Below are 57,671 nucleotides of genomic sequence, written 5' to 3'. Positions count from 1 at the left end.
CTGTGACGACTTTCGCCCCTGGTTTGACGGTTGCGACGTTAACATTGAAGTTTTTCATCGGCACGTTCATTTCGAACTTCAGGAATGTTCCCGTTTCACCGGCACGTGTCACACCTGTATTCGTGATACCTTCGTAACGTTTCGTATATGTTGCTGCCGCTTCCGCTGAATCGAAGTTGACCGTCATCGGTTTACTGGCAACGAGCGACCAGTTCGCATCGGCCTTATAGTCGACCGGCTGTTTGGCTTGGATGAAGTCTGAGATGACGTTCCGTGTTTCGTACGCTGACTTGTAGACGATGTTTTTTCCGCCACCAAGACCCGGGAACGACGCACTGCCTGCACGGTAGTTGTTTGTCGCGACGAGGAATTCCTGCTCATCCGTGATTTCCTTGCCTTCGTACTTGATGTCTTGGACACGACTCGCATCCGCGTTGACGACGACGCCGTTGTAGTCATACTTCGCCGGTTTCGTAATGTCGATTTCATACGTCAATCCGTCGAGGATATCGAAGTTGTAGCTGCGGAAATCCTTGTTCAATAAATCGGTTTGTTCGCCTGATACTTCATTAAATTGACCGGCCGACATCTCGAGCCAGTTCTTGACGTCTTTGCCCGTCACCTTGACGACTTCAAGCGTGTTCGGATAGACATATAGATCGGCGACGTTCTTCAGTGCGATCGGGCCTTTTTTAATCAACGTGTAATCTGCTGCGTTGACTTGATTGCGTCCGCCCGTTTTGAATGGTGCACCGGCAGATAAGAGTGGCAAGTCTTTATATTTCGCGAGTTCCGCATTGTCTTTTAACTGTTTTTCGACGTACCATTTTTGAGCGTTCGTGACGAACTGGACCGAGTCATCATCTTGGACGAGTGCAAAGAAACTTTGGATATCGTCGTTGATCGTTCCGACTTCCTGACGGATATAGTCGAGTGTTCCTTGATGCGACTTCTCGATCAGCTTGACCGCACCGGCGTCCGCGACCGTCTCTTTCGTGACGTCAGCGAGTTTTGCAGATGACGTATCGACCGTCCACTTGCCGTCGACTTGTTTTAATTGCAGATCGATGACACCGACATTTTTCCCTTGTGTGTTCGCCATGACGACCGGTTTTCCGTTAATCAGCCCTTTTTCGGCATCGACGTTCGGCAACTTATTGAATGCCGAGTCAGCTGCCGGGAACTTTCCGTGCTGGTGACCGGTCATCAAGACATCGATGTCAGCCAGTTTCGATAACGCATAACCGACGTTTTCATCGCCGTCTTTTTGGTCGATCGTATCCCCGATTCCGGAGTGGGCCAACGCAACGACGACGTCTGCACCAGCGTCTTTTAGTTTTTTCGCCGTCGCTTTAGCGACCGGGATGATGGCTTCCGCCGTCACTTTACCGGTTAAGTTCCCCGCGTCCCACGCCATGATTTGTGGTGTGACGACACCGAAGACGCCGACTTTGATTGTTTTCGGTTGATTGTTTTGATCCATCACTTGCCGTTCAATGATTTGATAGTCTTTTCCGTCTTCATTGTATTCCGCGACGATTGGTTGTTTCGTCACGGCGTCGAGGACGTTCGAGTTGACGAACTTGATTGAACCGCTTGAAGCACTCATCGCTGACTTCAGGAAGTCGAGTCCGAAGTTGAACTCATGGTTACCGAGCGTGACCGCGTCGTAACCGAGGTATTCCATTAATTCATACATCGGGTGTTTGCCTTTGTTGCCTTGATCGTACTGATTTTTGACATAATCCCCGAACGGCGTGCCTTGGAGTGTGTCCCCGTTATCGAACAGGAAGCTGTTCATTTCGCCGACGACGTTTTGTTGCTGTTTGATGACCGTCGCTGCTTTGACGAGACCGATTGACTCATCTTGCGCGTCTTTGAAGTAATCATAATTCATCGAGTTTGTATGTAAATCCGTTGTTTCTAGAAAACGTAGTTTGACGACACTGTCATCTGCAGCGAGTGTTTTGACTTGGATGACGGGTGCTAACATCGGTGCGATCAACGTGGTAGCGATAATAATTTTTGTAGCCTGTTTCATCTGGTTTCCCCCTAAGAAATAAATGACTGCTCAATTAATTTAACACGCTTTGATTGTAGCTTATAGCTTCTTTGAATAGGTCGGACATCCGTCTTATTTAACCTTCTTAACTAATTCCACAAACTGGCTTTACATTAACCTTGAACCTTTACAAATTTACTTGTAAAAAAGAAAACCGCTCCCCGAATTTACGGGAAACGGTTTTCACCTTTCATCTATCACCATGATGCTGTCGTTTGATTGCGTACCCGATGAAACCGGTAATCAGTGCCAGTACCGTCGCATAAAGAATCGTCGTCACCGTCGCCGTCTCTTGACTGAACCGGACGAGAGCCTCGTCCTGCCATAAGAGTGCAAACGATGTTCCCGTCAGCGAACAGATGAACCAGCTAATCAAACCGGTCGCCACAGCGAAAACGACGGGATCGTATAATTTGTTAAAGGCCCGGATGCTGACAAGGAGATAGACGGCGAACGGGACAATCAGAAACAGCCAAAACGGGAACGGCTTGTCCTGTTCGACTTGATCAGCGGCCGCCGTTTGCCCGGCCGACCGGGCGTCCATCGCAAGGACGACATTCCGCGCTGTCCCGTAATCGACTGCGTCAAGCGTCAAACGTGTATTCGATAAATCGGGACGTTCGCCACCGATGACTGTCAACAATTGATTCGTGACGCGCTCGGCGTCGATTCGGTTGACGACGTCCTCCATCGATTGTTTCAACCGCGTCACGTCGGTTTCCCCGTTCAAAAATGTCACCGGGACGTTTAATCTTGCACCAAGGACATTTGCCTTGTAGGTCACTTGACTGCCGTGCATCAAATCATACCAGCCGTCACTGCCTGCGTTTAAACTCGAAACAGTCAACCAGGTCCGGGTCGAGGCGTCCCCCTCATATTTCGCTTCATCCGTCACCGTAAAGAACAGTTGTGCACTACTTGCGACCATCAGGATAATGATCGCAGCACGGGCCGCGGCTGACATACCGGACAGTTGTCGTGGATAAAACGCGAGATAAAATAGACCTGTCAAAAAGAGTAAAATGAAGATTCCGTTCCAGACGGTCGCTTGATCAATTGTCAGCACATCAATGCCGAGTGCTGTGTTGAACGTAAATGCAAACAAGACGAAACTCGCCGCTAAAAAGCTGACTGTTCGAATCGTCCAGGTCACACGCGTTGCGCCGATCCGTAAAACTAAGAATAAGATTAGGAATAGACCGATTCCGAAAATCGATAAAAAGGGACTTCCATATTCGGCGCGGAAGGACAGGGGTTCCAAGACTTGATTGAGATCGATTCCGAAAATCGATAAGATGTTCCCTGTATCATTTGCGCCAATCAGTTGATTCGTCAATCCCTCTTTGACGGCTTCCGGCAACGTGACAGCCATTCCGCTGATGAAAAACAGGAGGAATACGAGGGTCAATTCCAATGTCGTCCACGAGACATCCGCGTCCTGCATCAGTTCGACGAACGCCTGGTAATCGGCAGATTTCTCGATTTGTTGGACGAGAACGGTCATGACACCGAACAGGACGAGAAAACCAATACAAGCGAGTCCTATACCAAACAAGATATTGCGTAACATATGCGAGCGTTCCTTTCGCTGTTGCCTCCGCTCCATAAAAGCGCCTCCCCTTGACTAGATTGTTTGTATAGTTATTCCTGTTCCGGGTGATTTGAAAACGAATCTTCTGCAGTAAATCCAAAAAGTAGCCCGTTCATGACGAACGGGCTACTTCCCTGACTCCGACTCTGGTTGGCAGGAACGCTTAGTTTACGATTTTTTTCACGTCCGACTCCCCACCTGAGCTAAACCAAAGTGTTCCCGAAGCGTAGTCCCTTGATAGGCTTCTCTAAACAACCCTCTTTTTTGCAGTTCAGGAACGATCAGATCTACAAAATCCTCTAAGCTTGACGGGAGTGACGGCGGCATCAGATTGAATCCGTCTGCGATACCCATTTCAAACCAAAGCTCCATCTGATCGACGATTTCTTCCGGTGTACCTATCAGTGTCAGGTGTCCCCCACCAGCTGCCAGATAACCTAACAGTTCTCTTAGTGTAGGCTTTGTATCATCGATGATTTCAAGAATCGTTTTATAGCGTCCGACCGGTCCTGAAAACGCATCGACAGGCGGTAAGGACGGCACCGCTTTGTCAAGATCCCAATCAGAACAGTCCTGTTGCAAAAAGAAACTCAGTTGCTTCAAGGCATTCGCGACCGGTAATTTTTCATCCAGTTCGGCTTTCTTCGCCAGCGCCTCTTCCCGGGTTCGACCGACGTATGTAACCAATCCTGGAAAGATTTTAATCTGCCGCTCCGGTGACTCACTTTCTTTGATTTGTTTCTGTAGACTTTCCCGGAATGCTTTCGCTTGCTTTACATTCCACGACACCGAATAGACGGCATCCGCGTGCTTTGATGCAAGTGCAATCCCTTGGGCAGATGCACCCGCCTGCATTGCCACCGGCTTCCCTTGAGGACTACGCGGTGTAGACGAAGGACCTTTTACGTTGAAGTAGGTCCCGCTATGATGGAATGGTTGAATCTTTTCAGGATCAATTAACCGGTTGTCCGTCCGGCTCGAAAGGAAATCAGCTCGATCCCAGGATAAAAATAATTTTTCCATTACAGACGCAAATTCATCCGCCTTTTGATACCGTTCGTCCCTTGCAGGGAGCCTATCCATACTATGGTTTAACGCTTCCCAGTCCGTCATCGACGTCACCAGGTTCCAGCCGACACGCCCGTTCGTCACGTGATCAAGGCTTAACAGTTGTCTCGCCGCTGTATACGGATTTGAAAACGTACTCGATATCGTTGAAACTAACCCGATATGATGGGTTACTTGAGAAATAGCGGTTAAATTGATTACAGGATCGAGCCAAAAGGCAGGTAGTTCAGTTGCGTTTGCAGCAGGAAAAGATTGATTGTCAGCAAAAAATACAGCATCCAGGCAACCCGCTTCCGCTAGTTGAGCCAATCGCTGATAATAACCGCTCTCCCCGATTTCTTCAATCGTAGAATCCGGCATTAACCATGCCGCTTGATGATGGCCACAGCCGTACAATAAAACACCGATGTTTAACTGCTTCGTTTTCGTCATCTTTAGGTCCCTGACTCCTTTCTCCTGAGCGCTGACATCAGTTCATCGTCAATCCGCCATCTACGGTTAGATTTTGACCAGTAATGCCAGAGGCGGCTTCTGACGCTAAAAAGGCGACCAATTGCGCCACCTCTTCCGGCGTCGTCACTCTTTTTAACGGAGTTGATTGGGCAATTAAATCGAATACTTCAGCAGTCGTCACAGCACTGGCATCCGTCACTTTCAACAAGCCGCCGGAGACGACATTCACGTTTATGCCGTACTGTCCTAGCTCTGATGCAAGATTACGCGTAAAGCCGATCAACCCTGCTTTTGCCGTCGTATATTCGTGATAGGGAACTACCGGGTTTTGATACAGATTCGTGCCGATGCTGATGATGGTGCCGCTATTTCGTTCAATGAACTGCGGCAGGACACTTTGCACGACGTGGAACGCTGCTTTCAACGTGCCATCCAACTGTTTTTGATAATCTTCCCATTCCAAATCGATGAATGATTTTTGAGCGCGCGGATCGAACTTAAAATCGACTAAGGCATTATTGATTACGACATCGATTTGTTCGTAATGAGCTGTCGCTAACTGCATCAATGTCTCGACGTCTTCTCGCTTCGTGACATCCGCATACAGGGCAATGGCATGTTCTGCACCGAGCTCATTTACGAGGTCCTCTGCCGCATCCTTGCTCTTATAATAATTAATCACAACTTTAAACCCGTTGTTCACCAATACTCTTGCAATCGTCGCGCCAAGTCCCCGACTGCTTCCCGTCACTAACACTGTTCTGTTCACTGTCTTCCACTCCTTCATCGTCTTTTGCAACTTAAATAGCGAAGTCGTAAACAAAAAAAGCGCAACTCTCCAAAAGGAAAGTTGCGCACGTCTAAATAATCACATAACAAAAAACCGACAGACTGGTCTTCGCTCGTTTATTAGAGTCTACACTTCCCTACGCTAGTACGAACTAGTTCAGGTTCAAAGGGTTTGAGTATTTACTCATCTCAGTTTAGTAACACCCCTAGTGATTCTATTCAAGTTACCTTCACTTTAGCGGTCTTAGAAATATCTGTCAATAATGACAGGACAGTTTTGTCGGTGTCTCTTTCGATTACGAACGAAAGCCTTGCCTCCGTCGACCGGAAGCAAGGCTCTTTTGATTGCCATGATTTATTTCTCTGTTATACGCCTTCGTAGGCAAGTTCCATGATGTTCCGAAGTTCCGTCACGAGCGGCATTTTCGGATTCGCTGTCGTACATTGATCCTCGAATGCATCGACTGCCATCTTGTCGAGTTTTGCTTCAAAGTCGGCTTTTTTGATGCCTTGGGCTTTGAATGACATTTTGATGTTCAACTGTTGTCCGAGTTCTGTGATCGCTTGGATTAGTGATTCGACACCTTGTTCCGTCGTCGCTGCCGGTAGTCCGAGATAACGCGCGATTTCTGCGTACCGTTCATCAGCGATGAATGATTCATATTTCGGGAACGAAGCAAGTTTCGTCGGTTTCGCTGCATTGTAGCGGATGACGTGTGGCATCAGAATTGCATTCGTCCGACCGTGTGGCGTGTGGAACTCCCCACCGATTTTGTGTGCGATCGAGTGGTTGATTCCGAGGAAGGCATTGGCAAACGCCATTCCGGCCATCGTTGACGCATTGTGAACTTTTTCGCGTGCTTCGGCATCGTCACCATTCGCATAAGCGCGTGGCAGGTAATCGAAAATCATCTTGATCGCTTTTAATGCCAGTCCGTCCGTATAGTCGTTCGCGAGGACAGAGACGAACGCTTCCGTTGCGTGTGTCAAGACGTCCATTCCGGTGTCCGCCGTGATTGATGCCGGGACCGTCATGACGAATTCCGGATCGATGATCGCGACATCTGGTGTTAACGCATAGTCAGCAATCGGATACTTGACGTTTTTCTCTTTATCCGTGATGACGGTAAACGGTGTGACTTCAGATCCTGTTCCGGACGTCGTCGGAATGGCGACGAACTTCGCTTTGTTACCAAGCGCCGGGAATTTATAAGCCCGTTTCCGGATATCGAGGAACTTTTGACGTAAGTTCGAGAACGTTTCGTTCGGTTGCTCGTAGAAGAGCCACATGCCTTTCGCTGCATCCATCGCTGATCCGCCACCAAGGGCGATGATCAAGTCCGGTTTGAAGTCGCGCATCGCTTGCGCTCCTGTCTGAACCGTTGCAACCGATGGATCCGGTTCGACTTGGTCGAAAATCCGGTAGCTGACGCCTGCCGGTAAGTTGCGGATGACTTTATCCGCGTAGCCGAACTCGACCATCGCTTGATCGGTGACGATCAATGCCCGGGAGACATCTTGAATCGATTTCAAGTATTGGACTGAATTTTTTTCAAAGAAAATCTTTTCCGGTACTTTGAACCACTGCATGTTCACGCGTCGTCTCGCCACCTTCTTGACATTGAGTAGATGTTTCGCCGTTACGTTTTCAGAGACGGAGTTTTTCCCGTAAGAGCCGCAACCGAGTGTCAGTGATGGTGTCAATTCGTTATACAGATCACCAATCCCACCGTGTGCTGACGGGCTGTTGACGAGAATCCGGCAGGCTTTCATCCGCATTCCGAATGCCGTCATCAAGTCGTCATTCGTCGTGTGGATGACTGCCGTATGACCGAGGCCACCGATTTCAAGCATCCGTTCGGCGACATGGAACGCATCTTCCGTTGATTGGACGCTATACGCACCAAGGACAGGGCTTAGTTTTTCGTGTGAGAGGGGTTCTTCTGAGCCGACTTTTTCAAGTTCTGCGACAAGCATGACGGTATTGCTCGGGACGTCGATGCCGGCTTTTGCTGCGATCCAGGTTGCCGGTTTCCCGACGATGTCGGCATTGACGGCACATGTATCGGTTTTGATGACGAGCGCTTCGAGACGTTTTTTCTCATCTGCTGTACAGAAGTAGCAACCGAGTGCTTCCATCTCCGCCCGAACTTCCGCGTAGATTTCCTGATCGATGATGACCGCTTGCTCCGATGCACAAATCATGCCGTTATCAAACGTTTTGGAGAGGACAAGGTCACTGACGGCACGTTTGATTTTCGCTGTTTTTTCGATGTAACATGGAACGTTCCCTGGTCCGACACCGAGTGCCGGTTTTCCTGTTGAATAGGCTGATTTGACCATGCCGGCTCCGCCGGTCGCAAGGACCATCGCGATATCCGTATGGTTCATCAAGACTTTTGTTGCTTCGAGTGACGGTTGTTCGACCCACTGGATGCAGTCACGCGGTGCGCCTGCTTTGACAGCCGCGTCACGTAATGTTTTCGCTGCTTCGAGTGAGCAGTTTTGCGCTGACGGGTGGAAGGCGAAGATGATCGGGTTTCGTGTTTTAATCGCGATCAACGCTTTGAACATCGTCGTTGATGTCGGATTCGTCACAGGTGTGACGCCACAGACGACACCGACCGGTTCTGCGATATATGTTAGTCCGTTTTGAACATCTTCTTCTAAGATGCCGACCGTTTTTTCTTCACGGAGACTGTTATAGATATATTCCGTCGCAAACATATTTTTAATCATTTTATCTTCAAAGACACCACGTCCTGTTTCTTCTACGGCGAGTCGTGCCAGTTCAACGTGACGTTCGAGGCCGGCAAGCGCCATGTCACGGACGATCGTATCGATTTTCTCTTGATCAAATGTTAATAATTCTTGTAATGCAGTTTGACCTTTTGCAACGATTTTATTGATCGTTTGTTCGACAGGTGATACGTCTTGTTTGATTTTTTCTTTGACAGCCATGTTTGGTTTCCTCCCTATTTTGGAACGAATCTGAGTCTGCATTTCCCTACTAGATGTTAGGAATGCCAAGCTGATATTCAATAGTTTGTGCTTTCCTTCACAAATCAATCATACCGCCTTTCTGATGATTTGTGCATGACCATCCTGTGAACTATTTCACATCAATGAAAACGTTCTCATTCTCAAAAGGTGTTGTCGGACAAGGCATCCTTTTTGAATCCCTTGCCTGTGACTTTTCTCACAGCACCTATTTTCTTTGCTTGTCTGACGGACAAAACATCGTGTAATCTATTAAAAGATACATATTTATTTGTTTTGAAGGAGGAAGTTTCATGACAATCGTCAATCAAATGCTTGCGTTCAACGAACAATTCGTCGAAGAAAAACAATACGAACAATTCATCTCGGATAAATTCCCTGATAAAAAGGTCGTGATCTTAACGTGTATGGATGCCCGCTTGACGGAACTCCTCCCGCACGCGCTCGGTCTGAAAAACGGCGATGCGAAGATCATTAAAAATGCAGGGGCGGTTCTGTCACACCCATTCGGTTCCGTCATGCGCTCGATCCTCGTCGCCTTGTACGCACTCGGGGCGGAAGAAGTCATCGTCATCGGTCACCACGACTGCGGCATGAGTACGATCGATCCGGCAAACATGATTGCCGAGATGGAAGGACGTGGCATCAATCCGCAAGTCTTGCAGACACTCGAAGCATCCGGCGTCGACTTGAAACAATGGTTACGCGGGTTTACGTCAGTCGAAGAAAACGTCGGCCATTCCGTCGGTCTGATTAAAAACCATCCATTATTACCACCGGGCACGAACGTCCATGGACTCGTCATCGACCCCGGCACAGGGAAACTCGACCGCGTCGATTGCTAAACCTGTCTTTATATAGTAGAAAGGAGGTACGACCGACACCGGTCGTGCCTTTTCATGTTTTTTTCTTGACAGCAAAAAGAACGGTCTGTATGATACTTTAGTATAGTACAGTGATACCAAAAGAAAGTGTGGTTTTAAAGTTATGTTCAATGCTGTTGTTTTAGCCGTCATCCTGTTATTTGTCTTAGCCATCTTCCGTGTCCACATCGTCCTCGCGATGGTCATCAGCGCTCTCGTCGGTGGATTGCTCGGCGGTCTTGGTTTAACGAAAACGATTGAAAGCTTTTCGGGCGGCCTTGGAGCCGGCGCAGAAATTGCCCTCAGTTATGCCTTGCTTGGTGCGTTCGCCGTCGCCCTGTCGAAAACAGGTTTGCCGGACGCCCTTGCGCACAGTTTAATCGCTCGCTCAAAAGGAAGTGCCAATGCGACGTCGGTCAAGAAGTTAAAAGGGTTCATCATGTTCGCGATTTTATTACTCGCAATCAGTTCACAAAACGTCTTGCCGATTCACATCGCCTTCATTCCGATCATCATCCCGCCGTTACTCGGTCTGTTCAATGATTTGAAGATTGACCGGCGCCGGATGGCCATCATCATGACGTTTGGTCTCGTCACACCGTATATGTTTTTACCAATTGGTTTCGGTGATATCTATCTCAATCAGATTCTGTTACCGAACTTACAAGAAAACGGGATGGACACCGCTGGCGCATCGGTCATCAAAGCGATGGCAATCCCGGCGCTCGGGATGTTGTTCGGATTGTTACTCGGTCTATACAATTACCGGAAACCGCGTGAATATGAGATGCGGAACATCGCACCTGACGATTACGAGATTCCCGTCGTCACGAAATCCAAATTATTACTGAGTTCAATTGTCGTCATCGCGACGCTCGTCGTCCAGTTGACGACGGAATCGATGATCATCGCAGCGACAACCGGCCTCCTGCTCTTCCTCGTGTTACGACTCGTCCGCTTCAGTGAAGCAGACGATGTCATCACACGCGGTATGCGGATGATGTCGTTCATCGGATTCGTCATGATTTCAGCGAACGGCTTCTCAAACGTTTTACGTGAGACAGGTGATATCGAACCACTCGTCGAAAACTCAAAATCGTTGATGGGGGATTCGCAGCTCGTCGCTGCCTTCGTCATGTTATCGATCGGACTTCTCGTCACGGTCGGAATCGGTTCAAGTTTCTCGACGATTCCGGTCATCGCCGCCATTTTCGTCCCGCTTTGCATCCAGTACGGATTCAGTCTCGAGGCGACAATTGCCATCATCGGAACAGCCGGTGCACTCGGTGACGCCGGTAGTCCGGCAAGTGATTCAACACTCGGACCGACGAGCGGATTGAATGCTGACGGACAACACGATCACATGCGTGAAACGGTCATTCCGACATTCTTACACTACAACTTACCATTGTTGATTTTCGGTACGATCGCTGCCGTCATTCTTTAATGAAGAAATCATCTCGTTTTAACGACGGGATGATTTTTTTCTTTCCATTTCGCGCGGACTTCTCTAAAATGAAGGGATGAAGTGCAATTAAAGGAGTGTGGAACGTGTTATCTAGCGTCGTCAATACCGTCTTACTATATTTAGCTGACTTAGGTTATTTCGGAATCGCGCTTGGCTTGATGATTGAAATCATCCCGAGTGAGATCGTCTTATCCTATGGTGGGTTCATGATTTCTCAAGGAACGATCGGCTGGCCACTCGCTATCGTCGCCGCCGTCATCGGTGGATTGTTCTCGCAATTGTTTTTATACTGGTTCGCCCGTTACGGCGGTCGTCCCCTCATCTTGAAGTACGGAAAATATTTATTGATTACGGAACACCATCTTGATCTCGCGGAACGTTGGTTCGTCAAATACGGACAAGGTGTCATCTTCGGGGCACGGTTCATCCCCGTCGTCCGCCATGCGATTTCCATTCCGGCAGGTCTCGCCAAAATGGATCAAACAAAGTTCTCAATCTACACGATTCTCGCAATCATCCCGTGGTCGATTTTATTTCTCTATCTCGGTGAGACACTCGGAACGAACTGGCGCTCGATTAAAGACGTCGCCGCTCCCTATACGAACGGCATCTTAATCGCAGCGGTCGTCATGATCGTCTTGTACGTCGCCCTCAAGAAACGCCAACGTACGACGTAATCCGTTTACAGCCTGTCCTACTGCGACAGGCTTTTTTTAAAAGGAGTGATATCTATTGGAGACATCAAAAACCGTAACCATGCATCTGGATCGTGTCACCGCCTCACATATCCGTGGAACGCATATCGCGACGGGACTGACGATTGCCGGTCATATTCTACTCGTCGAACAAATCTACGATGAAAAACGGCACCGCCCCGTCTTGCATGTCCATCGGATTCATGACCAGTGGCGCAATACGATCATCATCGCCCAGGAAGACGTTGAATTCAGTTATGTCGAATCGTTTTCCGACGGACGGATCCTGCTCGTCGCCTCACGGTGCGACGACGATGTCGACGGATCATGGTTACCGAATGCTTTTATTTACGATCAAGTCGGTCATCTGATTGACAGTTATTGTCTCGACGACGGAATTCAAAATGTCCAAGTCGATGAGCGTGACCACATTTGGGTCAGCTATTTCGATGAAGGCGTCTTTGCTGACGCCGCGACCAATTCAGTTGGATCGTTCGGTCTCGTCGCTTTTAACGACCAGGGGAAAGTCGTCTTTAAAAATCGCGACTATCCTATCGATGACTGTTACGCAATGAACGTCTCGTCAGCGAATGATGTCTGGTTCTTTTATTACTCCGACTACCGGATCGTTCAACTGCAAGGAGGAACGAGTCAGGCGTTCCTCGCACCGAAACGGCCGTTCACGGATTTTGCTATCCATAAGGACTATCTCGTCTCGACGGATAATACGCAGACCCACGTCTTACAGCAACAAGGAAAACGGTATGTCGAGCAAGGACGGATGTCCTTCATGTCGGAGCAGGATGAACGCTTGTCCGGAACCATCAAGATGCGGAAGAATCAAATTGTGTTGACGACAGATACACGTCTTTACACAGGAAAATTAAATGATTTAAGTTTCAGAACAGTATAAAACACCTCGAATTCGAACAGTTTTTTTGTTCGAATTCGAGGTGTTTTTCATTATTTTTTGAGTGCACCTCGCGCGTTGAGTGCTGCAAATACAACCATTGCGAGACTGAGGACGAGGGCAACGGCGAGCCCTTGCGCAAAAGCCGTCCAATCAATCGTACTTCGCAGTAGGACCGCCCGCATCCCTTCCATGATGTAGGTCGTCGGGTTAATCGTCGCAGCAATCTTTAACCATTCTGCCTCAATCAAGTCTTTCGGGACGAACGTCGTCGATAGGAATATCAACGGGAAAAATAATAAGGTCCCGGCCTGCGCCGCCTGTGCATTGCGTGTTTTCAGGGCGACCCCGACCGAATAGCCGGCAAAGGCGAGCCCGAAGCCGAGCGCAAGGATGATCGTCAAGAAAAATCCGGCGGCTCCGGCTGGAATCGATAGTCCGAGTAAAAAGCCCATGCCGAAGATTAACAACGTCTGGACGAACAACTGTAACATCCCCGCAAGCATCGGTCCGAGGACGATCGCCGTCCGCGAAACCGGCGTCAACAGCAACCGTGCGAAGTAACCGCTCTCGATATCTTTGACGAGCGCCTGCCCGGCACCCCCTGCCCCACCGACTGCACCGGAGACGATTGAGACCGGCAAGATGAAGTTCAAGTAATCAACGCCGCCGAACTGGGGCAGACTCGAGATGCCGGATAATCCGCTCGTATAGACGAGCAGGAAGAAAACGCTGATGATTAAATTCGGGATGAATGAGAACGGATTCCGTAACGTCACGAGTAAACTGCGTTTTGTCAAAATCAAGGTTTCCCGCCACATGTCACTTGTCCTCCTTATACGCTTGACCGGTCAACTGAATGAAAACATCATCGAGTGACGGCTGTTTGACGACAAGCGATCGTGCTGTCAGCTGATGGTCATCCAAATAGCGGACGACTTGTTTGAGCGTCTCTGTTCCATCCGACGGCAGCAGAACGGTCTCTTTTTCAATCCGTCCCGAAAATGCCGCTCGAAACGCTTCACTGGCGGATTCGTCTTCAAGGACAACTTCAATTCGTTCAGCTCCGTTCATCGCTTTCAGTTCTGCCGCTGTTCCTTCGGCGATCAACTTGCCGTCATTGATGATCGCGATCCGGTCCGCCAGCTGATCCGCTTCTTCCAAGTATTGTGTCGTCAAGAAAATCGTCGTCCCGTATTCTTCATTCAAGCGCCGGACTTCCGTCCAAATCTGTAACCGGCTTGCCGGATCAAGACCCGTCGTCGGTTCATCGAGAAACAGGACGGTCGGTTGGTGAACGAGCGTCAGTGCCAAGTCGAGCCGCCGCTTCATCCCGCCGGAATACGTCCCGGACCGGCGTTTGCCATCTGCTGCTAAACCAACAAGCTCCAATAATTCATGGGCTCGTTCGACTGCTTTCTCTTGGGAAAAACCGAACAACTTTCCTTGCAGTACGAGCAACTCCTGCCCCGTCAAATCATTATCGATACCTGTTTCCTGCAGAGCGACGCCGATTTGGAGCCGGACGTTTTTTTGATCACGTTCGATATCGTATTGATTAATCGTCGCGTGACCGGACGAGACGGCAATCAACGTCGTCAGCATTTGAACCGTCGTCGACTTGCCGGCACCGTTCGGTCCAAGAAAAGCAAAAATCTCTCCTTTTTTTACGTGAAACGATATCTGGTCGACTACTTTTTTCCCGTTGTACTCCTTCGTCAACTGTTCTACTTCAATCACGGTCATCCGTCCTTTCTGCACTAAGACCATCTTTACGTTGCTTCATTACCTTTACCCCCTTTTGAAGCACAACAACGGGCAAACCCCAAATGGATTTGCCCGTTGCTTTGATTCTCTATACCACGTCGTGTGCGACCGAAGCGACACACCACTTGTCTTTTAATTGCGCAATCCGTTGTTTTCCTTCATAGGAGTTCATCCAAAGATTCATGACATCCAGGACTTCCGTTTGCCGATCTTGAATGAGATAACTTTTTTCGGCCGGAATCCATTTTTCCTTAATTTTCGGGGCACCTAACCGGACATCAAGCGATGCGTAATAAATCGCTTCGACGGTATCCGTGATCATGACATCCACTTCTCCCGTCGCGACTGCCGCCGGAATTGCCAAATTATCCGCATACATGACGATATGCGCCTGATCAAACGTCTGCCGGACAAACTGTTCATTTGTACCGCCCGGATTCAAGCCGATTGTCACATCGGGACGATTGATTGTTTCGATTGATGTCAACACATCGAGATCGGAAGCGCGGACAAGAGGTGTCTTTTGAAACGATAGATAGCTTTTCGTGAAGTCGCCGACGATCTCCCGTTCGATGTTCTTCGTGACGCCGCCAACGACCATATGGAATTTCCCGGCACGTAAGTCACGTGTCAGCGTCCCCCATGTCGTCGGGACGAATTCGACTTCCAGTCCGGCTTTCTCGGCAAACGAGCGGATGACGTCGATATCAAACCCTTCATATTGATTCGTCTGACGGTTCAAGTACGTAAACGGTTTATAATCCCCGGTCGTCCCGACGACGATCTTTTTCGTCATGAAGACGTTTTGTTTCCCGACACTGAACGAACCGGTGACATCTTTTAATCGTGTTGCTGCCAATAGACCAGAAAGCAACAGACTTCCTCCAAGTGCTAATCCTCTTTTATTCACTCTGCTCGCTTCCTCTCTCTGTCTGACGCTTTTTTCTGTGTAATACTCAAAACAGTATCATATTGCGTTATGTTATCCAAGATTTTTTTGATTATTTCGTCAAATCGGTTCCATTCGATGCGTTGTGCCAAGCCCTCTCGATTGCATTCCGGCTTACCGTTCTTCCATAATAAAAAAGAATCAATTAGCGAAATGGAGGAATGTAAGATGAGTAAAGTATTCATTATCGGAGCGAACGGGAAAGTAGGACGGCACGTCGCCAAACAATTGAGTGACTCAACTCATGAAGTCCGCGTCGGTCTGCGGTCACCTGACCAGTTTTCAGACTTTGAAGCACTCGGACTGACTCCTGTCCTGCTTGATCTCGAGCAGAACATGGCATCGATCCAGGACGCACTCGGAGATAGCGACGTCGTCATCTTCACAGCGGGATCCGGCGGACACACCGGTGCCGATAAGACGATGTTGATTGACTTAGACGGTGCCGCTAAATCAATTGCGGCAGCCGAGCAACAAAACGCAAAACAATTCATCATGGTCAGTGCCTTGAACGCCGATTCGCCGGAGACTTGGTCTGACAGCATGAAACCGTATTATGTCGCAAAACACTATGCCGACCGGTTGTTACGTGACAGCAAACTCAACTATACGATTTTGCGTCCCGGCGGTTTATCGGACGATGCCGGAACAGGTGCCGTCACGACTGATCCGTCTGATGCGGATACAAAATCAATTGCCCGCGAAGATGTCGCAGCCGTCATCGTTGCTTCAATCGGACAAGAAACGGCATCCCGTCAAACGATCACACTCCTCGAAGGCGAAACACCAATCGCTGACGTATTTGCATAAAACGAAAAGCGAGCGACCCCGATTCCGGAGGTCGCTCGTTTTTTCATGACGCTTGTTTCACTTCAACGATGTGTGCTTGTTCGCGACGGATTGCCGTTACGATCAACGTAATGCCTAACGTCACAATTAAAATGATTACCAGGTTAAAGGCATACTTCGAGATATCTCCATCAAAGTAAATTAATCGTGTCAGTCCTGCGACTGCATTCGGGACGGGAAGAAACTGACCGAGCGACTGATAGAACGGTGCGAGCATCGATGGTGGCACGATATTTCCTGCCGTCATCAACTGGAACGGAATCAACGCGACGTTGACGAGCGGCGCGATTGGTCCAAATATTGCAAAGTTCATTTGCGTGACACTGATACAGGCTGCTGTTAATAAGACTTGGAATCCCCAGACTTTTAAAAAGGATGCTGCACTATCCGAGAACAAGAAGGCAATCGTTACCATGACGAGTGGAACGACGACAAGAACGATGCCATGCAACAATTGTTTACTCCAAAAGAGCGACCACTTTTGATGTTGCTTCTGAAGAATTTGCGTCACGAGATTAAACTGAATCCCCATCGTCATGACAGCGATGTAAATGACGAAGCCAAGGATGATCGGTAACATCGACGTCGAGAATTCTGACACGTGATGTTCGATGATGATATCGGATGTGAACGGGACGTCTCCATTCAGTTGATTGACGATTTGTCCCGCTCCCTGTTTCAAGATTCCATTAGCGAACTCTGCATTGGCTTGGTTGACGTGGAACGTCAAGTGCCGTTCATTCGTCAAGTCGGCGACGAGGACCATTTCGACGTCGCCCTGGTCAAGTTGCTTCAGTCCGGCTTCTGTTGAATTGACTTGCGAGACGGTAAACGGACTTTCAGCTTTGAACTGTTGATAGAAGTCTGCTGAGCCTTGATCCGCCACGACCGCGACGCGTAATTGATCCAGTCGTTCCGTCGCACCCTGGTACCCTGTCATCCAGACGACGAGGAAGAGAACCGGTACGACGAGGGCGAACATCAGCCCGACTTTTGTTTGTGTGATTGCAAATACGTCTTTCATTGTCTTCATTTTTTGTATCCCCTTTTTATATGCATTGCTTATAATAGCATGTGCAACTATTTAATCAAAAAAGAAAACCACTCACGTCACATTTTTGTGAATGGTTTCAAGCGTCTGAATGAAGTGTTCAATCTCCGCTTTCGTCAGCCCTTGAAACGCTTGTTCTTGCAACGCATCAAGCGTCGGTTCAAGCAATTCAAGCACGTGGACACCCTCTTTTGTTGTCAAAAGAATGAACGCACGGCGATCTCTCGGATCAGACGTTCGCATGACGAACCCTTTTTTGACAAGCTTATCAAGAATCTTCCCAACTGTCGTTTGATCCCGTTCCGTCACGAGCGCTAACTGTTTTTGGGAAACACCTTCTTGCTTATGCAATTCACTTAAGACAGAGAGTTGTTCCGGTGTCAGACCGTGCACGTCCATCCGCTTCGTCGCCGCCCGTTTAAATGAATGATAGCTGCGCGACAGCTGCATGCCAAGCGACCAATCGACTTCCTTCACATGCTTCCCCTTCTTCCCGATAAATAGTTGCACTACTTATTATTTCGACTTACTCACTATACCGGTCAGGAAGAGGAGTTGTCAATGACCTTTCTTGAATCGTCGATGTTTCTATTTTTCTGGTTAGCGGAACGGATCCTTTTCAAAAATCCAGATATGATTAGCACGCCGAACGCCGTTCCTAATGTGTTCAACCACAAATCATCGACGTCAAAACTACGGTAATTGTAGCCGAGGAACAGACCTATTATCGCTTGAGTCGATTCAATGCCTACGCTCATCAACAACCCCAGCATGATGACGTTCCGTCGCTTCATCATCGGATAGAGAACTAACAAAAAGATTCCTAACGGTACAAACAAAAGAACATTTCCCATGACCTGGATCAAAAAAGCTTCGCCTTGTCCTGACATTACCGTATCAAGTAGCAGTTTGAACGGAATGAAGTTATGCTGTTCCCCATGCTGTTCACGAATTACATCATCAATCAAACTTCGTTGAACGGGTAATGGGAATAACGTAAGTGACACGACGCCGGCAAGATAAACGGAAAATATCATCCAGTAACTAAAGCGTCGTCCTGAAATTTTACCGTGTCTAACGCGATAAGAAAGAATAAGTAAACAGATCGTAATCATCAAAAAACAAGGAAGTTCGAAGGTCAACATGCAAAAGGTAGTCCTTTCTTTAATAAAAATGCTCATTTTATTCGATTAACTTCGACATTATAGTAAGAACGAAGTTACATTTACGACGTAAACGATTTTATCGATTCGATATGCGCGTCTTTAATCATTTGATCGACTTGTGACCGTTGCTTGAGCTCCTCGTAAACGTTATCGACTTGTGCTGGCGTCAAACGATTAACCGTCGCCAGTTTATTGATGGTCCGGCGTAACTCATTCCGCTTGATGACATGGACATGGCTCGAATCGACCGTGATTTTCTTCAGTTCGCACCGTTCACTGAAGACGATCAGTGATTTAAAAACATCTGCCTCAACCGTTTCAGACAAAAACTTTTGAAGACTCTTCAAGTGCTGTTCATTTTGTTTGATCGGGTTGTAGAATTTTTGCTTGAACCGATTCTTGAACATCTGTGTCCACTGGCGGTCCGCTTCTTTCCCGAAAATCCAGCCGCTGTAGTTTTTCGATTCGAGGACGTAAATCCCGCTCTCATGAATGAACGTGACGTCGATTTCCGTCAGGCCTTTCCCCCGTGCTTTTGGTACATATGTATTGATGACAAACTTTCCGTATCCGTCGATCTTTTCTAGTTGGCGTGTCGTCAAATACTCGCCCCACAGCCCTTTGTCACGGACCGCTTTGAGGAATCGTTCTTGTGTTACTTGCTTATATGTACTTCGTTCAAATGAGCGGCGCCGTAAGTAATACAGACTTGAGAGCGTCACGACGAAACCACCGAACATGACACCACCTATGAGGACTAACAACGGAATTAACGATACAATGATTTTTTCCACTTTTTTCATTCCCTCCACCTAAAAAACCTTTATTTACCACTTATTAAGAATAAACGTATTCTTATGACTTTTCCACTATTTGTTACATGGTACAGTCTATGCTACGGTGAACAAAAGGAGGTGGATGCATTGATGGATGCTTTATTCACATGGTTGCCCGTCTTGTTTCTTGCCATCATCTGGCAATCAATTTCACAACAACTAGCCAAGCAGCGGATCCAGCAACAGCAATTAATGAAGGAAATTAAACGTATTCAAATTCACCTTGGAATGCCGGGAGTAGATGCGGATGAGGTTAAACTCCAACATCAAGTTAAACACCTTCTTCAAGAGGATCAAATGGTGGAAGCTGTTAAACTAGTCCGAAATCAACTTGGTTATTCATTACTCGAAGCTAAGCAGTATGTCGATTCTCTTCATTTTGATTCATCAAACTAAAAAGACAGGCAAACCTTCCCTAAGTGAGTGGAAAGTTTGCCTGTTTAATTCGGTGGATAAATTATTTGCTTTACTTCAATTATTGTCATAATTTAAACATCATTATGAATTATATCCAAATGATAACGTGCTGACGATGAAACCAATCGTCGCAAAGATGAAAAACGTACAACACATCGTCAACAGAACCAACAACGGTTTTGGCAGCTGAACTTTTACTTTCCAAATTGCCACGAGGAGCAGGGCGTTCAGGAGTAGGAATCCGAATAAAAATGCAAATAGACCGAGCCGTTCCTTCATCATGAAGATTAAATCCATGTCATTCTTCCCTTCTTCGATTTGTCAGTCAAACGCGTTAGCGATTACTTTCTTCAACCTATCCATTGTTACAAAAATATCCAATGTTGACAATTTGATAATTAATTTACTTTTTTCAACTTTGCATCATGTATCTGATAGACTTCGTCACATAACAAATCGATGTCTTGTTGATGATGGCTCGTCAAGAAAATCGTTCGACCGTCATTTTTATACTGGATCAGCATTGTCCGAATTCGCTCGACACTTTCTGCATCGAGTGCATTAAACGGCTCATCGAGTAACAAGACTTGTTGATTTTCCATGATGGCTTGCGCGATTCCAAGTTTTTGCTTCATTCCGAGCGAATAATGTTTGACCTTTTGGGTCAAATTCGGTGCCAGTCCGACTTGTTCCATCGCCCGGCGAATCGTCACATCATCGACTTTATTTTGAATCCGGGCGAGTTCCTTTAAATTCCTGAATCCATCCAGTTGACCGATATAGCCCGGTCGTTCAATTAAGATGCCGAAGTCTTTCGGAAAGCGGTGTTTCCCCGTCAAGATTTGTCCGTCGACTTCAATCGTGCCCGCGTCCGGAAAGACAAACCCGCATAACATCTTAAATAACACGGACTTACCGGACCCGTTGACACCCGTTATCCCGTAAATCTTTCCCAGTTCGAACGAGGCGTTCAGGTCGTGAAATAATTCATGTCCTTTATATTGTTTGCTGACGTTCGTTAATGTAATCATCATATTTCCCCCTTAATGATTTGTCCGGACGTGTTTTTTGAAAACGAACTGGATGATGATATAAACGAAGAGGCTTGCTCCAACTAGTTGGAGACTGATCGTGTAAGCGGAATGATCGAGCAATTGAACTGTTCCGTTTCGTCCAATCGGAATCCAGTCGTTTTGAACGAGTGGTAACAGTGCGACCATCCCTCCCCCAATCCAGTAAATCCCTTGAACGGCTTCGCGCGTCCAGTACAAGACCAAAAACAGAATCAATCCGTACACGATGAGTTGGAGTGTCCCGTTGATGATCGTCTGGTAAAGAATCGTCGCGAGATCAACTGACAAACCGTTCACCTCTGTCGTCCACTCGACGCCCCGTAAAAATGCAAAAAGTGTCGCTAAACTGACGAGACCGATGACCGTCCCTGTTGCCGTCACAAAAAGCCACGCCAATTGTTTCGAAAACCATCGATTCAACGACCGGTGCCGGATGATGTGATAAAGTCCTTGATCGATGACATCTCGCTCAAAACGCTGCGTCAATAGGTATGTATAACCAAAAAATAAGACGGCATGGTTCAAATATGCCTGCAGTGAGAAACTGTCGGAACGGACACCGCTGAACACTGTCAGCAAATAATCACCATACGTTTGTCCTGTTGGCTGAACGAGCAAAATCAACAGGCAACATGCGATGTACATACTACTTGCAGTAAACTGCCGCGGCAATTGAAACGGACGATCAAGCAGCAGCAAAACGACTGTCAGGAGAACAATCAATCCTAACCAATCTTGGAATGCCTGATGCGCAATCATTGCCGGTAACGACAACAGCAAAAACAAGTTGGCAGAAATACCTGACTGAAACGCAATAGTAGTCCAGACAAAGCCAAGCACACCCGTCAGATACAGGACTTGAGTTCGTTTCGTCAGCACATAGACTAGACCGAGCAGCAAATGAATCAGCAGACCGCCGACAAATAAAAAGCCGAGTTGTAAAAAATGAGCGAGGAGCGGCGGCATGCTAAGAAACACCGAGTCTTTCGGGATGTAAAACACTTGTCCTGCCCGTGCCGCAAGACTCCAATTCGTTTCAGGCGGCGCCTGAAGTGCGAACAGATATCCGACAATCACATACAACAACAGTCCGGTCGCCCACGATTTACCGAACCGTTTAGTACTATCGAATATGGCGGTCCGCGTATTTCGGAAGCGAATCAAACGGAAGTCCCTTAAATCCGTTCGTACCCGAACAACTGCCAATACGATTACGAGCAATAAGATGTCGTACATCAATAGGTATGTATTCATCGTCACCGCCGTCAGCAAATCCCATTGATTAAACACGATTCCTTTATCAAGTGCTTCCCGTTGATCCTGATACATCCAGAAACAGGCGAAGAATGTTACTTGAAGCCAACAAACCGCGTAAGTAATCCGACTCACAGTTCCCACTCCGTTCGCTTCATCCCCGTGATCATCAGACCGAGCAACATCAACCCGAGAACACTAAACGGAACAAAAATTGTCCACAGCGGCATCGCGGTGATGTTAAATGGAAAAATCGTACTGATCGGTGAAAATCGGGCAATGCTGAGTAAACCTGTCGCAAAGTTCAACAGATGATAAAACAAAAACGGAATGCCGATCGCCATAAACAAATTTCCGAACAGAATCAATACCAAATAAGCAATCGTCGCATATACTACTGCGTTCAGTCCGACCCATCCCGCGTATGCAAGCATATAGATGCCATCGGTCGTGAAGACTTGCGTGAACGTCGTCAACGATTCGATATCCTGCTCATACGTCATCCAGTGTAACAGAGGCTCGACGTAACGTAGAAACACCATCCAGCCGAGAATCGTCACAAAAAAGACGGTAAACGTGATCAAGGCGTTGACGACTCCTTTGGCAATGAGGTAGTCCCTTAGCGAAACACGGGTCCGAGCGTACCGGATGAACTGATGGTCGATTTCACGGGCGACCGTCGGCAAGTACAGCACACAGCAGAGTAATGGAAACGTAATTGCGATAATTGTCCCAGCTGATTCTTCAAATACGCCGTGCCACGACTCGAACACGTATCCGGCTCGGACTTGGTTAAACTGCAATAGGATTATCAGCGGAAGCAGCAATGCCATAAACAGCATCCTCCGAGTCCCACTTCGTTTTAGTTCTGTCCAAATGATGTATTGCAACTGCCTCTCCTCCTTCGGTTATGGTCGTTTTTTCGTTACATAATACAACAAGATGCTGAGCGCTGGAATCACGACCGACAAGACGGTCGCCGTTCGCGACAACCGGTCCGTCCGGTGCCGCTGAATGATAATCCAGATTGCAAACAGGACATGTGCCGCGGATAACCCAATTAATGCAAGCGCCAGTCCGATGACGACTGTATCAATCACATCAAGTTCCACCTGCCATCCCTCGTCCGGTGCTGCTGTCATTTTTGTCGTGAGAAACGGTGTCAGCAAGGGTGGGAAGTATTGTTGATAACTTTGTTCTACCGTAATACGCGTTTCAGACAGACTGGAGATACGAGCGCCTGTCACCATCTTGTTTTGTTGCACGATGTTCTTGAGTGTTGCTGTATCCACGGTTCGCCATTCGTCCTCTAGTTGATACAGAATGTTTTGCTGATTCATATCCGTCATGCTACGGACGATAAATCCACTAATCCCGCACATCAGACTCAACACCAACATGATCATCCCGGCACGCAAAATCTGTTTTGCGAATAGCTTTTGCACCAGTTGCAATTCTTGAATCAACGCCTGCGACTGTTCTTCGCCACCAAAGCGCTCGATCGCTATCTTCATCGCTAATTGTTGCGCATACCCATCTGATACCAGCTCAGAAACGGTTTCTTCCAGGTGTTGCCGCGTTTCGTCTTTTAGCTCCCTTGTTTCCGGCAACTCCGGATCAGCTGTACGATAAAGCCGATCGACATACTCATTTATCATCGTTGTCCCCCCCTAAAAATTGATCCATCAATCGTTTGACGACTTGCCATTCCTGCCGTTTCGTCCGTAGTAACGCTTGCCCTTCGTCCGTCAGGTGGTAATACTTACGGCGTGCCCCACCGGCCGCTTCGTCACTCCAGTACGAGATGACGGCTGTTTTCTTTTCCAGTCGCTTCAGTGAAAGATAAAGTGTTCCTTCTTTTAATTCGAATGCATCGGCGCTTTTTTCACGAACTTCTTTTGCAATTTCATAGCCGTAACGGTCCTTGTCGACTAATAACGCTAAAATCAAGGTGTCGATATGCCCTTTTAACAGCTCTTTATCAATTTCCATCTTATCCCACCACCTCTTACATACAATGTAAAACAATGTACTCTATAATGCAAGGTACTATTTAAAAATGAAGCATGATACCCTAAATGCTTTGCTTCTCGTGACTCCTACGGGAAAAAGCGCAAGGTTTCTTGCGCTGTCAGAGGCTGGCGAGACCCTGCTCCTTGTCCGTTAGGAACAAGGAGCAACGGCTTGCGCCTCGCCCGAGGAAAGCACGGGAAGAAAAAAGCATTTGCCCAGCAACGCTTTATCAAAAAAGCACCGTACCCGTCAAAACGGAAACGATGCTCAAATTACAATTAAACGCCCTAGTGAATTCTAATACATATGATGACCACTAATATTTTTACCGTCATGGCACCTTACCAAAACCCTCAGCTGCTCGTGACTTCTATCGAAAAAAGCATTTGCCCAGCAACTTTTCATAAAAAACACCGTCTCCGCCAAAACGGAAACGATGTGTTAAACAGGTTTTAGTCACGCGCGGCTAAACGATACAATAAATCGAGTAACTCGATATACAGCCAGATGATCGTCACGATTAAACCGAACGCGGCGACCCATTCCATTGACTTCGGTGCCCGTGCCTCGACTTGACGCGAGATGAAGTCGAAGTCCATCACGAGTGACAGCGAGGCGACGATGACGATTACAAACTGAATCCCGATCGCGAGCGGCGAGCTTCCTGTCATGAACGGGAGGTCGACACCGAATAAGGCGAGCAGGAAATTGACACCGTACAAGACGAGAATAGAGAGGATCGCTGCCGTAACAGCGGAACGGAACCGTTGTGTCACTTTAATCATGCCGGTCGTATAGACGAACCACATCGCGAACGATACGACGAACGTCGCGACGACGGCTTTTCCGACGATGCCTGGGTACATGCTTTCAAACATTAAGGAAATCGCACCGACTGCGATCCCTTCGACAAGCGCATAGACCGGTGAAAGAACAGGTGCCGTAGCCGGTTTAAAGGTGATGACGAGAGCAAGGATCAGTCCGAGGACGATCCCGCCAATCAAAGCCGGGAATAAAAATTGCGGATTCGCGGCTAAAAAGAACCATGTTCCTCCAGCTGCTGCCGTGACGAGGGCGAGCATTAAGAAAATCTTACTCATCGTCCCACTTTTCGTCATCGACCGTTCGCCAGCGCGTGCCGTCTCAAAACCTCGGCGCAGCGCTGGGTTAACTTTAAATCGTGATGCCATCTTGCGTTCACTCCTTTTAATTTCTCTGTGTCTTATTACGAATCGTTCCCGAAAAAGTTTCAGCTTAACCAGCTATTTAAAGCACTCAGCTGGAACATGACGACGGGAATCGATTCTTTGGCAGAAACGAGGTGCGACGTCGCACGACCGATTTTTCCGCTCGTGACGAACGGTTCGTCCGTGAACCCTTCACCAATTGGACCAAACGGTTCACTGTCAATCAAGCGGTGCCAGTAGTGAACGAACTCTTCGTCATCGCCTCGCTTGATTTTACACCCGCTCTCGATGTCCGGACGCTCAATCCCATACTCGGCATAATGCCAGACCGTCGTCGAATCCCACGGTGAGCCGATATGCAGAATGTGACCGTCCGCCTCGATGAACCGTTCAATCGGTGATCCGGGACCGAATCCGTTCTCGAGCGTATGATCAGCAACGAACTCTGCTGCTCCTTTGCCCCAGGCTGCGACCGACCACATCGGGTGGTCGCTGCGCTCGACATCCGGAAATGTCCGGAACAATTCCGGCACTTTGCCGACGCTCCGCGTCGGCGTCTTCCGTTTATCATACGCCGGCATTTCTTGACGGACCGTCTCCCACCACTCCTCCGGTACGGCAGGACGACTCCAGTTTTTCGGGTCCGAGTTATCGGTACTTTGTGTCGCCATCATGATTAAGCCCGTCTCGGTGACGACTTCCTGGACAGCTTCGATGACCGCTTGCGCCCCGCCCGGAACCCAGCCAATCTGTTTCATCGCACTGTGCACGAACACTTTCATCCCCGGTTCGACCCCGAGCTGTTTCAGGTCGCGGATTAAATCCGACTTCGTTACCATTTGATTGACTTCCATCCGTCTCACTCCTTATTCAACGACAAGCTGTATCGTCGAGCCTGTTTTTCCTTGCGTGACTTCAATTTTAGCATCGACCCGTGACTTCAGCTCCTGGACGTGGCTGATGATCCCGACCATCCGTCCGCTCGCTTGAATCGACAGTAACGTCTCGATCGCTTGTTCGAGCGACTCGGGGTCGAGTGTCCCGAATCCTTCATCGATGAACATCGTTTCAAGGGAAACGCCGCCACTCGCTTCTTGGACGACTTCCGAGAGACCAAGCGCGAGCGCAAGCGACGCTTTAAAGCTTTCGCCACCGGACAATGTTTTGACATGCCGTGTCTGTGACGTATAAGCATCAAAAACATTCAGATCGAGTCCATACTTCTTCAAGCCTTTACCGGCTTCCGTCTTCCGCTCGAGCTGGAAGCGACCTGACGTCATCTCCGTCAAGTGGCGGTTCGCCGCCTGGAGAATCTCATCGAAGTACGCCGTCTGGACGTAGGTTTCGAACGTCATCCGTTGCGCATTTTCACCAACTCCGACCCGTGCCAGCTCCCCGATGATCCCGTACCGGGCGTCCTCGACTTCAATCGTTTGTTGGAGCGTCGCCCAGGCATCGATCAGCTGTTTGACATGGATGTGTTCCTTCTCGGCACCGACACGTTGGTCTGTCGCTTCCGCCAAGCGTCCTTCCGCTGTTTCGACAAGCGTCCGTAAATGCGCAAGATCCGGACGTGCCGCAGCATTGATTTGTTGTTTCAAGCGTTCGAGTCCTGTCGCGACTTCCTGGCGCTTGACACGATCCGCTTCAAGCATCGCTGCGAGTTGTTGCATCTCCTGCCGGGACAATCGCGCCTGTTCGAATTGTTCTAACGTCTCAAAATGCTCTTCCGACAAGGCCTGTTCCAAGTCAGCCTTCGCTTGCGTCCGCGCTGCAACATGTGTCGTCGCCTCTTCGGTAATGTGTTGAAGGCGTCCCTGTCGTTCTGCGACTTCCCGATTGAGTTGATTTTTTTGTTGATCGACCGTCACTCGGTCGGTTTCATATTGTGTCTGTTTCGCCTGCAGTGTCTGTTGTTCCTGTTCGAGAACTGTTTTCGACGCCGACGGCCCGCCTGCTTTCGTCAGCAATGCCTCGAGTCGGGCAAGCTCAAGTTCGAGTTTCCCTTGTGCCGCGAGTTGCTGATCGATTTGACTTGTCAGCGTCTCGAGTTCTGTTTCGAGCGTCCGCAAGCGTTGTTCGAGCTGACGTTTTTTATCTTGTTGCTGTTTTTGTTCTGCTTCTGCTGCGACGAGGCGGTTGATTTCCGTCCGAATCAAATCGAGTTCCGTCGGCAGCGTCTGTTCTTGCCCGAGTGTTGCGATATCGTGCTCGAGTTGTCGTTTCCGTTCGACCATTGTCCGGTACGTCGCCTGTAATTCCTGGTGGGCCGTCTGCGCTTTTAAATACAATTGATGCAACGCTTCGACGTCATCCAGTTGTGTCTTCACCGCTGGTTCCGGGTGCTCACGGCTCCCGCAAACGGGACACGCTTCCCCGTCGTGCAGATGTTCTGCAAGCTCGGACGCGAGTTGCATCCGTTCTTTTCGCCGCCCTTCCGCATAGGCCGCTTCCGCTACATCCTTCTCTTTCCGGACACGGGTCCCGCGTTCAATCAATTGTTGCCGTTCCGTTTCACTCCGTTGCCACTCGAGCCGCTTTTGTTCGAGAGTCTGAAGGCTGAAGCGCCGTTCCTGCAACGTCAGTTGCGTGTCCGAGACGTCAGCCAGTGCCGCGAGTTCTGCTTGGATGCGGGTCCGTTCGGCACGTTTGGTCTCACGCTCTGTCAGTAATGCTTGCGGGTTCAGGCGTGCGACGTCCTCCGCTAAACTTTTTTGTTTTTGTTGCAGGTGTTCCTGTTCGCGCAGTTGCTTCAATTCCGTCTCGATTTGGTCAATCCGTCGGGCCCCGTCACGGATTTCCTGTTCGCGACTCGCTAACTGTTCCGCTTGACCGGTGATTTGGTCAAGACGTCCTTGCAACGTCGTCAGTTCTGACGTCAATTGCGTTTGCGCCGTCTCCAGGCGGACGACCGTCTGCTGCTCTGACAAGAAGGCATCGTATCGTCCCGTGATGGCCGCGGCCCGTGTCGCAATCTCATACCGGTTCGCTTGTCGCGTGATGTCGGGTAACGTCACGGCGAGTTCTTGCTCGAGTCGTGACAGCCGTTCATGTTCGACGAAGGCTTGTTCGAGTTGTTCCGCCTGGCGGAAGCGTTCGCTGACCTGATTGACGTCTTGACGCGCCTGCTGTTCGACTGTTTTGGCGGCAGTGATCGTTTCATCGAGCGATGCTAACAATTCATCCGTCACGCTCCGAATCGTCGTCTCGTTTTGATTGACCCAATCGACTTCTAACGGCAATTCCTCAAGTTTTGCGAGCTGTTTCGTTTTTGTCTCCTTGATCGCGGCTGCAAGATCGAGTGCTTTCCGGTGCAAGCGTTGCTGGAACTCACCGTACTGCTCCGTCTTGAACAGTTGCTTCAGGATTTGCAGTTTGTCTTTTGACTCCGCCATCAACAGCTCCCGGAATTTATTTTGCGGCAACAGCAAAATTTGCGAAAACTGTTTATGGTCGAGCTGCAACAGACTTTGAACCCGTTGCTTGACTTCCGGGATTTTGACGGCGAGCGGTTGCCACGCCGTCCCGTCGAACCGTGCCAGTTCCGCTTCGTGCGCATAGTCCGTCTTGTTGACGGGATGCGGTTGGCTCGGTTGGCGAATCACACGATAGCGTTCACCTTTCAGTAAAAATTCCAGTTCGACTTCCGTTTTGACATCAGCTCGCGCGAAATGACTCCGTAAATCCGTCATCTCCCGTTCGCCGCCTGACGTCTCCCCGTATAGGGCAAACGTCAAGGCATCAAAAATCGTCGTTTTGCCGGCTCCCGTATTACCGGAAATGACGAACATCGTCCGTCCGGCGAGTGCCGTGAAATCAATCGTCTGTTCTTCTGCGAACGGGCCGAACGCCCGTAAGGTCAATCGTTCTGGCCGCATGTCGCTTCCTCCTCTAAGACGGTCTGCATCGCATCCGTCGGTCGTTTTTCCCGGACTGCTTCATAAAATTCACTGAATAAATCGGTTAGCGTCGCCGTCTTGACCTGGTCGCGCGATGCTTGGACGGATCGTGTGCTCTCCCTAGTAAAACCGGTCCGCTCGAGATGCAGGATGTTCGGATAAACTTTTTTCAGCTTACCCATCGGATCAATCAACGCTTCCGCGTCCGTCAAGTTGATTTTGATGTAGTCGTCCGTCGATTGTGTCGCGACGAACGTCGGATCCATCAATTCGGCGAGCGTTCCCGTCAACTCCCGTAAATCACGCCGCGGAGCAATCGGTTCAAACCGGCGGTCAAACGTTCCTGCCGCATTGAGGGTCAGGATATCGACCCCTTTGACGTGATTCGCTTCCGAAAACGAATATTTCAGCAGCGAGCCACTGTAACGAATCGTCTCGGAACGAATCGCGAGCGGGTTATGTAGGTGACCGAGCGCCGTATAGGTGAACGGGGCAAACGTACTGGCACTGATTTGCCCTGCCGTCCCGACCGACAGTTGACGCTCCGAGTCGGTCTCGAGTCCACCGATGACGAAGGCATGACCGACGAGGACGCTTGGTCCTGTAATCGTTAAGGGTTCGATGATTTTTCGCATCGCTTCGTCATGATTCCGAATCGTGTCGTCCTGATAGATGTAACGGACGATGGCCGGATCTGCGAACGGGACCGGGTAAAACTTGACGCCTTTAATCTCGATTGGTTCAATCACCGGTGTTAATTTACCGGCGAGATGCAGACCTGACCGTTCGAGAAGGGTCGTCGCGAAACTGAGCCGTTCCGCCGAATCGTGGTTACCGCTGATCGCGATGACCGGAATCCCGCGGTCGAGGACGATGTCCGCGAGTGTCGCGTCGAGCAGTTCGACCGCCTCGGTCGGTGGGACGGCGCGATCATATAAGTCGCCCGCAATGACAACCGCGTCCGGACGTTCCCGGTCGAGTAACGCTAAAAATGCTTCGAGCGCGGCGCGTTGATTTTCAATCATCGATTCGCCGTGGACGATTTTTCCTAAATGCCAATCCGCTGTATGAATCCACTTCATGTTTCCTCACCCTCACTTTACTAATATATTAAGTTTAGTTTAGCACGTCTGAAACGGCAATGACGACTCTCGTCCGCCCATAGGCTTCGATCCGGCATGCGTCTATAATCAAAAAAAAGACAGTAAAGACCGGACGCTACCGGACCTTACTATCCTTTACATTCCATGCATTCATTTCCTTAATGTTTGTGCCGCAACCGCTTGACAGAAGTGATGATGGAGACGGATCCTCCGATGATAGCACCGACTACAATTCCTGTCGTGAATTTTGAACTACGATGTTTGTTCGGTATATGGGCTGTTTGTTGTTGTTCGAAAATTTGGGCAAGAGGGGACGCGTCTGGTTCAACTTCGATCAGATGATTGGCATGTGCTTCAACATCTTCCCGTCGTTCGACGCTACAAGGTGACAGATAGAACGGATTTAAGTTCGTCCGGTACCGATTTGGATTCCAATTCGCCTGCTGAACCGGTTCAGCTGTCTGTTCTGTCCGCTTCGTCTGGTCCGATGATTGAACCACTTTATCGAATTCTTGTTTCATCCTAATCACTCCTCTTCGCTTTCAGTCTACCTAAAACGCCATTTTGTGTCTTGAAGTCTTATTTACCTCTTTTCAAAACATCTAAAACATATATTTTGAATGTTAGTTTGATTTTTTTGTGACTTTTTAACCGAAAAAGGCATGATAGAGCTGTTTTGCACGGACGAGTTCCTGTTCCCCATGAATCAGGACGCGTCCGTCACGAAAGGCGACGAATCGATGCGTCTCCGTCTTAAAACTGAGTAAGTACGGATTTTTCGCGACGATACTGACGACCGGGCTCAGATTCTGTTCAAGACGTTCTAAGTCACGCGCCTCATCTCCACGGACCTGGACGGCGTCGCGTCCACACAATGTTGTAAACTGCACCGGCATGTGCCTCAAATACGGATAAGTCCGGTTCTCGCCGCAGGACGGGCATGATGCCTTCTTCAAAGACGCGACATTGATGCGGCTCTGTTCATTCGTCCAGACGTCGAACGCGAGCAATTCCCGCCGTAACGCGTCCGTCGCACCGACGAGGAGCTTCAAGGCTTCCGCGACTTGATACGCGGCGACGAGTTGAATCGCCGGACCAATCACACCCGCCGTCTCGCACGTCGCTTGCCCGCGCGGTAAATGTTCGAGCAAACAATGCAGGCACGGGGTCTCGTCCGGGAGGACCGTATAGGTCATGCCGTAACTCCCGACGCACCCTCCGTAAATCCACGGAATCTTGTGTTGCGCCGCCACATCATTGATCAGCATCCGGATATCGAAGTGATCGGTTGCGTCAAGAATCAAATCGACACCAGGAATCAATTGAGGTAATTCGTAACGCGTGACATCGGTGACATGGGCTATAATCTCGACTTCCTGATTGATGGCATTTAAGCGGCGCTCCGCGGCGATTGCTTTCGGGACATGCTGCGCGGCATCGTCCTCCGTGTAAAGGTGCTGCCGCTGGAGATTACTCCACTCGACGTAATCGCGGTCGACGATCGTCAGCTTGCCGATTCCGGCCCGGACGAGTTGTTCGGCACTTGCCGTTCCGAGTGCACCCATACCGATGAGGAGAACATGTTTTTTTGTCAGCTCATCCTGTCCCGCCTGACCGATCGGACGAAACCGGGTTTGCCGTGAATAACGATCCGTCATCGACTCATCCCTGTCTCGGGACTGCTCGCCGTCGCGTACCGTTTCTTTTCGATTCGTCCCGCTTCAAAGCCAAGTCGTCCCGCTTCGACGGCAAGCTTCATCGCTCGCGCCATCTTGACCGGGTCTTTCGCATGGGCGACAGCCGAATTAAGTAAGACGGCGTCTGCGCCGAGTTCCATTGCATAGGCGACATCGGTCGGTGAACCGATTCCTGCGTCGACGATGACCGGGACCGTCATCTGTTCGATGATGAAGCTTAAGGCCAGTGGATTAAGGATTCCTTGTCCGGATCCGATTGGGGACGCGGCAGGCATGATGGCGTGACACCCGAGTTCTTCCAGTCTTCGTGCCAGCAACAGATCGTCTGACGTATACGGTAAGACGGTGAATCCTTCTTTTAATAATTCTTCCGATGCCCGCAACGTTTCGATCGGGTCCGGTAACAGCGTTTTATCACAGCCGATGACTTCGACTTTGACCATGTCGCACAGTCCGGACGCGCGGGCGAGTTTTGCCAGCCGAACCGCTTCTTCCGCTGTCTTCGCCCCCGCCGTGTTCGGTAATAAATGATACTGACTCAAATCAAGCGCCTCTAAAAAGTTCGGTTGACTCGCTTCGAAGATATCCATCCGGCGCACGGAAAAGGTCAGAATGTCTGCTCCCGATGCCTCGACTGCTTGCTGCTGTGTCGTCACGTCGGGGTATTTGCCCGTTCCGAGTAATAACCGCGACTGAAATGTCGTTTGACCAATCGTTAACATGATTAACCGCCTCCTACGAAGTGGACGATTTCAAATGAATCGCCTGTTTGAATGGGTGTGTTTTGGTATGCTGTCCGCTCGACAATCTGTCGATTTTGTTCGATGATGACCATTTTTTCCGTCAAATTGAGATGATGAATCAATCCGTCGATTGTCGAAATCGTTCCGTCAAGCGTATACGGTTGACCATTAATGGTGAGTTGCATTCGTGTTCCTCCTCGATTCATGTAATGAAAACGGACGAAGCTCATATTTCGGCGTGATTCCCGTTACCTCGTCTGCCAGGACGGACGCCGTGATCGGGGCGAGTAATATCCCGTGCCGATGATGCCCGGTCGCGACGAATAGGTGCCCGACTCCCGGGACCTGCCCGAGATAAGGCAATCCGTCCGCTGTTTGTGGACGAATCCCGGACCAGATGTCCACGATTTCCGCTTCTCTGATTGCCGGGAACAGTCGCGCCGCCGCCTGCAGGAGATGTTCAATCCCGCTGACGCTGACCCCTGTCGTCTCGTCACCGATCCGTTCCGTCGCCCCGATGATGATCCGTCCGTCAAACTTCGGGACGAGGTACACGTCGTCGCTAAACAACGTCTCGGTCAAGACATGCCCCGGAAGCCGGACGGCGAGGCATTCGCCTTTGACCGGTACCGTCGCGATCTCGACACCACTCGTCGCGAGTAACGCTTCTGATCCCCGACCGCTTGCGACCACGACGTTACTGGCTTCGCGCTTACCGTTACTCGTCGCAACGCCGACGACGGTCGCCCCTGCCCGGAGCAGTCCCGTGACTGTTGTCTGTTCTTCAATCACACCTCCGCGGACTTTAATCGCGTGACGGAGCGAACGCGTCAACTGGACGGGATCGATTTGACCGACGGATGCAAATTGAATTTCCTCGTGCCCCCGAATCAACCGAAAGGGATTTTCTTTATAGCCACTATCAATGCCGGTCTCATTAAACAGCTCACGGACGAGGTCGGGATAAAGCTGTCGACTCGCTGCCGCCAGTTGATGTAAGGCAGGGATCAGTTCATGATCCGTCGCAAGCATGCCGGCTGCCGCTCGCGTCGTTCCTTCGCCACACCGGCTTTGCTCAAGCACGCGTACCGGTTGTCCTCGTTTGAGCAATTCGTAGGCGAGTGTCAAACCGATTACGCCTGCGCCGACGATTAACGTCTCTGTTGCTTTCATTGATCAAGCACCTCGCGATACGCTAGGACTGCTTCGACCGGATTTGCCTGACCGAGAATCCCTGACATCACAGCGATGCCAGCAACTCCGGTCGCGAGGACATCGGCGACATTCTCCGGCTGAATCCCGCCAATCGCGATGACAGGGACTTTTGAAAATGTGACGATTTGCGCGAGTGCCGCTAGTCCGCGCGGGGCGACGTCCTGTTTTGACGCCGTCGCAAAGACATGACCATACATGACGAAGTCGCTGCCCGGCTCAAGCGCTTCCGTCAAGGAGTGGATTGATCGGCCGATCTGTAGCTCGCTGAATTGACGCCGCACGACAGCGACGGGAATACTGCATGATGTCAACTGGACACTTGCCTTCGTCACGAGGGCGACATCAAGCCGGTCATGGACGATTAGTTTTTCACGTGGAACACCGGCGCATACTAGCTCCTCGATCAATTGGACGAGTCGGTCCGCCGACCAACCCGGTTTCCGGATATGAATCATGTCGACATAAGGCACAACAGCCGGCAAGACTTCTAGAAGATGTGTCAGCTCTTTTGTCCCGGTCGTCACAATATGTAACTTCGGACGCATACCTTCTCCTCCTTGCTACACAAAAAGGACCACCCCATGAACATGATGGAGTGGTCCGAAAAATGTCTAGGTAAGACCCGAGACAGGATGATAATCAGAAGCCACTTCCCTCCGCTAGTACGAACTAGATCAGGTTCAAAGGGTCCGGATATTTCCGTCTCAGTCTGCTGCGAGACTCCCCTAGTGTAGAACTATTTAGTGTTGGTTGGTTCATTCGTAGTCTACCATGACCGCTCGCTTGATTTCTAGTCCGACTTGTCAGTTCAGCGTATCAGTGACCGCTTTGACCTGTTCCGTCAATTGTTCATGCGTTGGAATCAGCTTCGTGTCTGCTAAATCATACGTTTGTTTTAGACGTAAGACACGTGTCACCTTCGCGTCGAGGTCAGCCCGTGATAACGACTTGTCCTTGATACCCTGCATAATTGCCGCATGGACATCCGTGTAAGCACCGGCTTGCGAAAACATCGCCATGTCGGCACCACGTTCGAGGGCGAGGCGCGCAGCTTGGGCGAGACCATATTGTTTCGTGATCGCACCCATTACGAGGTCGTCCGTCACGATGACGCCATCAAACTTCAACTCTTCACGCAACAGCTGTTGCATGACCGGCTCTGATAACGACGACGGATTGTCTGGGTCGAGCGCCGGGAATAAAATGTGTGCGACCATCACCATTTCCGCTCCGGCATCGATTGCCGCTTTGAACGGGACGAGTTCCAGTTGCTCGAGTTGCGCTTTCGTCTTCGTCACGGTCGGTAAGCCGACATGCGAATCGACGGTCGTATCGCCGTGTCCGGGAAAATGTTTGATGACCGGCACGACATCTTCCGACTTAATTCCCTGCATTAACGGGACACCGAGCCGGGCGACATCATCCGGCTCAGCGCTCAGTGCCCGGTCCCCGATGATCGGGTTCGCCGGATTGCTGTTGACATCAAGAACCGGGGCAAAATCCATATTGAATCCATAAAACCGTGACATCGTACCAAGCGCCTGTCCGGTCTTTTGCATCAATGCCGGATCGTTTTTCTGACCGAGCGTCAGACTCGGAGGTAAATGAAACGCTTGATCCGGGACACGACTGACCCGTCCTCCTTCTTCATCGAAACCGAGGAACGCGAGCGCTTCGTCATCTTGTGCGTTCTTGATTGCTGCCGTCAAGGTTTTCAGCTGGGCGTCTGACGTGATATTGCCTCCGAGTAACAGGACACCGCCCAGCGCATGATTGTTTAATAGACTTCGGTCCGCGTCCGATAACGTTGTCCCGCTGATCCCGATGTATAACAATTGATCGACCTTTTCAGCAGTCGAGAGTTTGGCGAGCTGACGTTTGATGTCTTGCTCCGCCTGTTCGGCAGCCGTCGGTTCGTCGGCGACCGGCTGTTGCTGACTCGTCTTCGGTTCCGGTTTCGTCTTCGGTTCTGTTGCTGGTTCACTCGCGCATGCCGTCAAAAAGCAAGCCGTTAAAAGCAGGTAAATCGGTTTCAAAGCGGTTCCTCGTTTCGGACGCCATTGATGGAATAATAGACTTCAATTTCAGCATTCAGTGATTTTGAGACGGAACAGTATTTATCTTTTGATAACGACACGGCCCGGCGGACTTTATCGTCCGGCAAGTCGCCTTCGAGACGATAATGAATCGAAATCGTCGTAAAGCGGCGCGGGTGTTCCGTCGCCCGTTCTCCTTCAATGTCCATCTCAAACGAGGTTAACGGCAAACGCATTTTTTCTAAAATGGAGACGATGTCCATTCCCGTACAGCCGGCGACTGCGTGCAACAACAATTCAGTTGGTCGTGGTGCGCCGTTCTCACCGTTATTTTCAGGTGCTGCATCCATTGCCAGTTGGTGTCCGGACTCCGTCATGCCACTAAAGCCCATCTTGTGATTCCATGTAATCGTCGCTTGCATTTCCCTCACTACCTTTCGATTTTTAGTTCGGTGCGATTTGCTCTCCTTCATTATAGCGTAGTCTCACCTGAAGAAAATTGACATGCTATTCAAAATAATGCTTCTTTTCCTTCGACAACCGATTCCCGTTCACCTGACACGCGAATCATGCTATTCTGAAAAACGATAGTTTCGCGCTGCTTAGCGCTAGAATTGAGGAATTGATATGTCATCTACTACCCGTTTACGTAAAACGGACTGGCTTTTAATCGCCACCCTCTCCTTACTGACGTTCGTCTTAGGCACAAGCGAATTCGTCATCGTCGGGATTTTATCAGAAATCGCTTCGGCTCTCGGGATTACGATCGCGAAAGCCGGAACACTCGTCTCTGCCTTTGCGATTGCCTTCGCGATCGGGACACCGGTCACGATGTCGATCACGGGACGCTTCGAACGTCGCAAATTAATGCTCAGCCTGATCTTCATCTGGGTCGTCTTGAACTTTTGCAGCAGCATCGCCGACACCTACTCGCTTCTGCTCGCAACACGGATCGTCACCGCCGTCCTGACCGGTGTCCTGATTTCGCTTGCAATGGTCGTCGCGAGTGACAGTGTCCCGGTCGCGAAACGCGGTGTCGCCGTGTCGTTCATCTTCGGCGGCTTTACGCTCGCGAACGTCTTCGGTGTCCCGATCGGCACGTTTATCGGGCAACACGCCGGTTTTGAAGCGACGTTTTGGCTGACGACAGCCCTCGGACTGATTGCTTTTTTCGCCGTTTTCAAAGTCGTCCCGCGGCAACAGGCGACGGCGTCAAGTTCCGTTAAGGATCAACTGCGCCTGCTCGCGAACCCACGCATCATGATCGCTTTCTTCATCCCGTCGTTCGGCTTTGGTGCGACCTATGTCGTCTACACGTACCTCGTGCCGATCCTCGAATTTGAACTTGAGCTGCCGCGGGGCTGGATCAGTCCGATTCTCCTCGCGTACGGTGTCGTCTCGATTTTCAGTAACATTCTGGCCGGGAAGATCGCCAGTCATAATCCGATCGGTCGGTTACGGTTCGTGTTCGTCGTGCAAGCGTTCGTCTTAGCGGCTTTATATGTCACGACGTCATCCGTCACGCTCGGACTGATCAATATCGCTTTGATGTCACTGATGTCGATTTTATTGACGACATCGACACAAATCTATCTGATTGACTTGGCAGAAAAGTTCAACCCGGAAGCGAAAGGACTGGCTGCGTCCTTGATGCCGGTCGCAAGTAACGTCGGGATCGCTTTCGGCTCCGCGCTCGGTGGACTCGTTTACGCGAGCGGACCAATGATGAATACGGCGCTCGTCGGCGGACTTGTCGCTTTGCTTGCCGCGTTGTTGACTGCAATCAGCTTCCAACTCGACCGGCGCTCATAATCAAGTAACTTGAACAAAATGATCCAATGAACCCATATCCTATAAACTGGTAACTGGTGGTACCAAAGGGAAACTAACGTTTGAGCTTCTATTCATAGCCATAATAAAAGCACGATGCCCCTTTCTTCCAGGTCGGCATCGTGCTTTTTCGATTATTTTTCAAACTCTAAAATCGTTTGTTGCATCGGAACGCCCGACATCGGAACCGTCCGTTCGACAAACATATATCGTTTCCCGTTCACTAAAAAGCGACGATTTCCTAAGTACTCCACTAACTTTCCGTCCTGCTTTAATTTCTGCTCGATTGCTTTGACATGCTCATCGAGCGTATAAAAACGATCGTCAAACGTCATCGTGATATTTTTCTTTTTGAAGCCAAGTAAGTAACTGAAGAAAAACCAAAATGCTGCCCCGACTGCAATGATCCCCAAAATGATTTCCATCTGAACTTCCCCCTTTGTTTAACCTATTCTACGGATACCTACCTAAAAAGTTCCTGTTTTTTTGATTATTTTGTCATTTACTAAAGGCTTACACGTTTTTTTTATGAAGGGTTGAAGCGTCTGCATCAAAAAAGAGCCTTATCTACATAATGATTGAAGTCATACGTTTTTTTAACGACGTCAAAAGGACCTCCCGTCAAAGCTGGAGGTCCTTGACTATTCTTATTTCCGGTCCCAAAAACGTGCTTGGGCGATGCCATCGATGAACGAATCAAAATGATCCAAGTTATGTTCTTTGAATAAGAAGACACCCGGTTGATCCGTTTCAACACGGCACTTATCGAGCACTGAGTCATCATGGAGATGTAACGCCAGCGGTTTAGCATGTTTATACGTGTTCTCGATAAATTCGAGCACGTCGTCCGCTACTTTTGAAGATGCGCTGATTAAGAATGCGGCGTCAAACAAACTTGAATCGACCGTATCATACGTTTCTTTTACTTTCATTTCACCTAGTGTATAGGCTTTTTTACCAACGAGGCTGTAATTGATGTTATGCTCCGCCAGTTTTTCGACCCACGCCTTCACCTGATTTGCATCCACGTCCCCTGCAAGCAACAAGGCGACACTGCGCGTGTCCGTTTTTCGAATCGTATGTTCCATACTGAGGGCATCTGAGCGTTTCTCTGATTGAACCCCTTCATCCGTCGTCGGTACCGCAACGTCAATGTTCTCCGCAACCTCTTTCGCGAGGGCATGGTCGATATGATTCAGCAAATCGACGGCGTTCGCTTTGACGACATCAGATTCACACTTTCCGAGCTCGAAGCTGTAGGCATCACGAATGTGTTGTTGTTCAACAGCAGTCATGCTGTTGTAAAAGAGCTTCGCCTGTGAATAAAAGTCGAGGAAACTTTCACTCCGGCCACGCACTTTATGGCCGTCGACTTTTTCCTGGTAATGTTCAAAACCGCCTTCTTCGACCGGGACAGGCTCAGGCTGATTTTCATTCAAACCGTTTTTGTGATAGCTCGTCTGTCCTTTATGGACCGCCATCTGATGCATGCCGTCCCGCTGATTGTTATGGTACGGACAAACCGGCTGATTGATCGGGATTTGATGGAAGTTCGGTCCTCCGAGTCGGGACAACTGTGTGTCCGTATATGAGAATAACCGCCCTTGCAACAACGGATCATTTGAAAAATCAATTCCCGGAACGATGTGTCCTGGGTGGAACGCTACTTGTTCTGTTTCCGCAAAGAAATTGTCGACATTGCGGTTCAATGTCATTTTACCGACGAGTCGGACCGGTACTTCTTCCTCCGGCCATAGTTTCGTCGGATCGAGAATATCAAAATCAAACTTGAACTCATCCTCTTCCGCAATCAATTGCAGTCCGAGCTCCCACTCCGGGAAATCCCCCTTATCGATTGCTTCATATAAATCAACGCGGTGGAAATCAGGATTTTTACCAAGTGCTTTTTGTGCTTCATCCCAGACTTGCGAATGAACACCAAGTTTTGGTTTCCAGTGGAACTTAACAAAGTGTGCCTTCCCTTGTGCGTTGACGAGCCGGAATGTATGGACGCCGAACCCTTCCATCATCCGAAGGCTCCGTGGAATTCCACGGTCACTCATCGCCCACATGACCGTATGTGCAGTCTCATGATTTTGACCGATGAAATCCCAAAACGTATCATGCGCGCTTGCGCCTTGCGGAACTTCCGTATGTGGCTCCGGTTTGACGGCATGGACGAAATCAGGAAACTTGATGGCATCTTGAATGAAGAATACCGGAATGTTATTCCCGACTAAATCGTAGTTGCCTTCATCCGTATAAAACTTCGTCGAGAAACCACGGACATCACGGACCGTATCTCCTGAACCGCGTGACCCTTGGACCGTCGAAAAACGGACGAAGACCGGTGTCGTTTTCGAGGGATCGTTCAAAAAGCCCGCTTTCGTAATCTCAGCTAGCGGTTCGTATACCTGAAATTCACCATGTGCCCCGACACCTCTAGCATGGACGATTCGTTCCGGAATCCGTTCATGGTCAAAGTGTGTCATTTTCTCTCTAAAGTGGAAGTCTTCAATCAATGTCGGTCCCCGTAGTCCTGCCTTTAGCGAAAATTCATCTTCCGCCATTTTCAACCCTTGATTCGTCGTCAGTCCCGCTTTTTTCGTGTTATCGATTTGGTGCGCCTTCATTTGTTCTTCTTTTTTATTCGTCATACTGTTACCTCCCCATAAGTAAAAGCAATCGGTGTCAATCAGCTAGTTAGGTCATCGCTACCATCAATACGGTGTCGGATCTTCTTGTGGTGCATCCGGTATTTCAGTCGGTTCCGGGAACGTATCCGGCTCCGGCTGACGGATTGGATCTTCTTGCGGCGTGTCCGGAATTTCTGACGGTGGTGTTCCCGGCACTTCATTCGGTTCGTGATTCGGTTCGTGCTCCGGTACTTCGTTCGGATTCTTCTTCATAAAAAAGACCTCCTTATGATGTAATATAATCGCCGCCATTGATATGGATTGTTTGTCCCGTGACGTAACTCGAGTCGCGTGACGCGAGGTAAACATAAGCCGGAGCATTTTCTGAAGGTTGTCCCCGACGCTTCAGTAACGTGTCTTCCCCATGTGCTTCGACCTTCTCTTTCGAGAACGTCGCCGGAATTAACGGTGTCCAAATCGGACCCGGTGCGACGGCATTGACACGAATGCCTTTTTCGACGAGGCTCGATGCAAGCGAACGTGTAAGCGTCGTAATCGCCCCTTTTGTCGCCGAATAATCAATCAACGTCGGTGCCCCGCGATAAGCCGTCACGGACGACGTATTGATGATTGTATCTTCTTCTTTCAGATGCGGCACGGCAGCCTGTGTCAAATAAAACATCGAGAAGATGTTCGTTTCAAACGTCTCCTGCAACTGCTCCGGTGTGATGTCTAAAAAATCATCTTGCGGAAATTGTTTTCCTGCGTTGTTGACGAGAATATTCAGTTGACCGAATTCCTCAAGTACCTGATCAATGATTGGTTTTGCGTTTTCCGGTCGGCTGACGTCTTTCGCAAATGCAAGGGCCTTAACTCCGTACCCTTCGATTAACTGCTTCGTTTTTTCCGCGTCCTGTCCTTCATTTAAGTAAACGATCGCGACATTTGCGCCTTCTTTTGCGTAAGCGACCGCGACGGCGCGACCAATCCCGCTGTCACCGCCAGTGATGAGCGCGACTTTCCCTTTCAGCTTCCCCGAGCCGACATACTCGGGATCGTCATAAATCGGTTCCGGATTCATTTCCGATTCGATTCCTGGTTGATGATCTTGAGTTTGCCCTTTTGCTTCTTCATGCATGTCCCTCAGTTGCTTTTCGCGCATCTTACTCATCCCCTCTACTTTGATAATTGACTTCCTTAGTTAACATTCCCTTGCGATATATGAATAAACGTCATTCCACAAAAAAACCCCCTTCAAAAAAGGGGATACATACAAGTCTTACTCCAGGAACTCATTCTTTTATCAGACGGTCCCACTCACCTGTCTTGAGCATCGTTTTTAGCTGTAGGGGATAGAATTCGATCGTTGGCAATTGGTCAATCGGGACGAACCGGTAAATCAGTTCCTCGCCCTCGACACCGTAAAAATCTTCCGTCGTCACATTGATCTCATCCAACAACTCGACTTCGTAATAAAAACCGACTTCATGAAAAGCGACGTCTTCATATGTAAAGAAATTTTCGTGGACGCACAAAAAACGTTTAACTTGTGCTTCTAATCCTAATTCTTCTTTGATTTCGCGGACAACCGCTGTCTCCCCGCTCTCCATCAGTTGAATCCGCCCTCCGGCTAAGGCCCAAAAATCATCTCGAATATTCCGATGGATTAAGAGGCACCCTTCCTTGACGATCACGGCAGCCGCCCGATGATTGAATCGTTGCTTCTCAAATTTAAAGTTAATATCCAACTGTTTCACACTCCTTTGTTATGTTTCGATACAATATCACAATTTCCCATAATTGACTTTGTAATAAAAAAGTCAAACAGATGACATGGATGAACCCTCGTCTCAAGGGATTGCGTAATTATTCAAAAATAAAGATTACAATATATATTATCTAGAGATATTTTAGAAATAAAATTGAAATATCGATTTGTAAATTCCGAATGCTATACTCGGTTTGTTCGAAAGCACCACTCATTCTACTAACTCAATCTACTCTATATACAACACATCCTATTTAATGACTCAGTCATTTCATTTTTCATTAACCCGTCACTTTGTTTTCACATCAGGAGGATTTACAACATGAAACGTATTTTGACAACTATGACGATGAGCGCACTTGTCGTTTCAGGATTTGCAGCTACGGGTACAGGTAAGGTTGAAGCGGCTGGAACTTCTTATAAAGTAAAAGTCATGGCAGACGGACTTCGCGTTCGGACCGGCCCTTCAACAAAATACCGGATCATCGGAGGCGTCAACTCGGGCCAAACGTTTAAGTACCTTGGACGTAAAGGAAACTGGACGAAAATCATCTACGGTGGAGAAAAACGTTATGTATACTCAGGATACGTTAAAAAGTACAGCCTTAAGTCTAAAACAAGCACTGCAAAAAAAGCATCCGTCTCGTCTAGCTTCATTCGCCCGACAAGCGGGACTCTGACGCAACGCTATGGCAATGCAAGCGGCCGCTACGGATATACGTTCCATAACGGTGTCGACTTCGGAGCGAAGACAGGAACTCCTGTCTATGCGACAGCCACTGGGAAAGTCATCTCCTCAAAATATCAAGGCGCGTACGGAAACTACATCATGATGTCACATAAGGTGAACGGTTTAACCTACACAAGTGTTTATGCCCACCTCAATTCACGTAAAGTTTATGCGGGTCAAACGATTGCAAAAGGAACGAAGATCGGAACAGTCGGTAGCACAGGTAATGCATTCGGTGCTCACCTTCACTTCGAACTTCATCGTGGCAGCTACGTTTACAGCAGCTCTTCAGCCGCAAGCAGTGTCAACCCACTCAACTTACTTTAAACCAAAGAAAGGCACCTCTAATCAGGTGTCTTTTTCGTTTGGATTCCTATTTTGAAAACTTAAAAAATTTTTTTAAACATCAAAATTACGAAAATTCAAATTTTAAAAAATACTATTATTTCCATTTCAACTTTATCTTAAACGACCTCAACTTGTCACACTTTTTATCAATTCCCCAGTGTATGAACATTTTTTAAACATTTAAAATGTGTTGATATATATAGAAAAACCAATAAATGTCATATTCTATTTTTGGATAGCTTAAATATATTCTATTGAAACATTTTCGAAATGTTAATGTAATATTTAAACATTTTAAGTAATGTTATACTCATTTATGAAATTTAGTAGAACATATTTTCAACAAACAACTGACCTATCGTGTTGAGTTTCAAGGAGGACGAACATATATGAAAAAAATTTTTACGACTTTAACAGTATCTGCCATTGCAGTAGCTGGAATGACAACATATGCAGTACCGAAAGTTGATGCTGCGACAACGTACTATAAAGTAAAAATACTTGAAGATGGATTACGAGTTCGAACTGGTCCTTCTACATCCTCAAATATTATCGCTGGTGTCAACAAAGGGTATACATATAAATATCTCGGGAAATCTGGGAACTGGACTAAAATTCTTTATGGATCACGTGAAGTATATGTATATTCTTCTTATGTGAAAAAATATTCTGTAACGAGTTATGATAAAGTAAAAATTAATGTTGATAATCTTCGCGTTCGTACAGGTTCATCGACTAGCAGCCGTATAGTTGGATCAGTCGATAATGGTGAAAGATATCTCTACCTCGGAAAAGAAGGTAATTGGTCGAAGATTCTTTATAATGGAGAAAAACGCTATGTTTACAGTAGTTATGTCACAAAGTATTCAACTACGTCACTAACAAGTACATATTTAGCAGCGAGTAAAGCTTCAAAAACCTTCATTACACCAACGAAAGGTACTATCACACAAAGATACGGTTCTTCGAGCGGCGTTTACGGCTACACGTTCCATAACGGCATCGATTATGGTGCAGCAAAAGGAACGCCCGTCTATGCGACAGCTGCCGGTAAAGTCACGACGTCTAAAAACTACGGCGCGTACGGGAACTACATCATGATGACTCATACAATTGACGGATCTTCCTTCACCAGCCTCTATGCTCACTTAAACAGCCGGAGCGTCTCCGTCGGTCAAACGGTCTCGCAAGGACAACTGATCGGAACGGTCGGCGAAACAGGGAATGCTTTCGGAGCACACCTTCATTTCGAGCTTCATCGTGGTACATATGTCTACAGCGCAACCTCCGCTGCAAGCAGTGTCAATCCGCTCGATTACTTATAAGACAACACCCCCGACCACATCCGGTCGGGGGTGTTTGTTTTCTGACTCATTTTAATTTTGCTTGATAGGCTTTCGAGTAACGGTCCGCGGCGATGATCGCATCAGCCACTTCTTCCGCCGTCACGTCGAATCCATCATGGATTGTCTCACCATCTGCCGTCGCCGCTTCCCCGACTTTCAAGATGTCGTCGCGCGAGGCATCTTTGAGTTTGACGTCTTCGAGCGTGACCGGTAACCCGAGGTCCATATAAAAAGCGATATACCGTTCGATTTCTTCCTGGCTGTGTTGCTCAAGTGCGAGCTGGACGAGCGTGCCGAACGCAACTTTTTCCCCGTGCGTCAAGTGATGGATGTCCCCGTCGAGCGCCGTAAAGCCGTTGTGGATCGCATGTGCTGCTGCCAGACCCCCACTTTCAAAACCGAGTCCACTCAGTAACGTATTCGCTTCGACGACTGCTTCAAGAGCCGGCGTGACGACTTTCGCCTGAACCGACTCATACGCGAGTCGACCATGTTCGAACAATACTTCCTCACAGCGCTTCGCGATGGCTTCTGCCGCAATCGTCGGTCGACCACCGGCCATCGTCTTCCCATCGAAAGCGATAACACTTCTAACCTCGACCCAGGTCGCCAGGGCATCGGCAATCCCGGACGCAAAGAACCGTGCTGGTGCTTCCGAAATCAACTTCGTATCGACGAGGACAAGATCGGGATTCTTTTTATAGAAGCGATAACTCTCAAAAATCCCGGCGTCTGAATAAATGACTGATAATGCGCTCGTCGGCGCATCGGTCGAAGCAATCGTCGGCACGATGACGACAGGCACCGTCAGTTCGTCCGAGACGGCTTTCGCCGTATCCAGTGTCTTCCCGCCGCCGACCCCGACGACAAACCGGACGTTCGCTTCTTTCGCCTGCTTCGTGATCCGTTCGACTTCATGCCGCGATGCTTCGCCGCTAAAGTCGACTTGTTCGATGCCAATTTTTTCTGTTTCAAAGGAGTCATGAATCCGTTGCCCGACGATTTTAAAGACGACATCGTCTGCGATCAACAGTGCTTTATCTCCGAACGGGCTCACGTATGTACCGAGCCGGTCGATGACGTTTTTTCCTTGGACGTACTTGCTTGGGCTGATAAAGACACGTTCTGACATAATCAACATCCTTTCCGAGAAAACACGAAACAATGGCGTACACAATAGTGTTTCCCTGTTCGCGCCGCTTCTTAAACGCTGATCTGTATGACCATTACATGAATTGCAGTTGTGATTTTTCTAATACATCGCGTACTTTACGACAATCTGTTTTTAATTGTTCATCCGGACTATCACCGAACCATTCAAGACTGGCCGTTTTCAGTGTTAACGCTTGCTTCAGTTCTTCGAAAAATCTCTCGTAATCAATGATTCCATCAAACAGCGGTACCATGCCGTCACGTGTTCCACCTGCCGCATATACGTTTGCCGGATTAAAGACTTCGAATTGATCCGTCCGGGCAATCGACTTCAAGTGAAGATGTTCGATGACTGGTTCAAGACGACGGTAAGCAGTGACCGGATCAGCACCTGATTCGACGACATGCAACACATCAAAGTTCAGCCGGCAAGCCGGATGGTTCACTTCGCGTACTAACCGTTCCGTCGATTCAATCGTGTCCGCTGCCGTATTTGGATGAATTTCAATTAACAGCAGTTGCTTGCTTTGATCTAGAACCTTACAAACGCCCTGTAACTGATAGACGAGCCGGACCCGTTCCGGTTCGGTCAACTGCTGACTTGACTTGTTGCCCGCAAAAATCCGAATACGTCTTGTTCCGATTCGTTGTCCTATACGGGATAGCGCTTTCGTCTGTTCAAGTAACACCGATAATGGTGCGTCAAACGATAGATAATGACTCAGCATACTGACCTCAATAGCATGCTCGCGTAAACGCAATATTTCATCGTCCTGTAAATGCTTCGCATGAACCCCCCAAACATCTAACGCATCAAACTGCTCCGCCAATGCGTAGGATAATAAGTCGTCAAACGAGCGGAGATGATGGCGATAGCTGATGGTACACAGTGCAATTTTCATCTGTTTCCCCTTCTTTCCGGCAGTATTGGTTAAATAATCCGATGAGTTGTTGTTTGATCGTATCTTCTAAGATCGCCTGATCTGCGAGCAACGCTTGAATCTCAGTCAAAACAGCTGGATCGCACGTCATACTGTATTTAATTGTCCGGTGCTGGATGACAGTATATTGATTGACGAGTCGTTCGATTCGATCACACCACCCGTTGAAATCGGAAGAGCCTAAATCGAGACCTAACTGTTCATAAAAATAAGCAAAAGCATGTTCATAGGCATATTTACGGATCGCGATGACCGGAAGTTGTTTTAGCGCAGAAGGTAAGCGATTTGGTGTTTTCTTATGATGCGAGACAATTTTTCCGACTGCTTCCGTCAACGGGTGGTGCCGCTTGAGACCACTCATGAAGTAAGCTGCGACCGTTTCCCGATCCGGAAGTTTGACGTGACTCCCGTCAAACCAGAACCCTCCGGCGACAGTCGGCTGATCGATTGCCTGGATGATCCGTACGCGATCCATTTCACCTTCGTATCTAAAATCCGGGTCCATCATCCGCCATGTCTCTTCGTCATCCGTTGGTTCAAGCATCACATAATGTGGAAACACGTCATGGTGAAACTTGTTTTCCCGCTCTGGTAACTGCGCGAGATCCAGCATGACGATAATCGATTGTTCCGGTCGTTTCGTTTTCATGAGTCGTTCGAGGTTCATGATATTCGTAGCCCGTGACAGGGTCCGGTCATACCACTGATGGACTGTGATCCCGTACAGTAACCGGTACCACTCGAGCATCACTTCATGATTAATCTCCGGGGCATGATGCGATAAAACAAAATCGGACGTCAAGCCAAAGTCGGCGTCCCAAATCCCGAAATAATACGGACGATGATCTGCTTGCGACCGTTTGATTGTTTCACAGACACAACTGACGAGACAGTGAACTTTTATCATTAAAGCACCTCCTTTTTTGTTAGCGCAGCTAAGAACATTTCAACCGTCATCTGTGGAAGCTGTCCGAGTTGCTCGTCGGCTAGAACGAGACCGTATTCAAGCTCCAGATGAACGAGCAACTGCAATAACCGCATCGAATCCAGTTGCAGTTCATCGCGAAGCCGCTCCTGTCCCGTCACTTCGATCGGTAAGATGACATCGAGTTGCGCCTCGACGATTTGATGAAATCTCTGTTGGTCGAGGAAGGAACTCATGACGTCACCCCCAGTCGGATTCGACTGATTTTTCCGTTCGGCAGTTTTTTTATTTCCGTAACAAACGTCCAGTCAGTCGGACATTGATGTGGAGCAAGATGCGCATGGCAAAACGACGTAATGTCTCCTTGGTCGCCGAACTGACGATCTGGACACAGACTCGTTCGCCTTGCAGACGATCACTTTTCTTAAAGACGACGGCTTCGTTGACGTCGGCGCGACGTAGTAATACATCTTCAACATCTGCTGGATAAACGGATAGACCAGATACATTTATCATTTCGTCCAACCGGCTGAAGAAAAACAATTCGCCGTTTTCCGACGCTCCGACCAAATCCTTCGTCCCCGTCCAGGTTCCATCTGATTCGACCAGCAATTCAGCCGGTTGATTTATAGTTCCAGCCTCCGTTTGAAGATGTGGTAACGGATAGCCGATCGCCTGCGCTGTTTTCGGATTAGGGTGTAATGCGATGCAACCGGTTTCCGAGCACCCGTATTGCTGTAAAAGATGATCGGTCACGTCCTGAATCGCTTCAAACCAACTATTCGGCAACGTCATACCGGAAATCATTACTGCAAATAGCCGTTGCTTAAATTGACTGAGCAGATAGACGAGCCCCGGTCCCGCATACAAAATCGCATCCGGATGTGCCCGACAGACACGCAAGACATGTCGCGGTGACGTATGTTCGAGAATGACGGGTACTGCCCCCCGATATAGCGTCGCCATGACACCGCAAATCAAGCCGAACGAATGTGATGTCGGACAGGCGACAATCGTTCCTGTTGCATGCGGTAATGGAAAACATTGATTGTATGCTGTCACTTCTTGTTCAATCGACAACCATGTCCGGTGAATCACTTTCGCCTCTCCGGTCGTACCGGAGCTGAATTGAATCAGACCTCCCGAACGAGGTTTTGCCTGCGTCAATCGAACCGGTTGTTGAAAATCACCATAAATTAAAAAGTCACACCCTGCTCGTTCCGCCATATCGCGTGCACCGGCTTCCGGTAAGTCCGGATGAAGCGGCACGACCGTTCCTTGTGTTCTTTTCATAAGTAAACAAAAGGCAATCCAGGCCGCCGTGTCTTTAGTACAAACTGCAACAACTGTTGTCCCGGGGTCAGCGAGCCAACTTAACCGGCAAACGGGATGATCCGTCAGCATTTGTTCGGTATAAAGCGTCTCTTCAATGTATAACATGCGTTTCGCTTCCCTTCTGCGTCCTTCTATATAATGTATTGCAAACAAGATGCCGGCACTGTCCCGTCTCGAATTTGCGCGCGAGGAGGGACTCCGTGTACATGGTCGCTTCGCCGAATCCTAAGGCAACAAAGCGATCCGGCGACAGATCGAGTCGGTCGAGTACCGCGGCAGCCCATTTGAAAAACGTTGTTTCTTTCAAGCCGTACTTGTCCTCCAACTGATGCGATAATTCCGTCAAATGAAATACAAATACCGTATCGCTGACGAGCTCGCGCAATGCCTCGACGTCTTTCATTTCGTAATACGCCCCGACCGGCGAATTAAAAGCGGGATGGACGGTTTTAAAATCAGGTATCTCCTCCGGATGCCGGACAAATTTCCCGACATATTCGACGCTATCATGAAAATCCCGCAGAATCAGTCGCGTCGGCCAGCCGTCTTTTAACACGAGTAAACTATTTTGGGCATGTGCTTCGAGAGCAAGTCCTTCTTCGGCAACGAGACGGAAAACCGGTTGTAAATAAACGGTCAGAAACTGTTTTACCCACTGTTCCATCCCGTATTTCTTGAACCACGGGTCAAGAAACAGTCCCCCGTTCGCTTCGTTGAGGGCAAGCGCCGTAAAAGGGATGACTGTTTCCTCAGCTGTGACATTCGTCAGGACATTGTCGCGATAGAGACAGCCGATGCGGCCTGATAATTTTCCGTCCTTCGTCTCGACGACCTGACTGGCGAATTCGCGGAGCAACGTTACGGGAAGCTTTTCCGCTCTTCTGATCAGCCAATCGGATAAAACCGGTGCCGCAACAATGCTCGGGACGTCAAACGTCCGTCTCGCCGACGTCTGGATGAGATCAAGCGGGAGCTTAATATGCGGAGCATCCGGTACGCCTGGTTGGAAAACAGTCCGGATTGATTGAGTCGCTTGAAACAGGGGACCGCTTTCTCCAAGGTCAATGCCGCCCGACTCGAGGACGTCCATCCCGACGCATCTCCATTGCCACGGGTGGACCGGAACAATTTGATAATCGGCGGAATCATTTGTTTCGCGGATTAGAAGTGCATTTAAGCACTCAAGGGTCGCTTGACCGAATGCCTGTTCCATCACGCCATTCATTTGTGTCATGTGGACAGTAGTAGCCGGAAGTGCGACGAACCGTAAACGAAACCGCTGTCCCGACTCCGGTCCATATCGCCAATGATCGGCGCGCGAAAATCCGATGCGGGACTTGAAGCATGGATGATACGGATGTCCTTCGATTAACGCCTGCTCTAAAGCACTGTATGTCATTTGCGTTCGTGCAACGATGGGGACGGGACAGCTCTCATCAAGCACGACCGTTTGCTCGAGCTCTTGCCTAAGCGAATCCTTAATTTGAAAACACGCGATGATTTGCGCCAGTGTCATCGGTTGAACTTGATTGTTTTTGGTCAGTACACCTGTAGAAAGTTCGAGCCAAATCCGGTCAAATGCCCCACGCCTCCCGTTAATCGTCAGTTCATACGGGGGACGGATGAATCGAAACGTCGCATTGCCGTCTTGTCGCGGATGTTCACTGAACGGCTCAATCCGTTCGAATAAAAGTGCTTCAAGAAGTTGTTTGCAGACACGTTGTTCGCTCGTTTGCCTCATGAGGGACCTCCCGTTGTAATGGATTAGCGATTTCAATAAAGATGACCCGTTCCCCGCTGACTTCCAGCTCGTCGAGTGCATGCAGACGTGTCAGCAAGTTCGCCTTGTACGGTAGCGTCTGACGTGAACGGACATAGTGAATCCAGTCTTGAGCCGGACCGGACAATGTTTGCTGTCGTTGATCAAGCCAAGTTCCGAGCCAATCGAGCATGTCCTGTTCCCGTAAGAGTCCGTCTCGATCAAAACGGTGAAGCAGTCCGCCCAAATGGTTCCAGACCATGTAATACGTTAACCGTTCCTCAATCGTCGACTCGTCATAAAACAGTTCTCGTGCCTGATCCAATGACGGTTCCAAAGAGAATAATTTCTCTTCGCAGGACCGAGCGAGATAATACCCTTGGTTATCGCGGAACTGATAACGGATAGGCCGTCCCTGTTCAACAGTAATCAGGCTGTTTTGTTGGTGTGCCTCAAGTGCGATGCCGTAGTTGTCGTACACCTCGAGCAACGCCCCGAGTGTCAGTTCGATATACGTTGCAAACCAGTCCCATGCAGCTTCTTCCAATGACTGATCCGCTTGTTTCGCTTCGAGGACGAGCGACATCAAAACGGAAGGTTCATTGTCCAGCGGTTCCTGGACGAGTGCAGCGACATTGACCGCGTCGGCTTGTGCTTCCCGGTAAATTACTTCAAAACCGGATTCTTCCGTATCCGTCCAAAGTGTGGCGTATGCCGGATCATGCGTAATTGAAAATCCTCGGGGCAACGTCAAATGCCCGGCGAGACGTTTCATGACTATCCCTGCCGTTAGTTCATGTCGTTTGTTGACTCGTCGTGAATTCGTTACCTGGACGGGAATTGAAAACTTCAACATGTGCAGGCCGTCGGTATGTAAAACCGTCCGGATTGAAGATGTCGCATAATACAGTGGACCGAGCTGCCCGAGGTGGCGAATCCGTCCGTGTGCCACTAATGCTTTAACAGTCGTTTGCGTCAACAAAAACTGAGTTTGCAGAGGGTGTGCCGGCAGAAGCGCTTCCCCAGCTGAAAGTTTTACCGTTGATTCGAGTTGCTTGCACATCTGCTCACTGATCAGCCGATCCGTCGCACTTTCCTCAATCAGTAAAGTCCGATCGACGGCAAAATAATCGAGTTGGAAACCGTTTTTAAATTCCGGAGCATATGCAATTTGTTCCCAGTCATGCATTCCCACCCGACTTTTCGGCGTCGGGTGAAACCAATGTCCGAACCGAACTGTCTGTTCATGTTCAAGGAATGTATGAGCTCGCGTCGTCTCGTCCAACTGATGTGTGATGACTTGACACATTACCCGATGGCTATCGAGGACCCGGTATAGTAAATCCGTTAATCCCGGTACAAGCCGTTGAAGATGTTGGCAACATGCAATGATGAAGACAAGAGGTGCTTCTTCCACCAATCCGCTCGGAGTCTGGCGATAAATCCGCCCGATTTCATGTCGTCCAATGCGTGAACGATGACGGATTTCGAGGATATAGACTGCTGTCACATCAATTCGGCAACCACTCTTACCGCACTTCTCTCTCTCCTCCTCTTTCGGAATGAACCAATCAACTGTTTTGACTTCACGGAGATAACTATTCGCAAATGCCTGGAGCGTTGCCCGGGTTGCAATCTCATCGATACGTTCTTGTCGTGTTGTCATGACTGCCACTATCCTTCCATCAATTGATAACGATTCTCATTGTAAGAAAAGAGAAAAACGGGTTTCCCCGTTCCTCTTCCTGCTCTGTAATTGATTATTTCAGTAAGACGTCTTCCAGTTCTTTTAACCCTTTTTCACGTTCAATCGGATCCCAAAAGCCCCATGTCGTTGATAGCTGATGAACTTGATCTTTTTTAACTGCCGTTAATCCTTTCCAAACCTTTCCATTTGTTACTTCATCGTAGTAAGGACCGCTGCTGAAGTAGGACAAATCGATGATATGGTCCGGATTGTATTTCGCCAATCCTTCGATGGAAATGTTCTCCCCGAAATCTTTTGGTAAACCTTTCGTCGGTGTTAATCCGATATCGTCAAACAACAATGAGTTTGTCGCATGATTTGTCAGACCGTAAACGCGAATATCTTTTTTATTGACCGATACGGCCATAAACGTTTCGTCTTTGACACTGTCCTTGATGCGTTGTCCGATACTCTTCGCTTCTTCCGACAAGTCATCGATGACTGCCTGCCCTTCCGCTTTTTTGTTGACAGCTTCCGCAACTTTCAAATGATCTTCTTTCCAGTCCCCGCCGACTTCGACTGCGACAGTCGGAATCGTTTTTGCCAGTTTATCGTAAAGCGGTTTGTAACGGTCGCTGATGATCAGTAAATCCGGATTGAGCTTAACGATTTCTTCCGGATTAATTTCGTCGGCATATGGTAAGGCTTTCGTTCCTTGCAGTTCTTCCGTCAAGTGGGGCGGAAACTCATTGTCATACGCCATGACCGCATACGGTTTAACGCCAACTGAAACAAGTGAGCCTTCCCATGAGACGTGCGATAAGACGACGACCTTCTTCGGATTATCCGGAACTTCTGTTTTCCCGAAAATATGTTCGACCGTATGGACGGCTGTTTTCTGCTTAGCCGGCTGTTCGCTTGCTTCCCCTCCACATGCAGCTAAAACTGCACATGTCGCAAGGACTGATGTTATCCCTATGATTTTTTTCATTATTTTCTTTTCTCCTCTCAAACTCGTTCTTCATTAGTAATGATAATCATTATCACTTAAAAACGACATGGACGAACCCGTCAACTTTCATGGACAAATCAATCGTTTGTCCTGTTCGATGTAAATCAGGAATTGGCGTAACATATGAATCCGTCCGAGCGGTCCCCATGGATCCCAGTCAACACTGTCCGGACAAAAGACGCGATGCGTGCTGACTGCTTTGAGCGTTTTCCAGGCGGCATCATGTTGAATCCGTTCGATATCCGTCTGTTGGCTCCATAAAATCAATAGATTGTCCGGTTCAATCATTTTCAGTTCTGATAATGTGACAGATTGGTAAACCGTCTCCGGTAAACCGGTCGCACTTGTCATCCCTACATCGTGAAACAAAAAATCAAGCATCGTATGCTGACCCGTTCCATAAAGCCGCACCTCGTCCGGGCGAATCCAAACTACCGCCCACGTCCCCGTCCGGTGCCACGCTATCCGTTTCCGAACGGTTTGTTCCAACCGGTCGACCTCTTTCATAATCGGTTCGAGGCGCTCTTCCCGATCTGTTGCGATTGCCAGCAGACGCAGATACTCGCTCCAACACGTTTGGCGGGGCAATTCAAGGACGTGTTCTGGCGGCGACCAGCTGACATCATGCTGTTTATCGAGATCTGGTGTCTTGATGATCAAATCCAGTTGCATCGATTCAAACACTTCCCGCGGTGCGGGGCGATTGGCGTCATAAAACTGGGTACCTTCCAAATCGGTTAAAAATACAGGTAGGCCACTCGCACCGTATTCCGTCGGATAACTTGGTGCAAGAATCGGTTGCAGACCAAGCGCCAGCAAGTGGTCCTGCAATAAAAGACGGCTGGCGATACCGATGCGGGGTGAAACACGCTTCAAAAAATGGGTGGGAGACGAACCTGTCCGCTTTTTGAATAAACGGCTAAAATAAAATTCATCTTGCAAACCAACCTTTTGAGCGATTTGTGCCAACGTCATGTCCGGCGACGTCAGCATCCACTCTTTTGCTGTTCGAATGCGGAGTTGATTTAAGTACGCTTTAGGTGTTTCGGCATATCGCTCCTTAAACAGCCGATTAAATGTCGGCACAGACATCCCGAGCTCCACTGCCAGTTCGTTGACGGGGCGGTTATCGCCTAGTTGTTCTAGCCATTCTTTCGTCACTTGTTCGAATACATGTTTTTCCTGTTCGTGGCTTAATGTCTCAAGCAACTCATAAACGAGACGCTGTTGGCGTAGCATCCCCTTGACGGTCGTCGGACTCGTACTCATTCTTCGCAACTGTGCGTGAAGTTGTTCCGGATTTTGCCGGTAAAGTGGGCAACGGTCTCCGGTTACGGCAAGATGATAAACAAGACTGCTCTCTTTCGTAGCTGCCAGTACCTCCTGCGTTTGATCGACCCAGGCGCTTTCACCCGGTTGTAGCCGTTGGCGGCCGTCATATAAAAACACCTTGCCGACAACAACAATGATGATGCCCGAACTGACCGGTTGCCGGTCCCCTTCCAGCAACCAGTATTTTTGGATGATTAATGGTTTTAAATTCACTTCCATAGTATTTGCTCCCTAAAAAAACATTTGACAAAAATTTGCTATTCGATGTAAGTTTAATCGCGTTGATAATGAATATAATTCTCATTTAAAAAGGAGAGACGATTATGGATGCATCTGCACGCCCTCACCCTACAGCTATCGTTCTTTTGATTACGCTTTTTCTGTTTTTCTTATGTAGCGGATTATCACTCTTTTACGGAGCTTTTCCGGTTTCTTCGGATACAGTCCTCGCATCGTTCCATTCGTTTGATGCCAATAACCTGCAGCACCAATTGATTCAAGAAGTCCGCCTGCCGCGTTTAATCTGCGCAGGACTTGTCGGAATTGCCCTGGCTTTGTCAGGAACGATGATGCAGGGATTGACCCGTAACGCATTGGCCGACCCGTCCCTGCTCGGCATTACCCACGGGGCTGGTCTTGGGGTCGCGATTTCCCTCGCTTTTGTTTCTGCCCATTCCTTCTTCAGTTCGCTGATGTTCTCTTTTGGCGGTGCAGCCCTTGGTACAGGGCTCATCGTTCTAATTACGGTTTTTGCACGTGGCCGTTTTTCACCTGTCACGTTGACCGTCGCCGGAGCCGCACTCAGTGCATTGTTCGGTGCGCTCTCAACAGGCATCACTTTGTTCCATCAAGTTGCCCAAGATTTAAGTTTCTGGTATGCCGGCGGGTTATCCGGCTCTAAGTGGGAACATGTCCATGTTCTTCTTCCCATCGTCTTAATCGGTATGGCGATTTCCTTACATATCGCGAGAAGCATGACCGTTCTCTCGCTTGGAGAAGAGGTCGCGGCAGGTCTTGGATCGTCGTTAACGAAAGTCCGGGTTCTCGGATTTTGCAGTATCGTCCTGCTTGCCGGGAGTGCCGTATCCATCGCTGGTGTCATAGGTTTCGTCGGTCTTGTCATTCCACATATCAGTCGTTTTCTTGTCGGAACGAATTATTATCTTCTCCTGCCGGTCAGTGCATTATTCGGGATGACACTTCTCATTGTCTCCGATTTACTCGCACGACTGGTCAATCCCCCGTTTGAAACACCACTTGGAGCCATTACGGCCGTAATCGGGGTTCCTTATTTTCTTTACCTTGCACGACGGAAGGAGTTGGCGATCTGATGGATATGTGGAGCGCTCTTCAAAAATCACGTTTTACGTTTCTTAGCTTATGTGTTCTTCTTATCGTTACATTTTTATACAGCCTCTCAACCGGCATTCTTCCCGTTTCGTTCAGTTCAATCAGCCGGACCATAATCGGGCAAGGAACGGATGCAGAACGGTTAGTCCTGATTGACCTGCGACTGCCCCGGATGCTGCTGGCTCTCTTGATCGGATCAGGTCTTGCTGTTTCCGGGACACTGCTTCAGGGCATGTCACGCAATGCTTTGGCCGACCCGGGTATTCTCGGGATTAATGCAGGGGCCGGGCTGTTTGTCGTCATGACCCTGTTTTATTTTCGCTCCGCTTTACATCAGCTCCCGCTTTTGCCATTCGTCGCTTTTTTCGGTGCAATGCTCGTCGCCTGGACGATTTATCGGCTGGCAGGAGCGACTTCACTACAACCTGCCCGCCTGTTGTTGGTCGGCGTCGGAATCAATGCTTTATGCGGTGCCCTTTTAATCATTTTTCAGTTGAAGATGGATCCAAGAGATTTCCAGCAAGCAACCGTCTGGCTGACCGGAAGCATTTGGCAGGCAGATTGGTCGTCCGTCTTCATGCTTACGCCCTGGATCGTCCTTTTCATCCCACTCGCGTTTATGCAAAGCCGTTCGTTGAACTTATTGCAATTGAGCGGTTCACTGCCACAAACCTTAGGACTTCAGGTTGAACGTACCCGTAAACGTATTCTATTCGTTGCTGCGGCTCTTGCTGGAGCTTGCGTGGCGGCTGGCGGAGGGATTTCATTTATCGGTCTGCTCGCCCCTCATATCGCGAGACGACTCGTCGGTCCGAACCATTACAGTCTGATTCCGGTTGCCGCGCTTGTCGGTAGTCTGCTCGTATTGTTAGCTGATTTAATCGGAAAAAATCTGTTGGCCCCGGCCGATATTCCGGTCGGGATTGTCATCGCCGTTCTCGGTGCACCGTACTTTATCGTATTACTTTTTCGTAAATGAAGTGTGACCGATTCGTCAAGATTTTAACGAATCGGTCACATGTTACACACTTTTCGTTTTTTGACCGAGCATCTCATAATATACTTGACTGCTGTCGAGTATATAGGACGGTGCCGGCTGACCACGGCGCTCCCGATGACCTGCGAGATGGACATCGCTTGTTTCCCAGGCTTTCCAGTCCCTTTCGGATTCCCAGCGGATTAAAATCACGACTTCCTCATCGCCGCGTGTCCGCTTTTTTTTCAAAACGCTCAGATCAACGAATCCTGGTTGCTGTTCGATGATGCCTTCTCCTGCAAATCGTTCAATCATTGTCTCCGCGTAGCCGTGCTCAACACGAATGGTTTTCAGTTGGATAAACATATGGCTCACTCTCCTCAATTGATA

Annotated in this window: 56 protein-coding genes and 2 riboswitches (1 of these 58 cut by a window edge); of the genes, 11 read left to right on the top strand and 45 right to left on the bottom strand. The window is 48.9% G+C overall.

Annotated elements, in window-relative coordinates; genetic code table 11:
* From AC0VYQ_RS06465 to adhE, 5 genes are all read right to left on the bottom strand, one after another.
* Window positions 1–2,041 carry the 5' portion of a bifunctional 2',3'-cyclic-nucleotide 2'-phosphodiesterase/3'-nucleotidase gene (locus tag AC0VYQ_RS06465; protein ID WP_475404512.1) on the bottom strand. 677 nt of this gene lie to the left of the window's left edge, so 2,041 of the gene's 2,718 nt are visible here — the first part of the coding sequence; it begins with the start codon at window positions 2,039–2,041; its stop codon lies beyond the left edge, outside the window.
* 211 nt (window positions 2,042–2,252) lie between these two features.
* Window positions 2,253–3,668 (bottom strand): hypothetical protein, encoded by a 1,416-nt coding sequence (locus tag AC0VYQ_RS06460; protein ID WP_475404511.1) that lies wholly within the window; start codon window positions 3,666–3,668, stop codon window positions 2,253–2,255.
* Between the two features lie 165 nt (window positions 3,669–3,833).
* On the bottom strand, window positions 3,834–5,153 hold the full coding sequence (locus tag AC0VYQ_RS06455) for an LLM class flavin-dependent oxidoreductase (RefSeq protein ID WP_475404510.1): 1,320 nt from the start codon (window positions 5,151–5,153) through the stop codon (window positions 3,834–3,836).
* Between the two features lie 37 nt (window positions 5,154–5,190).
* Window positions 5,191–5,961 carry a 3-oxoacyl-ACP reductase gene (locus AC0VYQ_RS06450; protein ID WP_475404509.1) on the bottom strand — a complete coding sequence of 257 codons (771 nt, stop codon included), beginning with the start codon at window positions 5,959–5,961 and terminating at the stop codon, window positions 5,191–5,193.
* A 119-nt stretch (window positions 5,962–6,080) separates the two neighbouring features.
* Window positions 6,081–6,181: riboswitch (TPP riboswitch) on the bottom strand.
* Window positions 6,182–6,329: 148 nt separating this feature from the next.
* Entirely contained in the window at window positions 6,330–8,924 is a 2,595-nt protein-coding gene (adhE, locus tag AC0VYQ_RS06445) for a bifunctional acetaldehyde-CoA/alcohol dehydrogenase (RefSeq protein ID WP_159172644.1), read from the bottom strand.
* A gap of 332 nt (window positions 8,925–9,256) precedes the next feature.
* On the opposite strand from adhE, the gene AC0VYQ_RS06440 reads away from it, so the two are divergent.
* The 4 genes from AC0VYQ_RS06440 to AC0VYQ_RS06425 all read left to right on the top strand — a co-directional run bounded on the left by AC0VYQ_RS06440 (window position 9,257) and on the right by AC0VYQ_RS06425 (window position 12,902).
* On the top strand, window positions 9,257–9,808 hold the full coding sequence (locus AC0VYQ_RS06440; RefSeq protein ID WP_159172645.1) for a beta-class carbonic anhydrase: 552 nt from the start codon (window positions 9,257–9,259) through the stop codon (window positions 9,806–9,808).
* 142 nt (window positions 9,809–9,950) lie between these two features.
* The gene (locus AC0VYQ_RS06435; RefSeq protein WP_475404508.1) at window positions 9,951–11,273 is read left to right on the top strand and encodes a Na+/H+ antiporter family protein; all 1,323 of its coding nucleotides are present in this window, start codon (window positions 9,951–9,953) and stop codon (window positions 11,271–11,273) included.
* Window positions 11,274–11,377: 104 nt separating this feature from the next.
* Window positions 11,378–11,971 carry an undecaprenyl phosphate transporter UptA gene (gene uptA / locus AC0VYQ_RS06430; RefSeq protein ID WP_475404507.1) on the top strand — a complete coding sequence of 198 codons (594 nt, stop codon included), beginning with the start codon at window positions 11,378–11,380 and terminating at the stop codon, window positions 11,969–11,971.
* Between the two features lie 55 nt (window positions 11,972–12,026).
* Window positions 12,027–12,902, top strand: coding sequence for a hypothetical protein (locus AC0VYQ_RS06425; RefSeq protein WP_475404506.1), 876 nt, complete (start codon window positions 12,027–12,029; stop codon window positions 12,900–12,902).
* Between the two features lie 50 nt (window positions 12,903–12,952).
* Here the strand turns inward: AC0VYQ_RS06425 and AC0VYQ_RS06420 are convergent, their stop codons facing one another.
* From AC0VYQ_RS06420 to AC0VYQ_RS06410, 3 genes are all read right to left on the bottom strand, one after another.
* Window positions 12,953–13,720, bottom strand: coding sequence for an ABC transporter permease (locus AC0VYQ_RS06420; protein ID WP_475404505.1), 768 nt, complete (start codon window positions 13,718–13,720; stop codon window positions 12,953–12,955).
* Window position 13,721: 1 nt separating this feature from the next.
* On the bottom strand, window positions 13,722–14,645 hold the full coding sequence (locus AC0VYQ_RS06415; protein ID WP_029333452.1) for an ATP-binding cassette domain-containing protein: 924 nt from the start codon (window positions 14,643–14,645) through the stop codon (window positions 13,722–13,724).
* 109 nt (window positions 14,646–14,754) lie between these two features.
* Window positions 14,755–15,576 carry a transporter substrate-binding domain-containing protein gene (locus AC0VYQ_RS06410; protein ID WP_214893584.1) on the bottom strand — a complete coding sequence of 274 codons (822 nt, stop codon included), beginning with the start codon at window positions 15,574–15,576 and terminating at the stop codon, window positions 14,755–14,757.
* Between the two features lie 207 nt (window positions 15,577–15,783).
* Between AC0VYQ_RS06410 and AC0VYQ_RS06405 the strand changes: the two genes are divergently transcribed.
* A complete protein-coding gene (locus AC0VYQ_RS06405; RefSeq protein ID WP_214769612.1) occupies window positions 15,784–16,425 on the top strand; it encodes an SDR family oxidoreductase in 642 nt (213 codons plus the stop codon).
* A 43-nt stretch (window positions 16,426–16,468) separates the two neighbouring features.
* On the opposite strand, the gene AC0VYQ_RS06400 is transcribed toward AC0VYQ_RS06405, so the two are convergent.
* The 4 genes from AC0VYQ_RS06400 to AC0VYQ_RS06385 form a co-directional block, all read right to left on the bottom strand.
* The gene (locus AC0VYQ_RS06400) at window positions 16,469–17,497 is read right to left on the bottom strand and encodes an ABC transporter permease (RefSeq protein ID WP_475404504.1); all 1,029 of its coding nucleotides are present in this window, start codon (window positions 17,495–17,497) and stop codon (window positions 16,469–16,471) included.
* Window positions 17,498–17,569: 72 nt separating this feature from the next.
* Complete coding sequence (locus AC0VYQ_RS06395; protein WP_475404503.1) at window positions 17,570–17,992, bottom strand: MarR family winged helix-turn-helix transcriptional regulator; 423 nt, start codon at window positions 17,990–17,992, stop codon at window positions 17,570–17,572.
* A 65-nt stretch (window positions 17,993–18,057) separates the two neighbouring features.
* Complete coding sequence (locus AC0VYQ_RS06390; protein ID WP_475404502.1) at window positions 18,058–18,660, bottom strand: VanZ family protein; 603 nt, start codon at window positions 18,658–18,660, stop codon at window positions 18,058–18,060.
* Between the two features lie 80 nt (window positions 18,661–18,740).
* Entirely contained in the window at window positions 18,741–19,484 is a 744-nt protein-coding gene (locus AC0VYQ_RS06385) for a nuclease-related domain-containing protein (RefSeq protein ID WP_235195228.1), read from the bottom strand.
* A gap of 123 nt (window positions 19,485–19,607) precedes the next feature.
* Here AC0VYQ_RS06385 and AC0VYQ_RS06380 point away from each other — a divergent pair, with 123 nt between their 5' ends.
* Window positions 19,608–19,913 carry a hypothetical protein gene (locus AC0VYQ_RS06380; protein ID WP_475404742.1) on the top strand — a complete coding sequence of 102 codons (306 nt, stop codon included), beginning with the start codon at window positions 19,608–19,610 and terminating at the stop codon, window positions 19,911–19,913.
* 102 nt (window positions 19,914–20,015) lie between these two features.
* On the opposite strand, the gene AC0VYQ_RS06375 is transcribed toward AC0VYQ_RS06380, so the two are convergent.
* From AC0VYQ_RS06375 to AC0VYQ_RS06290, 18 genes are all read right to left on the bottom strand, one after another.
* Entirely contained in the window at window positions 20,016–20,231 is a 216-nt protein-coding gene (locus AC0VYQ_RS06375) for a hypothetical protein (RefSeq protein WP_214767553.1), read from the bottom strand.
* A gap of 101 nt (window positions 20,232–20,332) precedes the next feature.
* A complete protein-coding gene (locus AC0VYQ_RS06370) occupies window positions 20,333–20,965 on the bottom strand; it encodes an ABC transporter ATP-binding protein (protein ID WP_475404501.1) in 633 nt (210 codons plus the stop codon).
* Window positions 20,966–20,977: 12 nt separating this feature from the next.
* A complete protein-coding gene (locus tag AC0VYQ_RS06365; protein WP_475404500.1) occupies window positions 20,978–22,396 on the bottom strand; it encodes a hypothetical protein in 1,419 nt (472 codons plus the stop codon).
* The gene (locus tag AC0VYQ_RS06360) at window positions 22,393–23,151 is read right to left on the bottom strand and encodes an ABC transporter permease (RefSeq protein WP_475404499.1); all 759 of its coding nucleotides are present in this window, start codon (window positions 23,149–23,151) and stop codon (window positions 22,393–22,395) included. The genes AC0VYQ_RS06365 and AC0VYQ_RS06360 overlap by 4 nt, the downstream gene beginning before the upstream one ends.
* Before the next feature lie 18 nt (window positions 23,152–23,169).
* Window positions 23,170–23,919, bottom strand: a complete 750-nt coding sequence (locus AC0VYQ_RS06355) for a permease prefix domain 1-containing protein (RefSeq protein WP_475404498.1) — start codon at window positions 23,917–23,919, stop codon at window positions 23,170–23,172.
* Window positions 23,909–24,253, bottom strand: a complete 345-nt coding sequence (locus AC0VYQ_RS06350) for a PadR family transcriptional regulator (RefSeq protein WP_214769628.1) — start codon at window positions 24,251–24,253, stop codon at window positions 23,909–23,911. The genes AC0VYQ_RS06355 and AC0VYQ_RS06350 overlap by 11 nt, the downstream gene beginning before the upstream one ends.
* 473 nt (window positions 24,254–24,726) lie before the next feature.
* Window positions 24,727–25,464, bottom strand: coding sequence for a Bax inhibitor-1/YccA family protein (locus AC0VYQ_RS06345; protein ID WP_475404497.1), 738 nt, complete (start codon window positions 25,462–25,464; stop codon window positions 24,727–24,729).
* A 59-nt stretch (window positions 25,465–25,523) separates the two neighbouring features.
* Window positions 25,524–26,315: an AAC(3) family N-acetyltransferase gene (locus AC0VYQ_RS06340; protein ID WP_475404496.1), complete on the bottom strand. Its 792-nt coding sequence runs from the start codon at window positions 26,313–26,315 to the stop codon at window positions 25,524–25,526.
* A 12-nt stretch (window positions 26,316–26,327) separates the two neighbouring features.
* Window positions 26,328–29,339: an AAA family ATPase gene (locus AC0VYQ_RS06335; RefSeq protein WP_475404495.1), complete on the bottom strand. Its 3,012-nt coding sequence runs from the start codon at window positions 29,337–29,339 to the stop codon at window positions 26,328–26,330.
* On the bottom strand, window positions 29,321–30,442 hold the full coding sequence (locus tag AC0VYQ_RS06330; protein WP_475404494.1) for an exonuclease SbcCD subunit D: 1,122 nt from the start codon (window positions 30,440–30,442) through the stop codon (window positions 29,321–29,323). Before AC0VYQ_RS06330 ends, AC0VYQ_RS06335 begins: the two co-directional genes overlap by 19 nt.
* 179 nt (window positions 30,443–30,621) lie before the next feature.
* Complete coding sequence (locus AC0VYQ_RS06325) at window positions 30,622–30,984, bottom strand: hypothetical protein (protein WP_475404493.1); 363 nt, start codon at window positions 30,982–30,984, stop codon at window positions 30,622–30,624.
* A 126-nt stretch (window positions 30,985–31,110) separates the two neighbouring features.
* Window positions 31,111–32,121: a ThiF family adenylyltransferase gene (locus AC0VYQ_RS06320; RefSeq protein ID WP_475404492.1), complete on the bottom strand. Its 1,011-nt coding sequence runs from the start codon at window positions 32,119–32,121 to the stop codon at window positions 31,111–31,113.
* On the bottom strand, window positions 32,118–32,882 hold the full coding sequence (locus AC0VYQ_RS06315; RefSeq protein WP_088836837.1) for a thiazole synthase: 765 nt from the start codon (window positions 32,880–32,882) through the stop codon (window positions 32,118–32,120). Before AC0VYQ_RS06315 ends, AC0VYQ_RS06320 begins: the two co-directional genes overlap by 4 nt.
* Window positions 32,883–32,884: 2 nt before the next feature.
* Entirely contained in the window at window positions 32,885–33,088 is a 204-nt protein-coding gene (gene thiS, locus AC0VYQ_RS06310) for a sulfur carrier protein ThiS (protein WP_159172662.1), read from the bottom strand.
* The gene (locus AC0VYQ_RS06305) at window positions 33,072–34,076 is read right to left on the bottom strand and encodes an NAD(P)/FAD-dependent oxidoreductase (protein ID WP_475404491.1); all 1,005 of its coding nucleotides are present in this window, start codon (window positions 34,074–34,076) and stop codon (window positions 33,072–33,074) included. Before AC0VYQ_RS06305 ends, thiS begins: the two co-directional genes overlap by 17 nt.
* Entirely contained in the window at window positions 34,073–34,663 is a 591-nt protein-coding gene (locus AC0VYQ_RS06300; protein ID WP_475404490.1) for a thiamine phosphate synthase, read from the bottom strand. The genes AC0VYQ_RS06305 and AC0VYQ_RS06300 overlap by 4 nt, the downstream gene beginning before the upstream one ends.
* 89 nt (window positions 34,664–34,752) lie before the next feature.
* Window positions 34,753–34,855, bottom strand: a riboswitch (TPP riboswitch).
* A 66-nt stretch (window positions 34,856–34,921) separates the two neighbouring features.
* Window positions 34,922–36,154 carry a beta-N-acetylhexosaminidase gene (gene nagZ / locus AC0VYQ_RS06295; RefSeq protein WP_475404489.1) on the bottom strand — a complete coding sequence of 411 codons (1,233 nt, stop codon included), beginning with the start codon at window positions 36,152–36,154 and terminating at the stop codon, window positions 34,922–34,924.
* Window positions 36,151–36,576, bottom strand: coding sequence for an OsmC family protein (locus AC0VYQ_RS06290; protein WP_029333427.1), 426 nt, complete (start codon window positions 36,574–36,576; stop codon window positions 36,151–36,153). The genes nagZ and AC0VYQ_RS06290 overlap by 4 nt, the downstream gene beginning before the upstream one ends.
* Window positions 36,577–36,781: 205 nt before the next feature.
* Here AC0VYQ_RS06290 and AC0VYQ_RS06285 point away from each other — a divergent pair, with 205 nt between their 5' ends.
* Entirely contained in the window at window positions 36,782–37,966 is a 1,185-nt protein-coding gene (locus tag AC0VYQ_RS06285; RefSeq protein ID WP_475404488.1) for an MFS transporter, read from the top strand.
* Window positions 37,967–38,118: 152 nt separating this feature from the next.
* Here AC0VYQ_RS06285 and AC0VYQ_RS06280 read toward each other — a convergent pair whose 3' ends face one another.
* From AC0VYQ_RS06280 to AC0VYQ_RS06260, 5 genes are all read right to left on the bottom strand, one after another.
* Window positions 38,119–38,409: a hypothetical protein gene (locus tag AC0VYQ_RS06280; RefSeq protein ID WP_475404487.1), complete on the bottom strand. Its 291-nt coding sequence runs from the start codon at window positions 38,407–38,409 to the stop codon at window positions 38,119–38,121.
* A 222-nt stretch (window positions 38,410–38,631) separates the two neighbouring features.
* Window positions 38,632–40,641: a catalase gene (locus AC0VYQ_RS06275; RefSeq protein WP_475404486.1), complete on the bottom strand. Its 2,010-nt coding sequence runs from the start codon at window positions 40,639–40,641 to the stop codon at window positions 38,632–38,634.
* A 63-nt stretch (window positions 40,642–40,704) separates the two neighbouring features.
* On the bottom strand, window positions 40,705–40,893 hold the full coding sequence (locus tag AC0VYQ_RS06270) for a hypothetical protein (protein ID WP_029333410.1): 189 nt from the start codon (window positions 40,891–40,893) through the stop codon (window positions 40,705–40,707).
* 13 nt (window positions 40,894–40,906) lie between these two features.
* Window positions 40,907–41,782 carry an SDR family oxidoreductase gene (locus AC0VYQ_RS06265; protein WP_088836830.1) on the bottom strand — a complete coding sequence of 292 codons (876 nt, stop codon included), beginning with the start codon at window positions 41,780–41,782 and terminating at the stop codon, window positions 40,907–40,909.
* Between the two features lie 130 nt (window positions 41,783–41,912).
* Window positions 41,913–42,377 carry an NUDIX hydrolase gene (locus tag AC0VYQ_RS06260; protein ID WP_475404485.1) on the bottom strand — a complete coding sequence of 155 codons (465 nt, stop codon included), beginning with the start codon at window positions 42,375–42,377 and terminating at the stop codon, window positions 41,913–41,915.
* Between the two features lie 333 nt (window positions 42,378–42,710).
* Between AC0VYQ_RS06260 and AC0VYQ_RS06255 the strand changes: the two genes are divergently transcribed.
* Window positions 42,711–43,445, top strand: coding sequence for a peptidoglycan DD-metalloendopeptidase family protein (locus tag AC0VYQ_RS06255; RefSeq protein ID WP_088836827.1), 735 nt, complete (start codon window positions 42,711–42,713; stop codon window positions 43,443–43,445).
* A gap of 410 nt (window positions 43,446–43,855) precedes the next feature.
* The gene (locus AC0VYQ_RS06250) at window positions 43,856–44,791 is read left to right on the top strand and encodes a peptidoglycan DD-metalloendopeptidase family protein (RefSeq protein WP_215115159.1); all 936 of its coding nucleotides are present in this window, start codon (window positions 43,856–43,858) and stop codon (window positions 44,789–44,791) included.
* Between the two features lie 46 nt (window positions 44,792–44,837).
* On the opposite strand, the gene AC0VYQ_RS06245 is transcribed toward AC0VYQ_RS06250, so the two are convergent.
* The 9 genes from AC0VYQ_RS06245 to AC0VYQ_RS06205 all read right to left on the bottom strand — a co-directional run bounded on the left by AC0VYQ_RS06245 (window position 44,838) and on the right by AC0VYQ_RS06205 (window position 55,174).
* On the bottom strand, window positions 44,838–45,944 hold the full coding sequence (locus AC0VYQ_RS06245; RefSeq protein ID WP_475404484.1) for a glycerol dehydrogenase: 1,107 nt from the start codon (window positions 45,942–45,944) through the stop codon (window positions 44,838–44,840).
* Between the two features lie 94 nt (window positions 45,945–46,038).
* Window positions 46,039–46,866: a sugar phosphate isomerase/epimerase family protein gene (locus tag AC0VYQ_RS06240; RefSeq protein WP_475404483.1), complete on the bottom strand. Its 828-nt coding sequence runs from the start codon at window positions 46,864–46,866 to the stop codon at window positions 46,039–46,041.
* On the bottom strand, window positions 46,814–47,812 hold the full coding sequence (locus AC0VYQ_RS06235; RefSeq protein ID WP_475404482.1) for a DUF6005 family protein: 999 nt from the start codon (window positions 47,810–47,812) through the stop codon (window positions 46,814–46,816). The genes AC0VYQ_RS06240 and AC0VYQ_RS06235 overlap by 53 nt, the downstream gene beginning before the upstream one ends.
* Window positions 47,812–48,066 carry a phosphopantetheine-binding protein gene (locus AC0VYQ_RS06230; protein WP_475404481.1) on the bottom strand — a complete coding sequence of 85 codons (255 nt, stop codon included), beginning with the start codon at window positions 48,064–48,066 and terminating at the stop codon, window positions 47,812–47,814. Before AC0VYQ_RS06230 ends, AC0VYQ_RS06235 begins: the two co-directional genes overlap by 1 nt.
* A gap of 49 nt (window positions 48,067–48,115) precedes the next feature.
* The gene (locus AC0VYQ_RS06225) at window positions 48,116–49,270 is read right to left on the bottom strand and encodes an AMP-binding protein (protein WP_475404480.1); all 1,155 of its coding nucleotides are present in this window, start codon (window positions 49,268–49,270) and stop codon (window positions 48,116–48,118) included.
* Window positions 49,257–50,906, bottom strand: coding sequence for an IucA/IucC family protein (locus tag AC0VYQ_RS06220; protein ID WP_475404479.1), 1,650 nt, complete (start codon window positions 50,904–50,906; stop codon window positions 49,257–49,259). Before AC0VYQ_RS06220 ends, AC0VYQ_RS06225 begins: the two co-directional genes overlap by 14 nt.
* Window positions 50,863–52,590, bottom strand: coding sequence for an IucA/IucC family protein (locus AC0VYQ_RS06215; RefSeq protein WP_475404478.1), 1,728 nt, complete (start codon window positions 52,588–52,590; stop codon window positions 50,863–50,865). Before AC0VYQ_RS06215 ends, AC0VYQ_RS06220 begins: the two co-directional genes overlap by 44 nt.
* Before the next feature lie 94 nt (window positions 52,591–52,684).
* On the bottom strand, window positions 52,685–53,602 hold the full coding sequence (locus tag AC0VYQ_RS06210) for an ABC transporter substrate-binding protein (protein ID WP_475404477.1): 918 nt from the start codon (window positions 53,600–53,602) through the stop codon (window positions 52,685–52,687).
* A gap of 87 nt (window positions 53,603–53,689) precedes the next feature.
* Complete coding sequence (locus tag AC0VYQ_RS06205) at window positions 53,690–55,174, bottom strand: helix-turn-helix domain-containing protein (RefSeq protein WP_475404476.1); 1,485 nt, start codon at window positions 55,172–55,174, stop codon at window positions 53,690–53,692.
* A 104-nt stretch (window positions 55,175–55,278) separates the two neighbouring features.
* On the opposite strand from AC0VYQ_RS06205, the gene AC0VYQ_RS06200 reads away from it, so the two are divergent.
* The gene (locus AC0VYQ_RS06200) at window positions 55,279–56,286 is read left to right on the top strand and encodes a FecCD family ABC transporter permease (RefSeq protein ID WP_159173691.1); all 1,008 of its coding nucleotides are present in this window, start codon (window positions 55,279–55,281) and stop codon (window positions 56,284–56,286) included.
* The gene (locus AC0VYQ_RS06195) at window positions 56,286–57,284 is read left to right on the top strand and encodes a FecCD family ABC transporter permease (RefSeq protein WP_475404475.1); all 999 of its coding nucleotides are present in this window, start codon (window positions 56,286–56,288) and stop codon (window positions 57,282–57,284) included. Before AC0VYQ_RS06200 ends, AC0VYQ_RS06195 begins: the two co-directional genes overlap by 1 nt.
* Window positions 57,285–57,326: 42 nt before the next feature.
* Here the strand turns inward: AC0VYQ_RS06195 and AC0VYQ_RS06190 are convergent, their stop codons facing one another.
* Entirely contained in the window at window positions 57,327–57,647 is a 321-nt protein-coding gene (locus AC0VYQ_RS06190) for an antibiotic biosynthesis monooxygenase (protein WP_214845463.1), read from the bottom strand.
* Between the last annotated feature and the right edge of the window lie 24 nt (window positions 57,648–57,671).

The sequence above is a fragment of the Exiguobacterium sp. QJM3NY_9 genome (assembly GCF_056173545.1).
Note: the sequence above shows the minus strand (reverse complement) of the source record. Positions and strands in the feature narration are given on the sequence as shown.

Bases quoted from the DNA above. Each gene is read 5' to 3' on its own strand.
- AC0VYQ_RS06460 (WP_475404511.1), bottom strand. From the start codon at position 3,668: ATGGAGCGGAGGCAACAGCGAAAGGAACGCTCGCATATGTTACGCAAT.
- AC0VYQ_RS06455 (WP_475404510.1), bottom strand. From the start codon at position 5,153: ATGACGAAAACGAAGCAGTTAAACATCGGTGTTTTATTGTACGGCTGT.
- AC0VYQ_RS06450 (WP_475404509.1), bottom strand. From the start codon at position 5,961: ATGAAGGAGTGGAAGACAGTGAACAGAACAGTGTTAGTGACGGGAAGC.
- adhE (WP_159172644.1), bottom strand. From the start codon at position 8,924: ATGGCTGTCAAAGAAAAAATCAAACAAGACGTATCACCTGTCGAACAA.
- AC0VYQ_RS06440 (WP_159172645.1), top strand. From the start codon at position 9,257: ATGACAATCGTCAATCAAATGCTTGCGTTCAACGAACAATTCGTCGAA.
- AC0VYQ_RS06435 (WP_475404508.1), top strand. From the start codon at position 9,951: ATGTTCAATGCTGTTGTTTTAGCCGTCATCCTGTTATTTGTCTTAGCC.
- AC0VYQ_RS06420 (WP_475404505.1), bottom strand. From the start codon at position 13,720: ATGTGGCGGGAAACCTTGATTTTGACAAAACGCAGTTTACTCGTGACG.
- AC0VYQ_RS06415 (WP_029333452.1), bottom strand. From the start codon at position 14,645: ATGACCGTGATTGAAGTAGAACAGTTGACGAAGGAGTACAACGGGAAA.
- AC0VYQ_RS06405 (WP_214769612.1), top strand. From the start codon at position 15,784: ATGAGTAAAGTATTCATTATCGGAGCGAACGGGAAAGTAGGACGGCAC.
- AC0VYQ_RS06400 (WP_475404504.1), bottom strand. From the start codon at position 17,497: ATGAAGACAATGAAAGACGTATTTGCAATCACACAAACAAAAGTCGGG.
- AC0VYQ_RS06390 (WP_475404502.1), bottom strand. From the start codon at position 18,660: ATGTTGACCTTCGAACTTCCTTGTTTTTTGATGATTACGATCTGTTTA.
- AC0VYQ_RS06385 (WP_235195228.1), bottom strand. From the start codon at position 19,484: ATGAAAAAAGTGGAAAAAATCATTGTATCGTTAATTCCGTTGTTAGTC.
- AC0VYQ_RS06380 (WP_475404742.1), top strand. From the start codon at position 19,608: ATGGATGCTTTATTCACATGGTTGCCCGTCTTGTTTCTTGCCATCATC.
- AC0VYQ_RS06375 (WP_214767553.1), bottom strand. From the start codon at position 20,231: ATGGATTTAATCTTCATGATGAAGGAACGGCTCGGTCTATTTGCATTT.
- AC0VYQ_RS06370 (WP_475404501.1), bottom strand. From the start codon at position 20,965: ATGATTACATTAACGAACGTCAGCAAACAATATAAAGGACATGAATTA.
- AC0VYQ_RS06355 (WP_475404498.1), bottom strand. From the start codon at position 23,919: ATGATAAATGAGTATGTCGATCGGCTTTATCGTACAGCTGATCCGGAG.
- AC0VYQ_RS06350 (WP_214769628.1), bottom strand. From the start codon at position 24,253: ATGGAAATTGATAAAGAGCTGTTAAAAGGGCATATCGACACCTTGATT.
- AC0VYQ_RS06345 (WP_475404497.1), bottom strand. From the start codon at position 25,464: ATGGCATCACGATTTAAAGTTAACCCAGCGCTGCGCCGAGGTTTTGAG.
- AC0VYQ_RS06340 (WP_475404496.1), bottom strand. From the start codon at position 26,315: ATGGAAGTCAATCAAATGGTAACGAAGTCGGATTTAATCCGCGACCTG.
- AC0VYQ_RS06335 (WP_475404495.1), bottom strand. From the start codon at position 29,339: ATGCGGCCAGAACGATTGACCTTACGGGCGTTCGGCCCGTTCGCAGAA.
- AC0VYQ_RS06330 (WP_475404494.1), bottom strand. From the start codon at position 30,442: ATGAAGTGGATTCATACAGCGGATTGGCATTTAGGAAAAATCGTCCAC.
- AC0VYQ_RS06325 (WP_475404493.1), bottom strand. From the start codon at position 30,984: ATGAAACAAGAATTCGATAAAGTGGTTCAATCATCGGACCAGACGAAG.
- AC0VYQ_RS06320 (WP_475404492.1), bottom strand. From the start codon at position 32,121: ATGACGGATCGTTATTCACGGCAAACCCGGTTTCGTCCGATCGGTCAG.
- AC0VYQ_RS06315 (WP_088836837.1), bottom strand. From the start codon at position 32,882: ATGTTAACGATTGGTCAAACGACATTTCAGTCGCGGTTATTACTCGGA.
- thiS (WP_159172662.1), bottom strand. From the start codon at position 33,088: ATGCAACTCACCATTAATGGTCAACCGTATACGCTTGACGGAACGATT.
- AC0VYQ_RS06305 (WP_475404491.1), bottom strand. From the start codon at position 34,076: ATGAAAGCAACAGAGACGTTAATCGTCGGCGCAGGCGTAATCGGTTTG.
- AC0VYQ_RS06300 (WP_475404490.1), bottom strand. From the start codon at position 34,663: ATGCGTCCGAAGTTACATATTGTGACGACCGGGACAAAAGAGCTGACA.
- AC0VYQ_RS06290 (WP_029333427.1), bottom strand. From the start codon at position 36,576: ATGCAAGCGACGATTACATGGAATCACAAGATGGGCTTTAGTGGCATG.
- AC0VYQ_RS06285 (WP_475404488.1), top strand. From the start codon at position 36,782: ATGTCATCTACTACCCGTTTACGTAAAACGGACTGGCTTTTAATCGCC.
- AC0VYQ_RS06280 (WP_475404487.1), bottom strand. From the start codon at position 38,409: ATGGAAATCATTTTGGGGATCATTGCAGTCGGGGCAGCATTTTGGTTT.
- AC0VYQ_RS06275 (WP_475404486.1), bottom strand. From the start codon at position 40,641: ATGACGAATAAAAAAGAAGAACAAATGAAGGCGCACCAAATCGATAAC.
- AC0VYQ_RS06270 (WP_029333410.1), bottom strand. From the start codon at position 40,893: ATGAAGAAGAATCCGAACGAAGTACCGGAGCACGAACCGAATCACGAA.
- AC0VYQ_RS06265 (WP_088836830.1), bottom strand. From the start codon at position 41,782: ATGCGCGAAAAGCAACTGAGGGACATGCATGAAGAAGCAAAAGGGCAA.
- AC0VYQ_RS06255 (WP_088836827.1), top strand. From the start codon at position 42,711: ATGAAACGTATTTTGACAACTATGACGATGAGCGCACTTGTCGTTTCA.
- AC0VYQ_RS06250 (WP_215115159.1), top strand. From the start codon at position 43,856: ATGAAAAAAATTTTTACGACTTTAACAGTATCTGCCATTGCAGTAGCT.
- AC0VYQ_RS06245 (WP_475404484.1), bottom strand. From the start codon at position 45,944: ATGTCAGAACGTGTCTTTATCAGCCCAAGCAAGTACGTCCAAGGAAAA.
- AC0VYQ_RS06240 (WP_475404483.1), bottom strand. From the start codon at position 46,866: ATGAAAATTGCACTGTGTACCATCAGCTATCGCCATCATCTCCGCTCG.
- AC0VYQ_RS06235 (WP_475404482.1), bottom strand. From the start codon at position 47,812: ATGATAAAAGTTCACTGTCTCGTCAGTTGTGTCTGTGAAACAATCAAA.
- AC0VYQ_RS06230 (WP_475404481.1), bottom strand. From the start codon at position 48,066: ATGAGTTCCTTCCTCGACCAACAGAGATTTCATCAAATCGTCGAGGCG.
- AC0VYQ_RS06225 (WP_475404480.1), bottom strand. From the start codon at position 49,270: ATGTTATACATTGAAGAGACGCTTTATACCGAACAAATGCTGACGGAT.
- AC0VYQ_RS06220 (WP_475404479.1), bottom strand. From the start codon at position 50,906: ATGAGGCAAACGAGCGAACAACGTGTCTGCAAACAACTTCTTGAAGCA.
- AC0VYQ_RS06215 (WP_475404478.1), bottom strand. From the start codon at position 52,590: ATGACAACACGACAAGAACGTATCGATGAGATTGCAACCCGGGCAACG.
- AC0VYQ_RS06210 (WP_475404477.1), bottom strand. From the start codon at position 53,602: ATGAAAAAAATCATAGGGATAACATCAGTCCTTGCGACATGTGCAGTT.
- AC0VYQ_RS06205 (WP_475404476.1), bottom strand. From the start codon at position 55,174: ATGGAAGTGAATTTAAAACCATTAATCATCCAAAAATACTGGTTGCTG.
- AC0VYQ_RS06200 (WP_159173691.1), top strand. From the start codon at position 55,279: ATGGATGCATCTGCACGCCCTCACCCTACAGCTATCGTTCTTTTGATT.
- AC0VYQ_RS06195 (WP_475404475.1), top strand. From the start codon at position 56,286: ATGGATATGTGGAGCGCTCTTCAAAAATCACGTTTTACGTTTCTTAGC.
- AC0VYQ_RS06190 (WP_214845463.1), bottom strand. From the start codon at position 57,647: ATGTTTATCCAACTGAAAACCATTCGTGTTGAGCACGGCTACGCGGAG.